The organism is Haloferax sp. DFSO52 (assembly GCF_048158745.1).
In the GTDB taxonomy this organism is placed as follows: domain Archaea; phylum Halobacteriota; class Halobacteria; order Halobacteriales; family Haloferacaceae; genus Haloferax.
In genome coordinates, this window is record NZ_JBLOPB010000001.1 from 1614022 (window position 1) to 1669989 (window position 55968).

General features: G+C 60.4%; 56 protein-coding genes (1 of these 56 only partly in view). 24 read left to right on the forward strand and 32 right to left on the reverse strand.

The features are described 5' to 3' along the window. Positions 1–279, forward strand: the 3' end of a protein-coding gene (locus ACK3SC_RS08450) for a transcription initiation factor IIB (protein WP_058570526.1). The gene continues 672 nt to the left of window position 1, outside the view; 279 of the gene's 951 nt are visible here — the last part of the coding sequence; the start codon falls outside the window, past its left edge; the stop codon is at positions 277–279. Positions 280–294: 15 nt separating this feature from the next. Here the strand turns inward: ACK3SC_RS08450 and ACK3SC_RS08455 are convergent, their stop codons facing one another. Beyond that, positions 295–1938 carry a flippase activity-associated protein Agl23 gene (locus ACK3SC_RS08455; protein ID WP_416839673.1) on the reverse strand — a complete coding sequence of 548 codons (1644 nt, stop codon included), beginning with the start codon at positions 1936–1938 and terminating at the stop codon, positions 295–297. Positions 1939–2049: 111 nt separating this feature from the next. Between ACK3SC_RS08455 and ACK3SC_RS08460 the strand changes: the two genes are divergently transcribed. The 3 genes from ACK3SC_RS08460 (at position 2050) to ACK3SC_RS08470 (ending at position 3276) form a co-directional block, all read left to right on the forward strand. Next, positions 2050–2337 (forward strand): hypothetical protein, encoded by a 288-nt coding sequence (locus ACK3SC_RS08460; protein WP_416839674.1) that lies wholly within the window; start codon positions 2050–2052, stop codon positions 2335–2337. A gap of 34 nt (positions 2338–2371) precedes the next feature. Then, positions 2372–2866, forward strand: coding sequence for a universal stress protein (locus ACK3SC_RS08465; protein WP_416839675.1), 495 nt, complete (start codon positions 2372–2374; stop codon positions 2864–2866). Positions 2867–2949: 83 nt separating this feature from the next. Beyond that, the gene (locus ACK3SC_RS08470) at positions 2950–3276 is read left to right on the forward strand and encodes a 2Fe-2S iron-sulfur cluster-binding protein (RefSeq protein ID WP_416839676.1); all 327 of its coding nucleotides are present in this window, start codon (positions 2950–2952) and stop codon (positions 3274–3276) included. 114 nt (positions 3277–3390) lie between these two features. Here ACK3SC_RS08470 and ACK3SC_RS08475 read toward each other — a convergent pair whose 3' ends face one another. Continuing rightward, complete coding sequence (locus ACK3SC_RS08475) at positions 3391–4548, reverse strand: MBL fold metallo-hydrolase (protein WP_416839677.1); 1158 nt, start codon at positions 4546–4548, stop codon at positions 3391–3393. A gap of 144 nt (positions 4549–4692) precedes the next feature. Here ACK3SC_RS08475 and ACK3SC_RS08480 point away from each other — a divergent pair, with 144 nt between their 5' ends. The 3 genes from ACK3SC_RS08480 (at position 4693) to galK (ending at position 7148) form a co-directional block, all read left to right on the forward strand. Then, positions 4693–5328, forward strand: a complete 636-nt coding sequence (locus tag ACK3SC_RS08480) for a rubrerythrin family protein (protein WP_416839678.1) — start codon at positions 4693–4695, stop codon at positions 5326–5328. Positions 5329–5412: 84 nt separating this feature from the next. After that, positions 5413–5964: an MOSC domain-containing protein gene (locus ACK3SC_RS08485; protein WP_416839679.1), complete on the forward strand. Its 552-nt coding sequence runs from the start codon at positions 5413–5415 to the stop codon at positions 5962–5964. After that, a complete protein-coding gene (galK, locus tag ACK3SC_RS08490) occupies positions 5961–7148 on the forward strand; it encodes a galactokinase (protein WP_416839680.1) in 1188 nt (395 codons plus the stop codon). The genes ACK3SC_RS08485 and galK overlap by 4 nt, the downstream gene beginning before the upstream one ends. Positions 7149–7160: 12 nt before the next feature. On the opposite strand, the gene ACK3SC_RS08495 is transcribed toward galK, so the two are convergent. The 3 genes from ACK3SC_RS08495 to ACK3SC_RS08505 all read right to left on the reverse strand — a co-directional run bounded on the left by ACK3SC_RS08495 (position 7161) and on the right by ACK3SC_RS08505 (position 9989). Then, positions 7161–8120: an acetamidase/formamidase family protein gene (locus ACK3SC_RS08495; protein WP_416839681.1), complete on the reverse strand. Its 960-nt coding sequence runs from the start codon at positions 8118–8120 to the stop codon at positions 7161–7163. A gap of 88 nt (positions 8121–8208) precedes the next feature. Further along, on the reverse strand, positions 8209–9447 hold the full coding sequence (locus tag ACK3SC_RS08500) for a mandelate racemase/muconate lactonizing enzyme family protein (RefSeq protein ID WP_416839682.1): 1239 nt from the start codon (positions 9445–9447) through the stop codon (positions 8209–8211). 95 nt (positions 9448–9542) lie between these two features. After that, positions 9543–9989, reverse strand: a complete 447-nt coding sequence (locus ACK3SC_RS08505; RefSeq protein ID WP_416839683.1) for a luciferase family protein — start codon at positions 9987–9989, stop codon at positions 9543–9545. A gap of 557 nt (positions 9990–10546) precedes the next feature. On the opposite strand from ACK3SC_RS08505, the gene ACK3SC_RS08510 reads away from it, so the two are divergent. Beyond that, the gene (locus tag ACK3SC_RS08510; RefSeq protein WP_416839684.1) at positions 10547–11068 is read left to right on the forward strand and encodes a hypothetical protein; all 522 of its coding nucleotides are present in this window, start codon (positions 10547–10549) and stop codon (positions 11066–11068) included. 26 nt (positions 11069–11094) lie between these two features. On the opposite strand, the gene ACK3SC_RS08515 is transcribed toward ACK3SC_RS08510, so the two are convergent. Further along, positions 11095–12315 (reverse strand): HAD family hydrolase, encoded by a 1221-nt coding sequence (locus ACK3SC_RS08515; protein ID WP_416839685.1) that lies wholly within the window; start codon positions 12313–12315, stop codon positions 11095–11097. A gap of 118 nt (positions 12316–12433) precedes the next feature. On the opposite strand from ACK3SC_RS08515, the gene ACK3SC_RS08520 reads away from it, so the two are divergent. After that, positions 12434–12877: a DUF5799 family protein gene (locus tag ACK3SC_RS08520; protein ID WP_416839686.1), complete on the forward strand. Its 444-nt coding sequence runs from the start codon at positions 12434–12436 to the stop codon at positions 12875–12877. A gap of 65 nt (positions 12878–12942) precedes the next feature. Here ACK3SC_RS08520 and ACK3SC_RS08525 read toward each other — a convergent pair whose 3' ends face one another. The 17 genes from ACK3SC_RS08525 to ACK3SC_RS08605 all read right to left on the reverse strand — a co-directional run bounded on the left by ACK3SC_RS08525 (position 12943) and on the right by ACK3SC_RS08605 (position 28732). After that, positions 12943–13092: a hypothetical protein gene (locus ACK3SC_RS08525; RefSeq protein WP_416839687.1), complete on the reverse strand. Its 150-nt coding sequence runs from the start codon at positions 13090–13092 to the stop codon at positions 12943–12945. Between the two features lie 131 nt (positions 13093–13223). Further along, on the reverse strand, positions 13224–14216 hold the full coding sequence (gene fba, locus ACK3SC_RS08530) for a class II fructose-bisphosphate aldolase (protein ID WP_416839688.1): 993 nt from the start codon (positions 14214–14216) through the stop codon (positions 13224–13226). A gap of 156 nt (positions 14217–14372) precedes the next feature. Beyond that, a complete protein-coding gene (locus tag ACK3SC_RS08535; RefSeq protein ID WP_416839689.1) occupies positions 14373–14843 on the reverse strand; it encodes a PTS fructose transporter subunit IIB in 471 nt (156 codons plus the stop codon). Next, entirely contained in the window at positions 14840–16537 is a 1698-nt protein-coding gene (gene ptsP / locus ACK3SC_RS08540) for a phosphoenolpyruvate--protein phosphotransferase (RefSeq protein WP_416839690.1), read from the reverse strand. Before ptsP ends, ACK3SC_RS08535 begins: the two co-directional genes overlap by 4 nt. A 2-nt stretch (positions 16538–16539) precedes the next feature. After that, positions 16540–16809: a phosphocarrier protein HPr gene (gene ptsH1, locus ACK3SC_RS08545; protein ID WP_416839691.1), complete on the reverse strand. Its 270-nt coding sequence runs from the start codon at positions 16807–16809 to the stop codon at positions 16540–16542. Beyond that, on the reverse strand, positions 16809–17273 hold the full coding sequence (gene ptfA, locus ACK3SC_RS08550) for a fructose PTS transporter subunit IIA (protein ID WP_416839692.1): 465 nt from the start codon (positions 17271–17273) through the stop codon (positions 16809–16811). Before ptfA ends, ptsH1 begins: the two co-directional genes overlap by 1 nt. A gap of 44 nt (positions 17274–17317) precedes the next feature. Then, positions 17318–18448, reverse strand: coding sequence for a fructose PTS transporter subunit IIC (gene ptfC, locus ACK3SC_RS08555; RefSeq protein WP_416839693.1), 1131 nt, complete (start codon positions 18446–18448; stop codon positions 17318–17320). 103 nt (positions 18449–18551) lie between these two features. Next, on the reverse strand, positions 18552–19469 hold the full coding sequence (pfkB, locus tag ACK3SC_RS08560; RefSeq protein WP_416839694.1) for a 1-phosphofructokinase: 918 nt from the start codon (positions 19467–19469) through the stop codon (positions 18552–18554). Continuing rightward, positions 19466–20233 (reverse strand): HTH-type transcriptional regulator GlpR, encoded by a 768-nt coding sequence (gene glpR / locus ACK3SC_RS08565; protein WP_416839695.1) that lies wholly within the window; start codon positions 20231–20233, stop codon positions 19466–19468. Before glpR ends, pfkB begins: the two co-directional genes overlap by 4 nt. A 166-nt stretch (positions 20234–20399) precedes the next feature. Next, positions 20400–21374 carry a 3-isopropylmalate dehydrogenase gene (gene leuB / locus ACK3SC_RS08570; protein ID WP_416839696.1) on the reverse strand — a complete coding sequence of 325 codons (975 nt, stop codon included), beginning with the start codon at positions 21372–21374 and terminating at the stop codon, positions 20400–20402. After that, positions 21367–21975, reverse strand: coding sequence for a 3-isopropylmalate dehydratase small subunit (leuD, locus tag ACK3SC_RS08575; RefSeq protein ID WP_416839697.1), 609 nt, complete (start codon positions 21973–21975; stop codon positions 21367–21369). The genes leuB and leuD overlap by 8 nt, the downstream gene beginning before the upstream one ends. Beyond that, positions 21972–23393, reverse strand: a complete 1422-nt coding sequence (gene leuC / locus ACK3SC_RS08580; protein ID WP_416839698.1) for a 3-isopropylmalate dehydratase large subunit — start codon at positions 23391–23393, stop codon at positions 21972–21974. The genes leuD and leuC overlap by 4 nt, the downstream gene beginning before the upstream one ends. Next, positions 23386–23664, reverse strand: a complete 279-nt coding sequence (locus ACK3SC_RS08585; RefSeq protein WP_416839699.1) for a hypothetical protein — start codon at positions 23662–23664, stop codon at positions 23386–23388. Before ACK3SC_RS08585 ends, leuC begins: the two co-directional genes overlap by 8 nt. A 14-nt stretch (positions 23665–23678) precedes the next feature. Further along, positions 23679–24731, reverse strand: a complete 1053-nt coding sequence (ilvC, locus tag ACK3SC_RS08590; protein WP_416839700.1) for a ketol-acid reductoisomerase — start codon at positions 24729–24731, stop codon at positions 23679–23681. Next, a complete protein-coding gene (ilvN, locus tag ACK3SC_RS08595; protein WP_416839701.1) occupies positions 24728–25384 on the reverse strand; it encodes an acetolactate synthase small subunit in 657 nt (218 codons plus the stop codon). Before ilvN ends, ilvC begins: the two co-directional genes overlap by 4 nt. Continuing rightward, complete coding sequence (gene ilvB, locus ACK3SC_RS08600; RefSeq protein WP_416839702.1) at positions 25381–27138, reverse strand: biosynthetic-type acetolactate synthase large subunit; 1758 nt, start codon at positions 27136–27138, stop codon at positions 25381–25383. Before ilvB ends, ilvN begins: the two co-directional genes overlap by 4 nt. Positions 27139–27502: 364 nt before the next feature. Then, positions 27503–28732 (reverse strand): LeuA family protein, encoded by a 1230-nt coding sequence (locus ACK3SC_RS08605; protein WP_416839703.1) that lies wholly within the window; start codon positions 28730–28732, stop codon positions 27503–27505. A 410-nt stretch (positions 28733–29142) separates the two neighbouring features. Here ACK3SC_RS08605 and ACK3SC_RS08610 point away from each other — a divergent pair, with 410 nt between their 5' ends. From ACK3SC_RS08610 to ACK3SC_RS08620, 3 genes are all read left to right on the forward strand, one after another. Then, positions 29143–29430 carry a DUF5779 family protein gene (locus ACK3SC_RS08610; RefSeq protein WP_416839704.1) on the forward strand — a complete coding sequence of 96 codons (288 nt, stop codon included), beginning with the start codon at positions 29143–29145 and terminating at the stop codon, positions 29428–29430. Between the two features lie 187 nt (positions 29431–29617). After that, a complete protein-coding gene (locus ACK3SC_RS08615; RefSeq protein WP_416839705.1) occupies positions 29618–30304 on the forward strand; it encodes a hypothetical protein in 687 nt (228 codons plus the stop codon). Beyond that, positions 30304–30819 (forward strand): hypothetical protein, encoded by a 516-nt coding sequence (locus tag ACK3SC_RS08620; protein ID WP_416839706.1) that lies wholly within the window; start codon positions 30304–30306, stop codon positions 30817–30819. The genes ACK3SC_RS08615 and ACK3SC_RS08620 overlap by 1 nt, the downstream gene beginning before the upstream one ends. Positions 30820–30958: 139 nt before the next feature. On the opposite strand, the gene ACK3SC_RS08625 is transcribed toward ACK3SC_RS08620, so the two are convergent. Further along, entirely contained in the window at positions 30959–31171 is a 213-nt protein-coding gene (locus ACK3SC_RS08625; protein ID WP_416839707.1) for a ribbon-helix-helix domain-containing protein, read from the reverse strand. A gap of 140 nt (positions 31172–31311) precedes the next feature. Between ACK3SC_RS08625 and ACK3SC_RS08630 the strand changes: the two genes are divergently transcribed. Then, entirely contained in the window at positions 31312–31638 is a 327-nt protein-coding gene (locus ACK3SC_RS08630) for a hypothetical protein (RefSeq protein WP_416839708.1), read from the forward strand. Between the two features lie 96 nt (positions 31639–31734). Here ACK3SC_RS08630 and aglJ read toward each other — a convergent pair whose 3' ends face one another. After that, complete coding sequence (gene aglJ / locus ACK3SC_RS08635) at positions 31735–32646, reverse strand: S-layer glycoprotein N-glycosyltransferase AglJ (RefSeq protein ID WP_416839709.1); 912 nt, start codon at positions 32644–32646, stop codon at positions 31735–31737. Positions 32647–32755: 109 nt separating this feature from the next. Between aglJ and ACK3SC_RS08640 the strand changes: the two genes are divergently transcribed. Continuing rightward, the gene (locus ACK3SC_RS08640) at positions 32756–34225 is read left to right on the forward strand and encodes a lipopolysaccharide biosynthesis protein (protein WP_416839710.1); all 1470 of its coding nucleotides are present in this window, start codon (positions 32756–32758) and stop codon (positions 34223–34225) included. 30 nt (positions 34226–34255) lie between these two features. Here ACK3SC_RS08640 and ACK3SC_RS08645 read toward each other — a convergent pair whose 3' ends face one another. Next, positions 34256–35059 carry a hypothetical protein gene (locus ACK3SC_RS08645; RefSeq protein ID WP_416839711.1) on the reverse strand — a complete coding sequence of 268 codons (804 nt, stop codon included), beginning with the start codon at positions 35057–35059 and terminating at the stop codon, positions 34256–34258. A gap of 710 nt (positions 35060–35769) precedes the next feature. On the opposite strand from ACK3SC_RS08645, the gene ACK3SC_RS08650 reads away from it, so the two are divergent. The 3 genes from ACK3SC_RS08650 (at position 35770) to ACK3SC_RS08660 (ending at position 38274) form a co-directional block, all read left to right on the forward strand. After that, entirely contained in the window at positions 35770–36342 is a 573-nt protein-coding gene (locus tag ACK3SC_RS08650) for a hypothetical protein (RefSeq protein ID WP_416839712.1), read from the forward strand. 51 nt (positions 36343–36393) lie between these two features. Continuing rightward, positions 36394–37116: a UTP--glucose-1-phosphate uridylyltransferase AglF gene (aglF, locus tag ACK3SC_RS08655; RefSeq protein ID WP_416839713.1), complete on the forward strand. Its 723-nt coding sequence runs from the start codon at positions 36394–36396 to the stop codon at positions 37114–37116. 72 nt (positions 37117–37188) lie between these two features. After that, the gene (locus tag ACK3SC_RS08660) at positions 37189–38274 is read left to right on the forward strand and encodes a glycosyltransferase family 4 protein (RefSeq protein WP_416839714.1); all 1086 of its coding nucleotides are present in this window, start codon (positions 37189–37191) and stop codon (positions 38272–38274) included. A gap of 57 nt (positions 38275–38331) precedes the next feature. Here ACK3SC_RS08660 and aglG read toward each other — a convergent pair whose 3' ends face one another. After that, a complete protein-coding gene (aglG, locus tag ACK3SC_RS08665) occupies positions 38332–39273 on the reverse strand; it encodes a glucosyl-dolichyl phosphate glucuronosyltransferase (protein ID WP_416839715.1) in 942 nt (313 codons plus the stop codon). Positions 39274–39389: 116 nt separating this feature from the next. Between aglG and ACK3SC_RS08670 the strand changes: the two genes are divergently transcribed. Further along, complete coding sequence (locus ACK3SC_RS08670; RefSeq protein ID WP_416839716.1) at positions 39390–42500, forward strand: oligosaccharyl transferase, archaeosortase A system-associated; 3111 nt, start codon at positions 39390–39392, stop codon at positions 42498–42500. Positions 42501–42706: 206 nt separating this feature from the next. Here the strand turns inward: ACK3SC_RS08670 and aglM are convergent, their stop codons facing one another. Next, positions 42707–43999, reverse strand: coding sequence for a UDP-glucose 6-dehydrogenase AglM (gene aglM, locus ACK3SC_RS08675; protein ID WP_416839717.1), 1293 nt, complete (start codon positions 43997–43999; stop codon positions 42707–42709). Positions 44000–44126: 127 nt separating this feature from the next. Here aglM and ACK3SC_RS08680 point away from each other — a divergent pair, with 127 nt between their 5' ends. Further along, entirely contained in the window at positions 44127–45095 is a 969-nt protein-coding gene (locus ACK3SC_RS08680; RefSeq protein ID WP_416839966.1) for a DUF368 domain-containing protein, read from the forward strand. Between the two features lie 36 nt (positions 45096–45131). Here ACK3SC_RS08680 and ACK3SC_RS08685 read toward each other — a convergent pair whose 3' ends face one another. After that, positions 45132–45287 carry a rubrerythrin-like domain-containing protein gene (locus tag ACK3SC_RS08685; protein ID WP_416839718.1) on the reverse strand — a complete coding sequence of 52 codons (156 nt, stop codon included), beginning with the start codon at positions 45285–45287 and terminating at the stop codon, positions 45132–45134. Between the two features lie 162 nt (positions 45288–45449). After that, positions 45450–45635, reverse strand: a complete 186-nt coding sequence (locus ACK3SC_RS08690; RefSeq protein ID WP_416839719.1) for a hypothetical protein — start codon at positions 45633–45635, stop codon at positions 45450–45452. 22 nt (positions 45636–45657) lie between these two features. Here ACK3SC_RS08690 and ACK3SC_RS08695 point away from each other — a divergent pair, with 22 nt between their 5' ends. After that, positions 45658–45846 carry an HEWD family protein gene (locus tag ACK3SC_RS08695; protein WP_416839720.1) on the forward strand — a complete coding sequence of 63 codons (189 nt, stop codon included), beginning with the start codon at positions 45658–45660 and terminating at the stop codon, positions 45844–45846. A 54-nt stretch (positions 45847–45900) separates the two neighbouring features. Here the strand turns inward: ACK3SC_RS08695 and ACK3SC_RS08700 are convergent, their stop codons facing one another. Further along, the gene (locus tag ACK3SC_RS08700) at positions 45901–46572 is read right to left on the reverse strand and encodes a phosphoglycolate phosphatase (protein ID WP_416839721.1); all 672 of its coding nucleotides are present in this window, start codon (positions 46570–46572) and stop codon (positions 45901–45903) included. 180 nt (positions 46573–46752) lie between these two features. On the opposite strand from ACK3SC_RS08700, the gene glpA reads away from it, so the two are divergent. The 4 genes from glpA (at position 46753) to glpK (ending at position 52707) form a co-directional block, all read left to right on the forward strand. After that, positions 46753–48465 (forward strand): anaerobic glycerol-3-phosphate dehydrogenase subunit GlpA, encoded by a 1713-nt coding sequence (gene glpA / locus ACK3SC_RS08705; protein ID WP_416839722.1) that lies wholly within the window; start codon positions 46753–46755, stop codon positions 48463–48465. After that, a complete protein-coding gene (glpB, locus tag ACK3SC_RS08710) occupies positions 48452–49720 on the forward strand; it encodes a glycerol-3-phosphate dehydrogenase subunit GlpB (protein ID WP_416839723.1) in 1269 nt (422 codons plus the stop codon). Before glpA ends, glpB begins: the two co-directional genes overlap by 14 nt. Then, entirely contained in the window at positions 49717–51078 is a 1362-nt protein-coding gene (locus ACK3SC_RS08715) for an anaerobic glycerol-3-phosphate dehydrogenase subunit C (protein WP_416839724.1), read from the forward strand. The genes glpB and ACK3SC_RS08715 overlap by 4 nt, the downstream gene beginning before the upstream one ends. Before the next feature lie 93 nt (positions 51079–51171). Beyond that, positions 51172–52707: a glycerol kinase GlpK gene (glpK, locus tag ACK3SC_RS08720; protein WP_416839725.1), complete on the forward strand. Its 1536-nt coding sequence runs from the start codon at positions 51172–51174 to the stop codon at positions 52705–52707. A gap of 41 nt (positions 52708–52748) precedes the next feature. Here glpK and ileS read toward each other — a convergent pair whose 3' ends face one another. Beyond that, positions 52749–55880, reverse strand: a complete 3132-nt coding sequence (gene ileS, locus ACK3SC_RS08725; RefSeq protein WP_416839967.1) for an isoleucine--tRNA ligase — start codon at positions 55878–55880, stop codon at positions 52749–52751. Positions 55881–55968 lie beyond the last annotated feature (88 nt).

Sequence of the window (55968 nt, forward strand, 5' to 3'; positions counted from 1 at the left end):
CCCGTCGACCCCAAACAGTTCGTTCCTCGGTTCGCGTCCGCGCTCGACCTCTCCGAAGAAGTACAGGCGAAAGCGACGGAAATCATCGACGTCTCCGCCGAGCAGGGCCTCCTTTCGGGCAAGTCGCCCACAGGATTCGCTGCCGCAGCAATCTACGCTGCATCACTGCTCTGTAACGAGAAGAAGACGCAGCGCGAAGTTGCAGACGTCGCACAGGTGACCGAAGTCACCATCCGGAACCGCTACCAAGAACAGATCGAAGCGATGGGCTTCCGCTAAGTCCAGAAATCCCGCTTAGCTTTTCACGAACACGACGATTGGCCGCCCCCAGAGGGCGGTATCGTACTCGTGGGCGACGTAGCCATCGAGAACTGGTGCGAGTGCCGACCGTTCTTCAGCAGGTGCGATAACGACGGGTGCCACGTTCGTTCGCTCTCTGAGTTCTGCCGGCGTCGTCGCACCCGTGGTCTCTGCACCGGTTCGGTGGACGTACCAGTCCATCGGCAGTCGTTCTCCCCACTTCTCTGGAACCGGTGGGAAGTCTGCTTCACCGTCGGCGATGTACATCGAACTTCCGTAGTAGAGGACGTCTGGGCTCTCGTCGCCAGTTGGACCGACCCAAGTCGAGAGGTTGTCGCGGAACCCGGTGAACTCGTGAGATGGTTGTGCGTAATGGGCGAGTTCTGAATCCCGGTCACTCGGCGCGTAGACTTCTCCCGTCGCGACAGCGCCAGTCTGTGCGACGAGCGCGAGAAGAACGAGTGCGACCGCTGCAACACGGGGGGCGTCACCGGCGTCGAGTGCGCGTCGCCCCCACCGGAAGAGTGCCGCGAGGCCGACGGCCGCAGGAATTGCGAGGGGGACCACAGCGTAGACGCCAAGCCACGTCGCCGAAACTTCCGTGAACATCGGGACAAATATCACGGACGCTCCAGCCCAGTACGTCGCGGCAGCGACCACGGTCCTCGGCCCACCAGCGGTGTAACGGTCGACGACGAAGGCGGCGACTGCGAGGAGTGTCACCGGCAAGGCGGCGAGCACGAGTGTCTCGCCGAAGTCCGCGAGGTAGGGGAGATATTCGTGTGTCCCATCCGGATAGCGGTTCGTGACGCGGACACCGATGAACTTGCGGACCGACCAGAACAGCGCGACGTTGAGCGCGCCGAGAATCTTCCCTGGCGTGTAGATGCCGACGTTGTCGGTCACACCCGCCCGGGGTGCGAACAAGAAGACGTAGAGGCCGACGAAGACGAGAAGGGCCCGTGCCGCGGGTGTCGATGTTCCACGGAGTCGCGTCGCAAACTCACGGAGTCGCGTCGTCGCGGGACGGGACGACCGGACGAGTGCAGCGTGGTCGAACACGAGAAGACCAGCGAGCGCGAGGCAGCCGAGTGCGACGACACTGAGGCCAGACGAGGCGACTGCGAGTGCCACTGCGGCGGCGAGGCCGTAGGCGTTTCGCCGACTGCCACCGTCGAGTAATCTGAGGGCGAATCCGAAGGCAGCGAGCGTGAACGCGATGGCGAAGATGTCACCTCGGGCGAATCGCCCGTAGTAGACGAGAAGCGGGTTCAGCGCGAGGATGGCGGCGAAGGCGACAGTTTCGTCGTCGTCGAGGCGAGACCGAAAGAGAAGCGCGACGAGCGGAAGGCCGGCACCGACGAGTGCGACAGGAACCCGAAGGGCGAAATCAGACGGTCCAAAGAGCGAGAGCGAGGTCCGTGTGAGGATATAGACGAGTGGCCCGCCGGCAACCGGTCGGTAGGTCAGGTAGCCCGTTTCGAGATAGCGAAGGCTCCAGTACCCGACGCGGGCCTCGTCCCAGTGGACGGGACGAGCGCCAAGACCAACGAGGCGGACGGCGAGTGCGACGAGCGCGAGTGCACCCACGGCGAGGGCCACCCGGTCGAAGCGCACCTCGGCGCGAGAGGGTATCATGAGGTGACGTGACGCGCCGTACGAAAGAAAGGTTACGACTCGCAGTCCAGACGACGAGTCGAGTACGGTGGCTTCGAAAGCGTCATGCGCGCCGACCGGTAGCACTGGAATATGACGCTCATCGACTCGCTCCCACCACGACCACTCGAACCGCAGGAGCTCACGTCGCTGAATCGTTCGGACGCGTTCGAACTCGTCGTCGCCGTCGAGAGCGACGGCCCAGCTCGCGGCGTCCTCGTTGCGACAGCGGCGTGGGTCAAGGGAGTCGCCTACGACGAGGCGTCAGGCTGGTCCCTCGTCGAGACGGTCGAACTCTCGGACGAACTTCCCCGGATAGAGGGGCTTCAGGCGTGCGAGGCGGCGGTTCTGTCCTTCCAAGATTCCGAGAACGAAGCCTAGAATTAACTCCGTTCCGCACTACGTATAATTCGTCATGTACAGCGAAATCCTCGTTCCCACCGACGGGAGTAAAGCCGCCGAACGGGCTATCGACCACGCCCTCGATATCGCCAAAACCTACGGTGCACGGGTTCACGCGCTGTACGTCGTCGACACGAGTATCTACACCTCACTCGACGCTGGCGCGGACGTCGTCATCGACGCCCTCGAACGCGAGGGTGACGTGGCGACCAAGCACGTCCGAGCGGCTGCCGAGGAAGCGGGCGTCGAAGTCGTATCTGAAGTCGTCACAGGAACGGCGTATCGCTCGATTCACGACTACATCGACTCCCACGACATCGACCTCGTCGTCATGGGTACCCACGGACGGACGGGACTGAGCCACTATCTGCTCGGGAGCGTGACCGAACGCGTCGTTCGAACCTGCCCGGTTCCGGTACTGACGGTCCGCATGAGTGACGAGGAAGCAGAATCGGCGGCCTCGTCGGACGATGCAGCATCGACGGGCGACGCCAACGAATCTGCGTAATCCGTCCACAGGAAGGCGACAAAAGTCCGGTGGGTGCGACTGTTTGATAAACAGTTTTGGTGTGGTCGCTCATACCCCGCGGTATGACTGACTACACCGTCGAGTTCGTCGGTACGGGTGAGACCATCACGGTTTCCGACAAACAGACGATTCTCAAAGCCTGCATCGAGGAAGGTATCGCACAGGAGTACTCCTGCCGCGTCGGCATGTGTCTCGCCTGTTCTGCGGAGATTCTCGAAGGCGAAGTTACCCAACCGGCCGCCCGTGGACTGACCGAAGAAGAAGCCGAAAACTACGCGCTGACCTGCATGGCGCGCCCGCAGAGCGACCTCAAACTCGAACGCGGTATCTACCCACCGAGCATCGAAGACGACGTCGCTGCCGCCGCTCCCGCCGCAGACGACGACTAACGACGGAGGAGTCTGACGCGGACCTCCCGCGTCACCTCGTATTCTCTCTCACAAGTGGCGAGTAACTTCGTTACCTGAAGAGGGCAACTGCGTTACCTGAAAAGAGCAACTGCGTTACGCGCTGGATTTCGTCGCTGCACAGTTGTTCGGGCCTAACTCCACCTCGAACGCTTCGGCATCGTCGAGCTGCTCGATGCCGAGGTTGGTCGCGATGATTCGCTCGTAGTTCGTCGGTTGTGGTGGCATGTCGGCGAGGACGAACTCGACGAACTCGTCGATGGTCATCGAAAACGCATCGAGACGGGTGCGGATGTGTTCCAGCGTATCCACGAAAGCACCATCGGCATCGGCGCTCATCGGGTCGCTGTAGTGTCCCGGAGCGATGCGCACGTCTCCGTCGAACGCGGCGTCTCGGTCGAACGCGGTGTCTCCGTCGATTACTGTCTCGTATAATCTCCGTGCCGCGGCAGGCGCGCCCGTGTCGCCTTCTTCGAGGTCCGGGCGTGCGACGCTCTCGAGAAAGAGGCTATCCCCGACGAACAGCAAGTCACCGAGGCGGTACGCGGTCATCTCCGACGTGTGCCCGGGAGCGTGGACCGCCCTGAGTTCGGTCGCTCCCACAGCGATAGACGCTCCGTCTTCGACGAGTCTGGCGTCGAACGAGAGGCCGCGGTCTGTCGCCCCGGCGGGGAGAATCACTGTCGCCCCCGTTCGGTCGGCAACGGCACGAACGCCGCTGACGTGGTCTGCGTGGACGTGCGTGTCGAGCGCGGCGACGATCGTTGCGCCGTAGTCCTTCGCGTCGTCGACGTAGCGGTCTGCAAACGCCCGAAGTGGGTCGATGACGACGGCTTCCGACCCCGAGACGACCATGTACCCGAGACAGCCGCTGGATGGTCGGTCGTACTGGATGACCGTCGCGTCCGAGTGGTCGATACTCGTCGCTCGATAGACGCGTGCCCACCCCTCCATCCCGAATTCGAGATTCTCGGCGACGACGCCGGCGTCAGTGAGCAGGTCCGCAATGTGGTCACTCGCCCGCCCTTCGGCGCACACTGTCACGACCGGTTCTGGACGCTCGCGGAACTGGGCTGCGAGGTCGGAAACGGTTCCGAGGACTTCGGCCTGCGTGAACCGAATCGCGGGGATTTGCGTCGCAGCGACAGCGCTCCCGTCGATGTGCCACTGGTCGAACTCGTCGCGGTTGCGCACGTCGAGTATCGTCGTCGGGTCACCCTGTCTGAGGCGTGCCGCGAGTTCGTCGGGAGTCATACCCGTACAGTTAGGACTCACAGCGCAAGAGCACTGCGCAAGTCAGGTCTGCGCGCCCGCTGTTCGTCTTCCATGGCAAGCGCTGCGCGCCAACACAGGTACGCAGTGACAACGTTCAGGAACACGGGCCACGAACAGACCGATATGGACGCTGCATCGTTTCGCGACGCTGTCGAGACAGCGAAACAGACACAACTCGACCGTCTCGGTTCTTCGAAACTCCTTCTCGCACTGACGAATGCAGAACTCTCCGAATCGGCAGTCTTCCGTGCCGCCGCACACTCCGAATCCGTGGCACGTGAGACGTTTCAGCTGTGGGCCGACGACGAGACGAACGACCGTGTGAGAGGAGTGTTCGAGGAGACGGCACGACAGGAAGCCGAACATCTTCAGCGCGTCCTCGATGCTGCCGACGCCGACATCGACAGTCCAGATGGCCCGGGGGTGATGCACGCGTATCTGCGTGGTCGTGACGACACCATCGAACGCGTCGCGGCCGGCATGGTCGGACGCGGACTCGTCTCGGTTCGGACCCACACACAGGTGATTGGGTTCTTCGTCAACGAAGCGGACGTCGCGAACACACGCCTCTTCCGCGAGTTGAAAGCCGAGACCGAAGCGACGCTCACGACTGGCCTCGAACTCCTCGACGACCTGTGCGAGGACGACGACGATTGGGAACGTGCCCAGATGGTCGCTGAGTACGTCATTCAGGTCGCATACGACGACTACGCCGATGGGCTTGCAGAACTCGGCGTCGACCCCAGACCGCTTTGTTGAGTTCGGCCTGTTGGACTAGCGGGCGACTCACGTTCTTCGAAATCGGTCCCAACATATTCGTTCTCCCCGGTGCTACTCCTCACCATGACGACAGTGGGTGACGGACGGGTGACGGCGCTCTACACCGCACCGTCGAAAGGTGAACCGATGGTCGCTCACGAAGCAGTTTCGGTCAGCGACGGCGGTATCGATGGTGACCGCTACTTCCGAGGGACGGGATACTATTCGGCGACCGACGGGTGTCAGGTGACGCTCGTCGATACTGCCGTTCTGGAAGCAGCACGTCGCGAGTTCGGAATCGACCTCTCGGCGGGACAGCACAGACGGAACGTCGTCGTCCGCGGCATCGACCCGACGGGGCTGCTGGACGCGACGTTCGAACTCGGCACCGCGACGCTTCGCGGGACGAAACTCAGACCACCCTGTGCGTATCTCGGCCAGCTCGTCGACGACGAGGCTGTCGTCGAAGCGCTCCGCGAGCGACGCGGTGGAATCTGTGCACAGGTTATCGCTCCCGGTGACGTTCGCGTCGGCGACGCACTTCGTGTGACCGAAGTGAATCCACGGGAGATGGGGCGACAGATAGCCGCTCGTCTTGGCGGGACGGGCACAGAGGCAGGTGACGAACACGAATGAGCGAAACAGGACAGGAGTCAGACGACCCAGTAGAGCGGGCACAGGTCGGCTTTCGAGACGAGTTCGGAGAGACAAACGGAAGCGGCAATCTGGAGGTCGCACGCGCACCGGGGCGGGTGAACCTCGTCGGTGGACACACGGACTACAACGATGGGTTCTGTCTCCCAGTCGCCATCGACCGTCACGTCGCAGTGGCCGCCGAAGCACGGGACGACGAACAGATTCGTGTGTATTCGACAGATTTCGACGAGAGAGCCACGTTCGCCCCTGACGACGACCCGACGGGCTGGGTCGCGTACGTCGCCGCCGTCGCGAGCGTCCTCCGAGAGGACCGGAACCTTCCGGGTGCGAGTCTCGCCATCGCCTCGAGCGTCCCAACTGGTGCAGGCCTCTCGTCGTCTGCGGCCATCGAACTCGCCGTCGGGCGTGCGATGCTCGAAGTCGCCGGGCAGGAGCTGTCCCCGACAGACCTCGCACTCGCGTGCTGGCGGGCCGAACGAGACGGTGTTGGCGTCGAGTGTGGTATCCTCGACCAGTTCGCCGTCGGCCTCTGTGAACCCAACGCAGCGCTGTTCTTGGACTGCCGAACGCGAGTGTTCGAACACGTTCCCATCGCCGGTGATGTGGGGATACTCGTCGTCGATACGGGCGTCTCGCACGAACTGACGGATTCGGGGTACAACGACAGAGTGCGCGAATGTGAGGCGGCAGTGAGTACCCTTCAGAACGCAGCAGGGTCGGATATCCAGTCCCTCAGAGATGTGGATGAGGACCTGCTCGAAACTCACGGCGACGAACTCGACGACGTGCTGTACAGACGAGCGAGACACGTCGTGACCGAAAACGAACGGGTCGTGGCTGCCCGCGATGCACTCGAAAACGGTGATTTCGACCGTGTTGGAGCGGCGATGCTCGCCAGTCACGAGAGTCTTCGAGACGACTACGAGGTGAGTTGCCCGGAACTCGATGCTGCCGTCGAACTCGCCGCAGAGACTGACGGAGTCTACGGGGCTCGAATGACTGGCGGCGGATTCGGCGGGAGCGTGGTTGCGCTCGTCGCTGGTGACGCACTCGAACGTGCAGAACAGTCGATTCGTTCCGTGGTCGCCGACCGAGTTGGGAAAAACGCGCAGGTGTTCACGTGTCGACCGAGCGAAGGCGTTCGAGTCGTTTCACCCCGGTGAGGCCGTGCCGTCTCACTTGGGGAAGATGCTCTGCGGGAGGTAGGCAGTCACGGTCCAGTTGGGCGCGTCGACGACTTCGTTTATCTTGAGGTCTACTGCGGCCGAACAGAGGATGTAGGCTTCGCCTGCCGTCAGGCCGTGTTCTGTTTCGAGGTGCGAAATCATGTGGCGGACGGCCTTTTTGGTCGCCACCATCAGGTCGTCTGCGATGCCGGTCGTTCCGTACATCCGTTCGTCTGACCCGGTCGGTGTGAACGGTCCCGATGTCTCGAATTCGGGTTGCTCGATGGTCTTGTCTTTCAGCAACTCGAACCGCGCAGTGACGAACATCGGTGATTCGATGCCTGTCACGCACACCTCACCGTCTCCCTGTGCAGCGTGGCAGTCGGCGGTCGAAAATAACGCCCCTTCGACTTCGATAGGGAGGTACAGCGTAGAGCCTTTCGTCAGGTGCTTGATGTCGAAGTTGCCGCCGGTATCTCGCGGCGGGAGCGTGTTGTGTGCGCCGGGGGCGGCAGGGGCGACACCGGCGATGCCGGGGAACATGTCCAGCGGGACTTCGATGCCATTGACGAAGTGAGCCACGTCGTCGTCTAACTCCCAGATGTGGAGACCAGCCGCTTCGAAATCCTCGGGCAGGAGTCCGAGTTCCATCTCACCGGGCATGTATCCCGTGTACCCCCACCCTTTGTGCTCGAAGTCGAGGAACTCCACAGCGAGTACGTCGCCCGGTTCGGCACCCTCGACGGCGACGGGGCCTGTGAGCGGGTGGACCGGGTCGAAACTCGCGTTTGCGAGGTCTTCGGCGGTCGAATCCGGTGTGATCTGCCTGTCGAGCGCATCGCGACATTCGAATCTGACGACGTCGCCGGACTGGACAGTCACGAGTGGGTCCAGTGAGTTGTCCCACTTGTTGTGGATGTTCTCGTCGTCGTCGCTCAGTTCGTAGTCGACTGTGTAGTCTGCTGACATGCGCTAGCAAATGACGTGCTGAAGTGACAAAAACTAGCTAGGCCGGTCATGACTGCAAAGAGAAAACGTCGATTCGGGGGGAGTTCGCTTACGCCTCGTCGAAGAGAGTCTCACCGTCGACCATGTGCTCCTCGACGGCGTCCATGTCGAGCGTCAGACCGAGACCCGGCTTTTCTGGAATCTCGATGTAGCCGTCTTCGATGACGGACTCTTCGACCAGGTCCTCCCACCAGCCGAGTTCGTAGGAGTGGTATTCGACGGCCAGCGAGTTCGGGATGGCCGCACCGACGTGTGCGGAAGCCATCGTCGCGATGGGCGACGAGACGTTGTGCATGGCGACCGGGATGTAGTACTGGTTGGCGACGTCTGCAATCTTCCGCGTCTCACGCATGCCGCCGACCTTCGGCATGTCGGGCGCGACGATGTCCACTGCCTGATTCTGGATGAGGCGGCGGAGTTCGGTCACGCGGTAGCGGTTCTCACCGACCGTGATGGGGGTGAGCGTCGACTTCGTGACTTCCTCCTGCACTTCGAGGTTCTCCGGCGGGACGGGGTCTTCGAGCCACCACACGTCGTACTCTTCGATGGCAGCAGCGAGACGCTTGGCGCTCCCACCAGAGAAGGTCCAGTGACAGTCGAACGCGACGTCGGCGCGGTCTTTGACGCGCTCGGTGACCGCTTCGACGATTTCGGCCTTGTGGCGAATCTCACCGGGGCGAAGGTGTCGGTTCGCGCGGTCCTTCTCGAAGCCAGACGGGACGTCGAGGTCGAACTTCAGGGCGTCGTAACCGAGTTCTTCGACGACGCGCTCTGCTTCGTCGGCGCAGGCCTGTGGGTCGGCCTCTTCTTCGGTGTGGCAGTCACAGTAGACGCGCACCTTGTCGCGGTACTTGCCACCGAGCAACTGGTACGCAGGAACGTCGAGAATCTTGCCCGCAAGGTCGTGGAGCGCGATTTCGATGCCGGAGATGGCGGTGACGGTGACACCCTCGACGGAGCCCTCACCAGACATCTTCTGGACGAGGTGTTCGTACAGACGGTCGATGTCGAGGGGGTTCTCGCCGATGATGAACGGCTTCATGCGCTCGATGAGTTCGGGGACGCCTGCGCCCCAGTAGGCCTCACCGGTGCCGACGACGCCAGCATCCGTGTATATTCGAACGAGTGTCCACGGGAAGTTTCCGTCGACCATCGTCGTCTGCACGTCCGTAATCTCCACGTCTCGGCCACCACCGCGCGTTGCGGTCACGCCCATAGTCTCTGCGGAGAGTTCTCGCATCGTATACTCCGCGTTGGGGTCGTGAAGGTCCGCGTAATTCTTTCCCATACGTGGGTGTTTACTCGGACGCCAGTAAAGTTTTTCCGGACCAGGCATCTCGTCGTGTCATCCCATCGATTCGAAGCGGCGTGATTACCGCTCGTTCAGGCAGATGTCGGGTGGTCCATCGAGTCCGAAAACGTCGTCCTGACGAGCGTTTCGAGGGCTGTCGGGAGTTCGAGTTCGGCCAGTTCACTCACCGGGTCGAACGTTCGGTCGATTTCGATGCCGCGTCGACGAAGCGCGAGTACCCGCCAGAGGTAGGCGAGTCTGAGGAGGCGTCTGGCATTCGGTTCGTCTGCTTCACTGCCCACGCGATAGGTAACCCACGCAGACTCCGGGAGGACGTGGTGTGGGGCGGCGAGGCCCTCGGCGAGAAGCGAGTCCCGGACTCGCTTGGTGATGGCCAGATCGAGGATGCCAACGTCGTGGACGTGACCAATCTCTTTGTCGGCAACGAGGAACTCTGTTCCACCGAACCGATGTGGCGCAGTTTCGACGCCGGGCCACGACTCGACGTGTGAGACGAGGCGGTCGATTTCAGTTGTCACGAGAGAGATACGCTCGCGGTGACGATAAACGAACGTCGGTCACCCTACACAAAATAGTCAAATAACTGCCACAGGAGTCGGGGTTCGAACTCTCAGTGGTGTTGCCAGCAGTTCGGTTCAAACACTGTCGAATCGACGGCAACGATTTCAGTAGATTTTCTGCCAGTATCTGAAGAAAATCAACGACTGAAAGACAGTCAGGTAATCAAGAATGTTGTGGAGTCACAGACACTCAGACGTGCCAAATATTCACGGATTAACACCAGTTAGGGACGCTATTTTCACAGTACGGCCCGGTGGTCGCACGGAATTGACTGTTGGACATCATATCAAATCGAATCGTGTTGATTCGTGACTGTCTGGTATTGGTAGATAATTCGTAACGAAAGCACTCGAACGCAAATAGAGTACTCGAACATGTCTTCGACTTACGCGGATGCATTGTCACGCTGCACTGCCCGCAGTGGTGAGCCTCACCTGAGCGTCGTCACGTCACAGAGTCAGGGGTCTGGCCGCAACAGCAACAGATCGCACGCTGGAACGTACGGAGCAGACCGATGAATACGAAACACCTCGGCGTGGGACTCGTCATCGCCTTCGTCGTCGTGTTCGCACTTCTCTCGGGAGGGCTGAACGCTCCGGGACCGTCTCCGGTTGACGACGTGGATGCGTCACTCGATGCAGACAACACCGATTCGACAGACGGAACGCAAGCGTCTGACGCGACTGACGAACAGGCACCGGTCGTCCGTGACGAGGGTGACGACTCGTCAACATCCGATGGACCCACGTCGGACAGCACTGAAACCGACGAGACAGACGGAACAATCGAGGAAGTCTCGGAGAGTGACACCTCCACCTCTGCTTCGTCGTCGTCGAAGACGAGTCGGAAGTCGTCAGGAAGCACGTCGTCCGATAGCTCCGCGTCGTCCGCAGACAAAGACTCCAGTACCTCGACGCCCGATACCGATGCATCGTCATCAGACACTGATTCGACGCCGACACCCGACACCGACGACTCGAACAGTGACGATTCCAGTTCGAGCACCGGCGGGTCAGAAAAGACCTGCACCGTGTGACCGGTGCGCGCTGAAGAAGACGGCGCTCAATCGACGAGGAGATTGAGCGCGTAGATCGCCCGAAGCACCGACGCGGCGTCACCCCGGTCGAAGACCAGGTCGTCGGTCCCACGGACGTGTTCGAGGACATCGGGCGACGAATGGTCCGGCGCAGCGGCGATTCCGCTGTCGTTCTCGGCGGCCCATTCCATCACGTCGAGGTCAGACTTGGAATCACCCATCACCAAGATGAACGGGTCAATGACACCGAGGACATCTAACGCGGCCTCCACGCCTGCGGCCTTGTTCAAATCAACAGCGGAGAGTTCTGCGGCATCGGCATGGTAGTACGCGACGTTGACGCGGGCCAACGTCTCGGCGACATCTTCGGGAATGGTCGTCTCCGGGGCTGGGCGTTCTCCACGTTGGGTGAGGACCGCTTCGATTTCTGGGTCGCGTTCGGCATAGTACGCACGTGTCCAACTCGCCCCGTCAGAGTCGTCTGTCACCGCCGCCCCGAGCAAGTCCAAGAGGTAGATGAGCGAGTCGTCGATGACCGACTCGGCGTCGTCGCTCCCGGTTTCGAAGTTCGGTTTGAGCGTGACGTTGAACTCGTTGCCCTGGAGGTGGACACACCCACGGAGGCCATCTGGGAGGTCACGAATCACCCGACTTCGAACCGATTCGAACACCGACTGGACCGAGTCGTCGAGCGTCTCGTAGAGGAGGCGCTTGGTGTTCGACCCATGGCCCGGGGTGAACACGCCCGTTCCCGCCTCGTAGACGATGCTCACGTCGCCCGAGTGGACGAGTTCGTTCCCCAGCCCCTGGATTGCGAACCCCTTCACGTTCTCCAGTGTCTGGCCGGTACAGATGACGATGGGGACACCCGTCTCGTGGAACTCGGTGAGCAGGTGGAGGACGTCGCGAGGAATCTCGTTATCGGTCCGGCCTGCGGATCTGAGCGTCTCGTCGACGTCGAGAACGAGTGCGTTGACGCGCCGGCCGTACTTCGTGTACAGGTCGAGACCGGTGAACGCCTGGTCTCTCGTCGCGTGGGCGGCGAGTTCGGCGTATCGCTCGCCGTTCGGGAACCCGCGTTGAATGCGGTTTTTGTGGTCGGTCAACTCGTCGTTGACCTCCTGCCACTGCGAGAGCGCGACTGCGGAGTCGAGCGGAGGCAAGAGGTCGACGAACTCTTGCGCTTCACGGATCGATTCTGCGTCGAAGTTCCCGTACAATCGGTACAGGAGGTCGTACCGCTCCATACAACTGGGAGGATACGCACCTGTATTAAACCAGTGCGCTGGGTTTCGGGGCACGGGCGAGGAGTGAGTGGCGAAAAATCCCGCAACTCTGATACCACGTGGACGACGACATGTGCACATGGCACACTGGACCGACAGCATCGTCGGGGACCGCATGACTGTAGACCGCGAATTCAACGACCACGTGATGAACTCCCGATTTTCGAGTCAAGAGTGGGGGCTCATTATGACGGCGACCGAGTTCGAAATCGAGAACGCGGACGATGCCGACTCGGCCCGCATCGTCGCCAACACGGAGAAGGTTCCACAGATTATCCCCGAACTCGACAACATTCGAAAACAGATGGGTTCGATGGGCGGCGGCGGAGACTCGTCGTCGTCGGGTGGCGGCATCGTCGATTCCATCAAAGGCGCACTCGGTCTCGGTGAGGGTGGAAAACAGGGACAACAGGAGAAACTCGAAGACGCAGAGCGACTCACGCAGGCCTACGCTGATACACTGCAGAAGCACCTCGAAGAGAAGGGCAAGTGGGAACAGGTCAGAGTCGCGTACCAGGAGTAGCCACCCGCCGAAGGAACTGACTCAGTGTCGGACCGGACGGCCCATCGGTCGGCTGGGACGAAACGTCAGTATTCGTCACCAGCGTGGAACATCGTCCGCTCACTGGCCTCGTAGATGTTGATGAGTTCGTTGATGAGTTCGTCGTACTCTTCGTCTTCTTCGCGGAGGTTGTCGAGTCGTTCGATGGTCGAATCGTCGAGGTGCACCTGTGGCATATGTACGTACACGCTGTCTGATACCTTAAGCGACTGGGGAAACCGGGGAATCGACAGACTGCCACAGTGCAATCACCACGAAACATGCGGGTTGTCGTGGCCGCGAGCCACTGATTGGGACGACGTGACGGTTACTTGAACAGGGTCTGGTTCGCGCTGCCAGAGACTTCCGTCAGGCCGGCGTGAACGTCGGCGATACGTGCACGGATGTCGCGTCCGACGACGCGCGGGTCGAAGACGGACTTGTCCGGCGACCACTCGGTCTCGTTGAAGAACGTGTCGCGAGCGTCCTCGACGCCCTCGGGTGGGACGATTGCGTCGGGGTTCTCGCGGTAGAGGTCGTACGCCGTCCGAGTGAACTCGTACTGGTATCGGGTGTCCTTGTTGACCTTACAGATGCCGTGTTTGAGCATCTCCTGTAACTGGTCTGGTTGCACGCCGGACGACCCGTGGAGGACGAGTGGGGTGTCGAGGCCGTGGTCTCTGAGCGCTTGCCGGATGTCGTGAGCGAGGTCCGGGCGAAGTTCGAGGTCCTTGCCTTTGGCGACACCGTGTTGCGTCCCGACGGAGATAGCGAGCAGGTCTGCACCTGTCTTGTCGACGAACTCGACGGCCTGTTCCGGGTTCGTGTAGAACGCTTCTTCGGCTTCGATTTCGTCTTCGACACCCTTGATCTGGCCGAGTTCGGCCTCGATGAGGATGTCGGAGTCGGCCGCGTCGACCATCTCGACCACTTCACGACTCGTCGCGACGTTCTCGTCGAACGGTTCGTGCGAGGCGTCGATCATGATAGACGACGGGATGTCGAGTTCGATCTGCGTCTCGATGAACTCGAGGTCCGTCTGGTGGTCCATGTTGAGGAAGACGCCGATGTCGTATCGCTCGGCGATGACCTCGATGTAGTTACCCATCGCTTTGAGTCCCGCAACTGGGTCGCCGTCACCGGCGAACTTGCAGGCACCGCCGCTGAGTTGGAGGAGCAGGTCGGAATTCATCCGGTCTGCACCCTCCATCAACCCCATCATGACGTTCGGCTCCGCGATGTTACTCGCGATGAGACCGAATCCTTCGTCGAGCGCCTCGTCGTACACAGTGGCGAGTTCTTCCCCGCCGTAAAACGGCATTATTCGTTCACCTCGTGTTCGCCAACGAACGGGAGATTAATAATCTATGGGAAGTGGTTTTCGAATCTGCACGTTTTCTTTCGTTCGTTACCGAGTTAATTTCTCGTGCGGGAGTCCCACCGCTCGTGCGAGGGTGAAAAAACCGGAATTCGGGGTTCAGGAGAATAGCTTTTTTAGACGGGCGAAGAGTCCCTTTTCGGGATTACCGCCGACGCGGGCGGGTTCGTCAGCCTCAGTTCCCGAGGTGGTCTCTTCTGTGGAACCATCTTCAGCGTCGTCGACCGCAGCACTGCTCCCGAACGTGACCGACCCGGTCTTCCCCGCTTCGGCGAGTTCGACTGCTCGCTCGATAATCTCCTCGGCCTTGTTGACACCGTCTTTGACGGTGCCTTTGACGACCAGTTTCCCCCCGAATCGGTCACGACTGACCGACGTGTCCGAGGCGATGATGACCGCGTCGGCCTCGGCGATTGCATCCGAAGTGAGTTCGTCCTGCGTCCCCATGGCACCCTGGACCTCGACATCGATGTCGTGTCCGAGGCGCTCACCGGCCTGCAGGAGGTTCTCTGCTGCCATCTGACTGTGTGCGATACCTGTCGGACAGGATGTGATTGCGACTAATTTCATTGGTCTGTGTTTAGGGATTTGATGACTTCATTTTTGGTGTCAGCTGTGAGGGCACGCTCAGCGAGCGCTTCAGCCGCTGCGGTGTCTATCTCAGTGACGGCCGCTTTCACGTGCGGAACCGTGACGGCACTCATACTCAACTCGTCGAGCCCGAGGCCGACGAGGAGTTCGGTGAGTTCCGGGTCCCCCGCCATCTCACCGCACATTCCGACCCAGCAGTCGTGGCCCTCGGCGGCCGAGACCGTCGCGTCGATAGCGTGGAGAACCGCCGGTTGGTGATAGTCTCCGAGGTCGGAGACGCGTTCGTTTCCTCGCTCGGCGGCCATCACGTACTGGGCGAGGTCGTTCGTGCCGATGCTGAAGAAATCGACGTACGGGGCGAACCGTTCGGCCATGAACGCCGCGGCGGGTGTCTCTATCATGATGCCGAACTCGGGCATCTCGTGGTCGATGTCTTCAGCGGCGAGGTCGCTGGCGACAGACTCGAACTGCTCTCGCGCGGTGTGGAGTTCGTCGAGCGTCGTCACGAGCGGAAGCATGACTGACAGTCGCGTCCCGTCAGTGCTTCCGGCGGCACGCAAGAGCGCCCGAATCTGCGTCTCGAAGAGGTCTGCATCGGGGTCGAGCGACCGACGAATACCGCGTTCACCGAGGAACGGGTTCTCCTCTTCTGGCAGGTCGAGATACGGAACTGGTTTGTCGCCACCGATGTCGAGCGTTCGGACGACGACCCTGTGGTGGTCGAACGATTCCAGTGCATCGACGTACGCCTCGAACTGTTCGTCTTCGTCCGGTGGCGACTCTCGGTCGAGAAAGAGGAACTCGGTCCGGAACAGGCCGACGCCGTCGGCCCCACGGTCGACTGCCGGTTCGAGGTCCGCGAGCGTCCCGACGTTGGCCGCTACTTCGATGCCGACGCCGTCGGCCGTTTCGACGTCACCGCTCCGGATACGTACGTCGGTATCCGTGGCGGCGGCCGCTTTCGTCTCTTCGTCGGGGTCGACGACGAGCGTTCCGGCATCGCCGTCGACGACGACGTCCGCTCCGTCGTCGATGGATTCGAGTTCGTCACCGACGCCGACGATTGCTGGAATCGCGAGCGAGCGGGCGAAGATGGCCGCGTGGGAGGTTCGCCCACCGGTCACCGTGACGAATCCGGCAACTCGCTCGGGGTCTAACTGCGCCGTATCACTCGGCGTGAGTCGCTCTGCGACGACGACGCTCCCTTTCGGAAGCGCCGAGAGGTCGACTCGTTCGCCGTCGGAGAGGATGCGAACGAGTCGATCACGGATGTCTCGCAGGTCGTCCGCGCGCTCGCCCATGCGGCCGCCCATGCTCTCGAACTGTTCGACGAACCCCGAGAACGTCTGTTCGACGGCGTGTTCGGCCGGAAGTCCGTCTTCGATGGCGTCTGTGACTCCGTCGGTTATCTGCGGGTCGTTGAGAAACTGCACGTGAGCGTCGAACACTTCTGCCTCCGCTTCACCGACTCTTTCGGCGGTCCGCGCACGCTCTGTCTCGAGTTCGTCTTCGGCGGCCGACCGGGCGTCGTCGAAGCGAGTCAGTTCGGCCTCGGCGTCTACCTCCTCGGGTGCAGGTGGCTCCGGGAGGGCCGCGTCCGGACGGTACCAGACGACGGTCCCGGTCCCGGAGAGTGGTGTCACGCCGATTCCGGAGAGGGTGCGTTCGGCCATGGTCAGGATTCGGATTCAGGCGTCGAAAGGATGTCTTCGAGCGCGTCGAGGACTGCCTCTGCGTCGTCGCCCGATGCGACGAGGCGTACGTCGTCACCGGCAGCAACGCCGAGTCCGGTCACGGCGAGCATACTCGCAGCGGGGGCGAGGTCGTCAGAGTCCGCACGACCGACTTGCACGTCGGCGTCGAACTCGTTGACCGTCTCGACGAATTTCGTGGCGGGACGCGCGTGCAGACCGTCTTCGGGGACGACAGTAACGATTCGTTCCATCAGGCGACCACCTCACTGAGGATGTCCTGGACGGTCTCTTTCTTCTCGGCTTCGAGGAGGTCTGTCCGCACCTCTTCGTGCATGAGCGAGCGCGAGAGAGCGCTCAGAATCTGCAAGTGGTCTTCGCCACCCTCGGCGGGGACGAGAATCATGAACAACAGTCGTGCGGGCTTGTCGTCCATCGCGTCGAAGTCGATGCCATCCGTGGAACGGGCAAAGGCGACCGTCGGTTTCGTGACTGTGTCGGTCTTTGCGTGCGGGATGCCGATACCGAACCCGACGCCGGTCGTCGCCTCTTTTTCGCGTTCGAGGAGTGCTTCGAGGGCCGCCTCGCGGTCCTCGACACGGCCGGCGTCGACCGCCAGGTCAAGGAGAAACTCGATGGCTCCTTCCTTCGTCGCCGGTGGCTCTTCGAGTGAAATCAGTTCGAGCGGTGTGATGGTGCTTATGTCTTGGACGTCCATGGTGCTTCGTTCGAGTAGTGGAAAGATGTGGTTGGTTGTCGTGGTCAGTCGTCGGCACTCTGGGACGAACCCGCTGTGACCTCGAAGTCGGGCTTGATGCCCGTCGCGATTGCTGCGGTCACGAGAGAGCCCAGAAGGATACAGCCGATGAACATGAACGGCTGATTCGACAGCGGAACGACGAAGATGCCACCGTGTGGTGCGGGCATCGTCACGTTGAGTGCCATCGACGCCGCGCCCGCGACTGCGCTCCCGGCGATGATGCTGGGGATGATGCGGGCGGGGTCTGCTGCGGCGTAGGGAATCGCTCCTTCAGTGATGAACGAAAAGCCGAGGAGAATGCCACTCTTGGCGTTCTCGTACATCTCTTCTGTGTACTTCTGCGGTGCGATGAAGTTCGACAGGGCGAGACCGATTGGCGGGACCATTCCGGCAATCATCACGGCGGCCATCGGTGCGGTGACGCCCTCAGAGATGAGGCCGACCGAGAACACGTAGGCGACCTTGTTGATGGGTCCACCCATGTCAGCAGCCATCATCGCACCGACGATTGCGCCGAAGAGGATGGCTTGACTGCCACCTTGCATACTGCTCAGGAATTCGGTGAGTCCTGCATTCGCGATGGAGATTGGGACGCCGAGCACGAACAGCATAATCGGCGTCAACACTGCGGTTGTCAACACCGGAATGAGGAGCACCGGCATCATCGGTGCGATGAACTCCGGGACGTCGAGGTTCTTGAACCACCGGGCGACGATACCCGCGAGGAACCCGGCGACGATAGCGCCGAGGTAGCCAGCACCTGCTGCGCCTCCCTGGAGGCCGATGACGTCCCCCGCCGCCTGGAGGACGTTCCCCTGTTGGATGATGTACGAGAGAATGAACCCCGGTGCGAGCCCCGGCCGGTCTGCGATGGCGTACGCAATGTACGCCCCGAGAACCGGAACCATAAGAGTGAGTCCCGCGACACCAATTTGCGCGAGGAACCACCCTGCCGAACCCGTGCTACTGAACACGCCCTGTACGTTGTTTGAAAGCGATGCGACGGCGTAGCCAAGAGCGAGGAAGATTCCGCCGATAGTCACGAACGGAATCATGAACGAAACCCCCGTCATGAGGTCCTCCTTCACCGACGTGAGGTAGGACCGGATTGCGTCTTCTGCGTCATTTGCCATAGTGTTGCCTCCCTATTCGCATTTTTACGCGTATGTGTTCAAAAATACTTTCGAATACGATTGTTTCTGATTGTTATAGAACTTAACAATCATTAAGGCGGAATCACCGTGTTCGAATAGTCGTCACGTCGACGTCCGTCTCACTCGTGAGCACGTCGTCGAGGTGTGGGACTCTCGTTCCCGCGACGCCGACGACACGTGCTGCCGTGAGGATGCCCCATCGAAGTGCGTCTACGTCGCTCTTTCCGTGGTCTAATGCGGCGAGGAACCCAGAGAAGATTGCGTCGCCAGCGCCGACGGTATCGACGACTTCGACGTCGAGTGCGGGGGCAGACAACACTTCGTCGTCGGTCACGAGGACCGCACCGTCGCCGCCGAGCGACGCGAGGACGTACTCGAATCCGCGGCCGTGGAGTTCCTCTGCGGCCGCAATCGCATCTTCGTTCGATTCGACGGTCCGCCCCGTCGCTTCCGCGAGTTCCGGACGGTTCGGCTTACAGGCGAAGTAGTCGGCCTCGAGTTCTGCGAGGGCAGACCCCCCCATGTCGACGGCGGTTTGCCACTCTCCCGCGCGAGCGAGTCGGTCGACTGCCGACAGCGACATTCCCGGTGGGAGACTTCCCCCGACGAGGGCCATGTCGGGTTCGTTCGCTTCGACTGTCTCGACGAGTTCGTCCACGTCGTCGTCGGTGATGGTCGGGCCGTTGTGGTTGAGTTTGTACTCGCCGTCCGACGCGAGAACCGTCGTGTTCAGGCGCGTGGTGTCGTAGATGTTCACGAAGTCGCTTTCAACCTCGTCCGATTCGAGACGGTCACGGATGAACTGGCCAAAGTGACCGCCGAGGAATCCGGACGCGGTTGCATCGACATCGAGCGCCGAGACGTACTTGGCGACGTTGATACCCTTGCCACCGGCGGTGAACACTGCCTCGTCTGTTCGGAGGACGACACCGGGTTCCAACGGTTCGTCGAAGTGAATCGTGTGGTCTACTGCGGGGTTTGGTGTGACTGTGAGAATCATTGTGTAACTCCCTCGACGACGTCGACGTCCGCACTTTCCAGTGCATCGCGCATCGTCGCGTCGAGTGTAGCGTCGGTGATGAACAGGTCGATCGCTTCGAGCGACGCGAATTGGACGAAACTTCGCCGACCGAGTTTCGACGAGTCGGCGACGAGAACGACCCGTTCAGACTTCTCGACCATCAGTTCCTTCATCCGTGCTTCGTCTTCGTTTGGCGTCGAGAGCCCAGCGTCTGCATCGAGGGCGTTCGTCCCCAAAAAGAGCAGGTCGAAGTTCGTCCGTTGCATGAACGACTCGGCAGTTGGCCCGACGAGTGCTCTCGTCCGTCGGCGAAGGGTCCCACCGGTGAGTTTGACTTCGTTATCCTCATCGTTGAGTTCGATGGCGAGGCGAGGTGAGTTGGTGACACCAAGAATCGAGCCATCGTTCGGAACTTTCCGGGCGACTTCCATGGTCGTCGTCCCCGCGTCGAAGAAGACGACCTGCTCTTCTCCGAGCTCCTCGATTGCACGGGCGGCGATTCCTCGCTTCGCGTCGAGATTCTGGACTTCCTTTTCGCCGTACGTCTGCTCACGACCGACAGACGTGACGGGGACTGCCCCACCGTGAGACCGTTCGACCAGCCCACGGTCTTCGAGTTCGCGCAAATCCCGACGTATCGTCGCCTTCGAATAGCCGAGGTCTTCGGAGAGGGCTTCGACCGACCGGCCATCGGACTCAGAGACGAGTTCGACGATACGACGTTTTCGCTCTGCTGGTAACATCAGTTACGTCCTCGTTGTCTGGAAGGTGGGTGACAGGCGATGTTAATTGTTTATGTTGGATTCCGTTCGTCTCTGTTCGAAATTGGAGCCAACCGTTCAGGAATGAAAATCAGAGTCGCGAAGCTCGTTGTCGCTGTACTCCAAGAAAACGGTGAAGAAGTGGTCGTTAGAGGCGGTCGAGGATGGCCGCAGTCACGTCCTCAGTGGAAGCGTCGCCACCGAGGTCAGGCGTGCGCGGACCATCTTCGAGGACACCTTCGACTGCCGACCGGACCTGTTCGGCCTCGTCATCGTAGTCGAGGTAGTCGAGCATCATCGCGGCCGAGAGGATGGTCGCCGCCGGGTTGGCGATGCCCTCACCGGCGATGTCGGGAGCAGACCCGTGAACCGGTTCGAAGAGGGCAGTCTCCGGACCGATGTTCGCCGAGGGGAGCAGTCCAAGTCCACCCACGAGACCCGCAGCGAGGTCCGAGAGCACGTCGCCCGCGAGGTTCGGACAGACGATGGTGTCGAACTGCGTCGGGTCGAGACAGACGCGTGTCGCGAAGGCGTCCATGAGGACCTCTTCGGTTTCGACGCCACGTTCCGCAGCGACAGAAACGACAGCGTCGCGGAAGCGGCCGTCAGTCTCGCGCATCACGTTCGCCTTGTGGGCGACTTGGAAGTGGCCGCCTTCGCCGCCGACGAAGTCACAGGCGTACTCCGCGAGTCGTTCCGATGCCGACGTTGTCACGACGCGCGTGAGCGTCGAGAGGTCGTCGGAGAGGCGGTCTTCGTGGCCCGAGTAGACGCCCTCGGTGTTCTCCCGAAGGAAGACGAGGTCCGTCTCGGGGCGAAGCGCGTCCACGCCGGGGTAGGCTTTCGCCGGGCGGACGTTGACGAACGAGTCGACGGCCGTTCGGAGCGGGAGGATGACGTCGGCGGCAGTCTCGCCAGCGGCCCCAAAGAGGGTCGCGTCCGACTCGGCGACGAGGTCGTAGGTCTCCTGTGGGAGCGCCTCGCCCGTCGATTCCTTCACGTGGTCGCCGGCGTCGGCTTCCACGAACTCGAAGTCACCGACCGCGTCGAGAACGTCGACCGCTGCCGGAATCACTTCGCTCCCGATGCCATCGCCGGGGATGACGACGACTTTCTCAGTCATCGATGTATGGCAGGGAGGCGGCTTTTTCGGCGACAGCGTCGGCGTTCGACTTCATGAGCGCCGTGGTGTCCCAGACGCCTTCGGTGAGCGCCTTTCGCTGTGCGTCGTCGACGGTGACGTCGATGGTGGTGTCTCCGTAGGTGACCGTCTCGTTCTCCACGTCGACGTCGATGTCGGCGTCCGGGTTCTCGTCGACCCACGCCTGAAGTTCGACGATGGTCTCGTGGTCAGCCGTGACCGTCGGGATACCCAGTGCGAGACAGTTGCCAGCGAAAATCTCGGCGAACGACTCACCGATGATGGCATCGATACCCCAGCGCATGAGCGCCTGCGGCGCGTGCTCGCGCGAAGATCCACATCCGAAGTTGGCGTTGACGACCATGATGGAGGCGTCTTGGAAGTGCGCCTCGTTCATCGGATGGTCTTTGGTGTTGTCGTCTTCGTCGTATCGCTGGTCGAAGAACGCGAACTCACCGAGGCCGTCGAACGTGACGACTTTCATGAATCGCGCCGGGATAATCTGGTCCGTGTCGATGTCGTTGCCGCGGATGGGAACGCCCGACCCGGAGGCCGAATCTATCTCTGGAATCTCGTCGGTCATGCCGTGGTCACCTCCTTCAGTTCGCGCACATCAGTCACTTCCCCGGCGATGGCCGCCGCGGCCACCATCCGGGGGTTCATCAGGACGGTGCGGCCATCTTTCGAACCCTGCCGACCGATGAAGTTGCGGTTCGACGAAGACGCAGAGGCTTCGTCGCCCTGCAGTTGGTCTTCGTTCATGCCGAGACACATCGAACAGCCTGCTTCTCGCCACTCGAAGCCTGCGTCTTTGAATATCTGGTCGAGGCCTTCTGCTTCCGCAGCGGCCTTGACGCGCTGACTGCCGGGGACGACCATCGCGCGGACGCTGTCGGCGACTTGCCGTCCTTTGACGACTTCTGCGGCGCGGCGCAGGTCGGGCATCCGGGCGTTTGTACACGACCCGAGGAAGGCGACGTCGATTTTGTAGCCTTCCATCGTCTCGCCGGGTGTGACACCCATGTGTTCCTGAGCCATCCGGGCGGTGTCCTGCTTGTCTGCGGGCAGGTCTTCCGGTGCTGGGATGGGTTGGGTGATGCCGACGCCCTGGCCGGGCGTGGTTCCCCACGTGACGACCGGTTCGAGTTCCGACCCGTCGATGGTGACGACGTCGTCGTACTCTGCGGTATCGTCCGACCGAATCGACTCCCAGTACGGTTTGAGTTCGTCGAACTTCGCTGGGTTCTCCTGGAAGTAATCGGTCTGCTTCAGCCATTCGTAGGTAGTCTCGTCGGGGTTGATGTACCCTGCACGAGCGCCGCCCTCGATGGACATGTTGCAGATGCTCATCCGGCCTTCCATGTCGAGGTTCTCGATGGCCTCGCCTGCGTACTCGTAGACGTAGCCGACACCGCCTTCGGTTCCGAGACGGCGAATGATTTCGAGGATGACGTCTTTCGCTTCGACGGCCGGGCCGAGTTCGCCCGTGACCTCGATTTTGCGAACCTTCTTCTTCTCCATCGCGATGGTCTGGGTCGCCAGCACGTCGCGAATCTGGCTCGTCCCGATACCGAACGCCAGCGCACCGAATGCGCCGTGGGTCGAGGTGTGGCTGTCTCCACAGACGATGGTCATGCCGGGTTGGGTGAGGCCCTGCTCTGGCCCGATGACGTGGACGATCCCCTGGTCGCCAGAGGTGGGGTCAGAGAAGTTGATGCCCGAGTTGCGGACGTTCTGTTCGAGTTCGGCCATCATCTCCTCAGCAGCGTCGTCGGCGAAGGGGCGTGCCTGATTCGACGTGGGGATGATGTGGTCGACGGTTGCGTGGGTTCGCTCGGGATACGCGACTTCGAGGTCACGTTCTTGCAGCATCCCGAACGCCTGCGGACTCGTCACTTCGTGGATGAGGTGGAGACCACAGAACAACTGCGTCTGTCCAGTCGGGAGTTCGGAGACGGTGTGTTCCTCCCAGACTTTGTCGTAGAGGGTTCCCTCACTCATCTACGTCACCAGCGGTTGGTTTCCCGTCTTTGCCGCGTTTCCAGACCTCGTTTGCCCCGGTTCCGTTTCGGGGAGTGTGGTCGACATCGTCCATCGTTTCGGACCCACCCGTCATCTCTGGTGACTCCGCAGATTCGCCACTGCCGTCTGCGACGGCCGGGCCGCGTTCGTAGACCGTCGTGAACGTCTCGCCCGTGTTCGGGTTCGTGTGGCTGATGTCTCGCATCGATTCTGTGTCTCGTTTCTCGTTCCGTGTTTCGTTTCCTGTCATTGGTGCTGTTGTGGTCAGTCGTCTGCCGGTGCTTCGGCTTTCTCTGTGTCGTCTGCGTCGTCTGCGTCGTCGTCGGCCCACGCGAACAGGTCGCGGAGCGGCGCGCCGACTTCCTCGATGCCGTGATTCTCTTCGGCTTCTTTGAGCTGGGAGTACGACGGGCGACCCGCCTGATTCTCCAGGATCCACTCGCGGGCGAAGGTGCCGTCTTGGACCTCTTCGAGAATCTGCTCCATGTTCTCGCGAGCGTGTTCGTCGACGATGCGGTCACCACGGGTGAGACCGCCGAATTCGGCGGTGTCGGAGACCGAGTCCCACATCTCGCTCAGTCCACCTTCGTACATCAGGTCGACGATGAGCTTCAGTTCGTTCAGGCACTCGAAGTACGCCATCTCCGGAGAGTAGCCCGCATCGACGAGCGTCTCGTAGCCCTGCTTGACGAGCGAGGTGACGCCGCCGCAGAGGACGGCCTGTTCGCCGAACAGGTCGGTCTCGGTCTCTTCGCGGAACGAGGTCTGGATGACACCCGCGCGAGTACAGCCGATACCGTGGGCGTAGGCCAGTGCCTCTTCTTTGGCGGTTCCGGTCGTGTCCTGATAGACGGCGATGAGGCCGGGCGTTCCCTGTCCGCTCTCGAAGTTGCGGCGGACGAGGTGGCCAGGTGACTTCGGCGCGACGAGCGTCACGTCGACGTCTTCCGGGGGTCGAATCTGGTTGTAGTGGATGTTGAAGCCGTGGGCGAACTGCAGGGTGTCACCGGGTTCGAGTTCGTCACGAATCTCCTCGAAGACGGCCGGTTGGACCGTGTCGGGGACGAGGATAGAGACGATGTCACCTTCTGCGGCGGCCTCGGCCGGCGTCGCGACGCGAAGTCCGTCTTCGCGTGCTGCTGCGCGCGACGAGGACCCGGCGCGGAGGCCGACGACCACGTCGACCCCGCTGTCTGCGAGGTTCTGCGCGTGGGCGTGGCCCTGACTACCGTAGCCAAGGATGGCGACGGTCTTGTCGTCGATTTGGGAGCGGTCTGCGTCGTCGTCGTAGTATACAGTCGTGTTGAGTTCAGTCATTGGGAGTTTGGAGTTGGTTTCGTTGGTTCGCCGGACGTTCCGGGTTCCTCTCCGGGGACAGTCTTCTTCGCGCCGTGTGCGAGCGCGGTCTGTCCAGTTCGGGCGATTTCGATGATGCCGAAGCGCCGGAACGCGTCCACGGCGTCGTCTATCTTGCGCTCGTCGCCGGTGAGTTGGACCGTGATGGTCTCAGGCCCGGCGTCGAGGGTCTTGCCGTCGTACATATCCGTGATGGCGTGAACCTTGTCGGGTTCTTCACCACCGACTTTCAACAAGACGAGTTCAGTGCGAATAGCGTCGTCGTCGAGTTCGCCGATGGAGATGACGGGCTTCAGTTTGGCAATCTGCTTTTCAATCTGGTCGATACCGGGGTCCGGTTCCTCGACGACCATCGTGATACGCGAGTGGCCGTCGACGGTGGTCGGGCCGACCGTGAGGCTCTCGATGTTGAACTGTCGTCGTGCAGCGAGGCCAGCGATTCGCGAGAGGACACCGGGTTCGTCCTCCACGATTGCCGAAAACACCGTGCGTCGCCGCTCGGGTTCTGACTCCGCTTCGGGGTCGATTCGGATTCCTTGCGAGTTGCGTCGCCCCGCTGGGTGGGGCCGTTCGTCGGGGGCCGGTCCTTGCAGTCCCGTTCGGTTCTCACTCATAGTTGGTCCTCCGAGAGTGCGAATTTGCCATTCGGTGCGCCAGACGAGACCATCGGGTAGACGTTCTCTGCCGGGTCGACGTGGAAGTCGATGACCGACGGGCCGTCGTAGGCCAGTGCTTCTTCGATGGCACTCGGAACCTCGTCGTAAGAATCGACGGTCCACCCGCGAGCACCGAACGCTTCGGCGAGTTTGTCGAACTGTGGACACCACTCGTAGCCAGCGGCCATCCGACGCCCTTCGAAGAAGGCGTCCTGCCACTGACGGACCATCCCGATGTACTCGTTGTTCAGGATGGCGATGGTGATATCGAGGTCCTCGCGGACGGCGACCGACAGTTCCTGAATCGTCATCAAGAACGAGGCGTCACCGTCGACACAGACGACAGTCTCGTCGTCGTCCGCAGCGAGGCGTGCGCCGATGGCGGCAGGCAAGCCGTAGCCCATCGTGCCGAGTCCGTGTGAAGAGACCCACCGTCGTGGTTCGCGGAACGTCCAGTACTGGGCGGCCCACATCTGGTGTTGGCCGACGCCGCTCGTGACGATGGTCTCGTCGGGCGTCGCTTCGTCCAGCGCCTCGACGACGAACTGCGGTTTCAGCGGTTCGTTGTCGGGTGCCGCGTAATCCATCGGGTATTCGTCTTTCCACGTCAGACACTGCTCGCGCCACTCGCGAGCGTCTGGACTGTGTTCCATCGCGGCGTCGATGTCCTCGACGGCACGGCCAGCGTCACCGACGACAGGGTAGTCAGCGTGGATGTTCTTCGAGATTTCCGCCGGGTCGATGTCGATGTGAACAACCTCTGCTTCGGGCGCGAACGTGTCGATGCCACCGGTGAGGCGGTCGTCAAAGCGCGTCCCGACTGCGATGAGGCAGTCGGTGTGCGTGATAGCCATGTTGGCGTAGCCGGTGCCGTGCATCCCTGCCCACGAGAGGCAGAGTTCGTCGTCTTCCGGCATCGTGCCGATTCCGGGCATGGTCGTGACGACCGGAATCTGGTGTTCGGTCGCGAACTGCCGGGCGACGTCGGTCGCGTTTGCTTTGACGACCCCACCGCCGAACAGGAGGAGTGGTTTCTCCGCGCGCTCGATTGCGCGTGCGGCCGCCTCCACGTCCGCAGTGTCGGGGGTGAGACGTGGGCGACACGTCTCCGGTGGGCGTGCCTCACCGGGTTCACGGTCGGTCTCACCCAGCGACGTGTCCTTCGGCAGGTCGACAAGCGTCGGGCCGGGTCGACCCGTGCCAGCGAGCGCGAACGCTTCGCCGACGGTGTCGCCGACGGTGTCCGGAGACGATGCGAAGTAGTTGTGCTTCGTAATCGGGGCGGTGACGCCCGTCGTGTCCGTCTCCTGGAACGCGTCCGAGCCGACCATGTCTGATGGGACCTGACCGGTGAGTGCGAGCATCGCGTCGGAGTCCATGTTGGCGTCTGCGATACCCGTCACGAGATTCGTTGCACCGGGGCCGGACGTGGCGAGACAGACGCCAGGGTCGCCGCGAACGACGCCATAGGCGTCTGCGGCGTGTGCTGCGCCCTGTTCGTGTGCCATCGTCACGTGCCGGATGTCCGAGTGGTACAGGGCGTCGTAGATCGGCATGATTGCCCCACCCTGCACGCCGAATGCCGTTTCGACACCGGCGTTTTCGAGTGCGCGAATAACTGCCGTCGCACCCGAGGTCACTTCGGTCGGCGTCGATTCGTCTTCGGCCGTCGAGGTGTCCGGTTCGGTCGATTTCGCGGTGCGTTCACTCATGTTTGGCCTCTGTGCGGATGTGTTGTCGGTTGCTGTCGATGCGCCTGCTGTCGGTCGGTTGTGTGGAAATGGTGCTCCATGATTGGGGACTGCTCAAGTGTCTGAAAGCGGTTCGAACCCGAAGACTGGGAGATGGAGTGTGAGGGGGCTATGCCCCTACAATAATGAGCGACCGAACAGCGGCGACAACGGCATCGCTCACCGCTGCGTGCGGTGACGCGCGTGCCTGGTGTGCGCCATGCTGTTTCATCGTATGGGACACGTGCTCCCGGCAGGTAATAACTGTTACGCGGCGGGCAACGATTGCTCGCCGACCGAGAACAGGTGCCGGGCAGTCGCCCAGTAGGGCCACGGCCCAGCGCCATCAGGCGCGGACCTCCTCCTCTCGTTCGTCTTCGTGGGTTACGCCCACGTCGCGGGCGAACGCCTCGAGCGTCGTGTTGGTGACACGTTCTTTTTCTGCGCCGTGGTCTTTGACGCGTCGGGTGACTTCACGGACCTCGGCGTCCGTTGGTTCGAACCCGATGTCGGTGAGGCGCTTGCGAACTGAGTGCGTCCCCGTGTGTTTGCCGAGTACGAACTCCCGGGTTGCCCCGACCATCTCGGGGGTCATGACGCCCGGTTCGAACGTATCGGCGTTCTCGATGACACCGGCAGCGTGGATTCCGCTCTCGTGGGAGAAGGCGTTCCGTCCGACGACCGGCTTGTTCGCCGGAATCGGGATGTCGGACGCCTGCTCGACGATGCGGGCCAGCTCGGTGATTCGAGTCGTGTCGATGCCGGTATCGACGCCGTAGATGGATTCAGCGGCCATGACGACCTCCTCGTAGGCGGCGTTGCCGGCGCGCTCTCCGATGCCGTTGACCGACACCTGTGCCTGTGCGGCACCGGCTTCGAATCCGGCCATCGCGTTCGCCGACGCCAGACCGAAGTCGTCGTGCGCGTGCACGTCGATTCGAGCGTCGGTGTGTTCGCGGACCATCCGGACCATGCGGGCGAAGCGAGTCGGCGTCGCAACACCACACGTGTCGGGGAGGTTGATCCAGTCGACGCCGGCCTCAGAGACCGCTTCGACGACTTCGACCAGGAACGCCTCGTCGGTTCGAGTGGCGTCCATCGGAGAGAACATTACTTCGACGCCCGCATCGCGGACGCGTTCGACACTTCTGACCGCGCGCTCGACTGCCTCTTCGCGCGAGGCGTGCATCGAGTCTGCCAGCTGGACGTCGCTGGTGCTGACGAACGTGTGCACCATGTCCACGCCAGAATCGAGCGCGGCTTCGATATCCTTGTCCACGACGCGGGCCAACCCACACGTCGTCGAATTACTCGCCGAAGCAGCGATATCGGAAACTGCCTCGAACTCCGCGTCAGAGTTCACCGGGAACCCTGCCTCGATGACATGGGTGCCCATGGCGTCGAGGGTGGCGGCTATGTCGCGCTTTTCCTCGTAACTGAACGAGGTTCGCGGAGACTGTTCGCCGTCGCGGAGTGTCGTGTCGAAGATTCGTACGTCTTCGATTTCAGATTGTTGGGCTAATGTGCCCTGGAAGAACTCGACCCGCCGGGGAACCCGACGAATCCTCCGTGTCATTGTGAGACATCGTGTCAGTGTCGTGTTCGAACTTATATATAAAAGTTTCTCACAGACAGTATCACGGTCGTTTACGAGCGACGACGATTTTTCCGACATCAACGGAAATCGCACGACTTAAACGACCTAATATGATATCATGCCATTAGATGGCTTGATATGTGGGAACAGGGTCTGAACACAGAGGTAATTAATTTCTCCCATCAAATTTAGAAACAATAATTTGGATTCTCCTCGCGCACCCGCAATTGGACGAATGTGGTGTGAGAAACGAGACACCACGTGCAACATCGTGTCGGAGCGACAGGTGGTGTGGACCCCCTGTTTCAGCCATTCGAGTCTCGACAAGAGAGGGTGTTCGCACACGAGGTGACCGAACCCTTTTCTCGTCGCTCGACAACGGACCGGGTATGGGCGATTTCAACCTCAACCTGCAGACTGCCGAAGAACATCTGGACGAGGACGAACCGGAAGGCGACGTCGTTCTCGGTGTCCTCGACGGGTCGACCCCACCGGAAGAGTGGGTGCAATCCGTCGCTCGCGGAAACACCCTGATGCTCGCGATCGACGGTGACCTCAACAAACTCGCGTCCGGGTTCGCACGCGACGTGAAGGAGATTGGTGGGCAACTGATGCACTTCCGCAAGTTCCTCGTGGTCACGCCACCGGGCGTGGATATCAACACAGAAAACCTCTGAGACTGCCGCGACGACGCGACTCCCCACAACACGTCGGGGGCGCTCATCTCTCTCCATCTGTTCACCTATCTCCTTCTTCTGTTGTTCTCCACATCTGGCCACCATCTGTTCTCGGCTCCCATCACGAAACGCGAGTGTATCGACCGCCGGGAGAGGGCTTATGCACGGTCCGCCCTACGCTACTATCATGCCAATGAAAGGTAGCGGCCGCGCTTCTCTCCAAGAAATCGACCGGTGGGACCACGGTGTTGGATGGTTGGCCTATCCCGACGAAGAGATGCAACGAGCCAGTCACGCCGTCGAGATCGACGGCGACGTGTGGGTGTTCGACCCAGTCGACGCCGAGGGAGTCGACGACTTGCTCGACGACCTTGGGACCGTGGCCGGCGTGGTCATCGGCCTCGACAGACACCTCCGCGATGCAGATGCAGTCGCATCTCGGCACGACGTGCCAGTCTACGTCGCCTCGTGGATGACTGGCGTCGTGAACAAACTCGACTCCCCTGTCGAACGATTCGGGACCCAACTCGCGGATACTGGCATCGAGACGTTCCGTGTCGTCGACCGAACCGTCCCGCCGTGGCAAGAAGTCGGCTTCTACCACGAAGAGACGAAGACACTGCTCCTCCCCGAAGCAGTCGGAACGGTGGACTACTACTGTGCAAACGACGAACGCCTCGGCGTCCACCCGATGCTCCGTCCGTTCCCACCGCGCCGTGTCCTCTCGAAGTTCGAGCCAGACCGTCTGCTCGTCGGACACGGAGCAGGTATCACGGAGAACGCTGGTGTGGAACTCCGACGGTCACTGGCGAACGCCCGAAAGAACCTCCCGAGTGCGTACGTCTCGGCGTTCAAGTCGATGGTCTCCGACTGATGTCTGACGAGAGACGACCGCTCGGAGACGGTGGTAACGTGACCGACGAAGACGGAAGCCAGCACTCAACCACCACGGAAACCGGTTCCCTCGACGAACGCCGACACATCCACGTGACTCGTGGCCTCGTCGACGTGCTTCTCGACATGGCCGAAGACGCCGAACCGCAGGCGATGAATCTCGTTCTCGCACCCACTCCAGCAGGTGAGTTCGACGATGACCTCGGTATCGACCCGGAGACTCCAGTTCTCACTCACTTCTACATGGCCGAAGCAGGCAGTTCGGTCAGCGCCGTCTTCGGTATCGACCTCGGCACACCAGCGGGTCGAGGCCGAGCGCGATTCCTCACCCATCCGCAGGGGCCATTCGAACTCACCGAGCGCGACGACTTGGCCGCAGTCGTTCTTCTCGCAGTCCCACCGTGGGAAGAACAGACGCTCGGGGCGTTCGACCGCGCGGGGAGAAAGCTCGACCTCGTCGTCGTCGAGGCCGAACCGCCCGAAGAAGAACTTTGAAAACGGCTAGCCGACCGACGAGACACACGTCTCGGTCGCTTCTGGGTTTCAGTCGCTACCGCAGTTCGGTCGTTACTGGGTTTTAGTCGTAAACGGAGTTCGGTCGATACCGGGTTTTGGCCGTTGCCCGGTTCAGACGTTATTTTAGATAGCCGAGGTCACGCAGGTTGTCTGCGATCTCTTGAAACTCTGCATCCGAGAGTTCGCCACCAGACCGCTGGTGTTGGATGACGATACTTCGGAGGAGGAACCGAACCAGGTCGCTCGTACTGGAGAACGTGGTTCCCTCGATCGTCTCTTCCACACGCGCTGCCAGTTCCTTCGGGATGGAAACCGTCGTGTACTCCGTCATGGCTGGCATCTGGCACTCGTGGCGGTTAACCCCAACGGTGCCTCGTCGAGCTCACATTGGTGACGGCGCAGAACGCAGTCGCTGTGGTCCGCACTGAATAGACGGGGGTTTTTCACTTCCCACCACTCAACTGCTATTTGATGGCTGCGAGACCGCCGCAAAACGATACGTCGGAGCCGGACGCTATCGAGTTCGGTATCGCCGCGCTGTCTGACGATGTCGACAACGCCGACATCGACTTTCCGGCAGACGCGCGGACGATTGCGCAAGCGCTCGACCACGTCGACGTTCCCATCGATGCTGCGGGGAACACGGTCACGATAGACGAAGCGCTCGACGCAACCCCACAGGACCAGTTCGAATCACGTCGTGACCTCCTCGAAGCACTCCACCCCGTCCTCGAAGAGTACCGTGCGAATGCCTCGAAAAGTTTCTTTGCTCGACTCCGGTCGCTCGTTCCGTTCTGACGGTGGTGACGGTCGTGTGCCGTCGGTGACCTCGGTGCCGTCGATACGCGCCGGGCGGCGCCGGGCGACACGACCCTTACTCCAGGTCTTCGTTGCTTACTCTAGTTCCTGAATGCGTTTCATCTGGTCGCGGTGCAGTGAAAGGATGAGGTCCGAGAGGACGCCGAACATCAACAGTTGGACACCGAAGAGGATGCCTGCCGCGGAGACGACGGCAATGACCTCGTGCGAAATCGACCGGACGACCCACTCGTAGGCGACGTAGATGGCGAGTCCAATCCCAGTCGCCGTCGATGCGAGGCCGACACTCCCGAAGTAGAACAACGGATTGTTCGTCTTCGCCCGTCGGTACAGTTCGAGAAAGATGATACCGCCGTCTCGGATCGGGTGGAGGTTCGTATCGGACCCGTCTGGACGCGGGTAGTACGACGTCGGGACGACGGTCGTGTTGATACCGTGTTTCGCACATTCGACTGCCATCTCCGTCTCGATGCCGAACCCGTCGGAGGTGAGCGTCATCTCGAGAAATGACTCACGCGTGAACGCGCGGTAGCCACTGAGGATATCTTTGAAATCTTGTCCGTGAATGAGTGCGAACGCCCGATTGATGATTCGGTTCCCGATTTTGTTGAGTGACGTCATCGCCCCATCTCGCATGTCTGCGAATCGGTCTCCGATGACGTGTTCGTACCCCTCGTCGAGTGGTGCGAGTAATTTCTTGGCGTCTGTTGGTTCGTACGTTCCGTCGCCGTCGAGCATCAGGACGTACTCAGCTTCGACGTACTCCTCGACGGCTTCTCTGACTGCCTGACCTTTCCCAGACCCAGACTGGACGACGACGCGCGCGCCGGCGTCTTCGGCGAGTTCGCGCGTCCCATCTGTGGACCCACCGTCGATGACGAGGATGTTGGTGTATCCTTCGTCTCGGTAGTCAGAAACGACGTCGGCGATTGTCGCAGCCTCGTCGTAGGTTGGAACGAGGATGCAGACGGAGTTGGGGTCGGGCATTGTTCCTCAGAAGATTTCAGACTGTAGAAAAAGTTTCCACTTCATCGTTGTTGAGAGCGTCCGAAGTAAATCACGAGGGATATTTATCACCCCGTTCGTGGATTCCCGTATGAGTGGTCCGGAAGCGAGCGATGTCCGATTTGGACTTGAGGTCAGCTCCGGGTTCGTTATCCGACTCATCATGTCTGGGGTCGGTTTTGTTGGGACGATCATCTTTGCGAGGCTTCTGAATCCGTCCATATTCGGTGGGTACTACCTGTTGTTGAGTCTCATCTTGATTACAGTTGAACCTATCCAGGGGTTCGCCACGGCGGCAAAAAAACGCTTCTCGGAAACCGATGGGTCGCGACAGGAAATTCTCGCGGCGCAACTCATCGCTATCGCGCTTCTCGGTGCATTTGGTTCGCTCGTCGCGTTCACGTTCGAGCAATCGATCGTCAACTACTCGGGCATCGAAGAGGCAGCGCTTCTCTTCTCGATGCTTCTCGTCACTGTCTCGTTCGTCGAGTCGGTCATGACTATCATCGAAGGAACGGGGCGGATGAGTGTCTCGAACCTCGTCGATCTACTCGGGTCACTCCTCACGTTCCCGTTCCAACTGGGATTGGTTCTTCTCGGATTCGGTGCGAGTGGTATGGCGTACGGTCTCGCTACGTCGTCGATGATAACCGGACTCGTTGGTATCGCCGTCCTCGGAATCACCCCCCGGTTACCTTCGAGCCCAACTATCGAATCGATATGGCAGTTCGGGCGGTTCAGCGCAGTCTCGAGACTCGCATCGAAGATCCTCGCACGAACAGATATGGTTCTCCTGGGGCTGTTTTTCACACCTGCTATCGCCGGGCACTACGAAGTTGCATGGAAATTGAGCGTCCCTGCGGCGCTCATCGGGGTCGTCGTCGGTAACGGGTTGATGGCGCGAGTGAGTAACCTCCACAGTAAGGAGAACACCGAACGAATTAGAATCGACTTGAAAAACGCAATCTCGGTCACCGGAATGCTCGCAATTCCGATGTTCTTCGGTGCCCTCGCCCTGAAGGGCGAACTCGCAGTCACTGTGTACGGTCCCGGATACAAGGACGCAGCGGAGTTCTTGGCCTGGATTATCCTCTACCAACTCTTACGTAAACAAGCAGACCAACTATTGAGTGCCGTCCACGGACTTGACCGTCCCGACGCGACACTGTTCGTCGATATCGGTACGCTCGCACTGAACATTGGCCTCGGAGTCGGGTTACTAACCATCGTCGGACCAGTCGGCGTCATCTACGCGTCGGTGATTGCGGAGACACTCCGTCTAATCGGCGGCGTCGTAGTCGTCCGTGGACTCGTCTCGGACCTCGTCTTGTTCCCCCGTGCCGTTGGTGAACAGATAGTCGCGGGGGGCCTGATGTTCGTCGTCGTCGAAGGCGCCAACCGTATGGTCCTGGTTCGGTCGTGGGTCGACCTCACCGCCTTCCTCGCACTGGGTGGCGTCACGTACGGAGCCGTCCTTGTACTACTCTCCGAATCGCACCGCACCATCGCAACAGCGGTGTACAGCCAGTTTCGTGACGCTGTGGTCGAGTATCGAACGTAACAGCGTCGAAGCCCAATACGGCAACGTTCGTTATTCAGTGTAGCCGAGGTGGCGGAGTCGTGATTCGACGACACCGTCGTCTACGCTGTCTCGATCCGCTCCCGGTTCCGCTGAGACGACGTTCCGGCGCTCACCGTTGTCGAAGATCAACCACGGGACGTTGACCAACTCGTCTGTGTATATACTCTGTGGGTGACCCCACTCACGGACTGGAATCGGATGTGCTCGTTCTCCAACCATATTTCCGTGATCTGCGGTGACGACGTGTCTGCCTTCGACAGACTCCATCACAGACTCGACGTGGGGGAACGCTTCGTCGAGGGTCTTCCGGTAGAGTCGCCAGACTTCATCGGCACTGACATCTAAGTTCCCGAACATAATCTCGTGCCAGAAGTCGATCGTCTCGTCGCCACCTTCGTGGAGGTGCTGTTTATCGAACGTCGTTTCGGAGTCGATGAACGGGTAGTGTGGCTGGATGTAGTGGACGAGAATCCGCTTGTTTGGATACTCATCGGCAGCCTGAAGCGCGTATTTCGCGGTCGTTTCGGGCATGACGGTGTTGTACGTCTCGTCCCATCCTTCGTCTAACCAGACGTCGACGACGGCGTGGAACTCCGCATCGAGTTCGTCCTCGTGCCGTCTGAACTGTGGGTTCGCAGTGACGTACACCGTGTCGTGCATCGTTCGTCCCTCGAAGTTCGCGTGGAGGAACTCCATCGTGTTCGACCCGCGCGAAATTCGTGACTGGAGGTCACCGGGAAGTGGCGATTGTTCTGCAAACATATCGTAGCGACAGGCATCGAGAATCTGCAGAACGTCCCAATCTTCCGCCATAAGATCGACTCCCTTCGGATTGAATGTTTGTGTGTCTAATTTTGTATAATAAAGTCGGTTGAGTTCACGCAAAATCAAGGACGGTGTGGAGAAGCCATTTCGAACCTGGTCTAGCGAGTACATCCTTTTCGGAATGACTCAAGTGTGTACATATATAAGACCCGGTTAGATTGCTCTCATCTACGTCCATCAGTGACGCTGTGGGAGAGACCGTACGTTTAAATAAGATACTGCGCAGAGACTAGTAAGATACCCTTTACATCGCTGATTTGGAGTATATAAAAAAGATTGGTGTCACTATGGACGACAGACCACTAACAGAACTCATCCGCGCTGGACTGAAGGACCCTCTACGTGGAGTGTCCTACGTAACTAACCCAATCAGAAAGTCGGTTTTACTGACCCTCTCTTCGAGATATCCATTAGGAAAAAATATCTTCACTGAGGACTGGGAATTACTGATAGTCTTGGACACGTGCCGTCCAGACGTACTCCGTGAAGTTGCTCCAGAATATTCTTTTCTGAACGAATCCGACATCGACGACATCTGGTCAGTCGGTGGGTCCACACTCGAATGGACATCCAACACGTTCGTCGAGGAACACAGGAACAAAATTGAGTCCACAGCGTTAATATCTGCAAACGGATGGCCTCACAGAATCATAGAGGAAGGTTTCCGGCCCGAGGACCGTTTCAACTCGTGGTTGGCGATGACCGACTGGAAGACCGTCCCGAGTGGGACGTTAGGCAAACATATTCCAGCATGGCAATACGGTGAGGGCCGTGCAGGCTATTCCGACCAGCCACAAGCAGATGCCAACACAGTCGTCGACTTTGCAATAGACGTAGGTCGCGAAGGTAAGTACGACCGAGTCATCGCACACGTCATCGAACCACATTATCCGTTCGCGGCCGCTGCAAAAGCTCGTGGTGCCAAAGAGCTCAACCAAAGTGAACAGAAACCGTGGCATTACCTCCGCGATGGCGGTGGTCTGGAGGTCGTGTGGAATAATTACCTCACAGAACTCCGGTACGGACTGGACCACGTCGAACGGTTGCTCGAGAACTTCGATGCAGAGAAGGCAGTCATCACTGCCGACCACGGTGAGTTGTTCGGTGAGTGGAAGATGTACGGACATGATAGTGGGTCGCTCATGCCCCAACTTCGGAGAGTGCCGTGGGTCGAAACGACCGCGACTGATTCAGGGACTCACCAGACCGAGAAACGCACACAACAACAACGAACTGTCGAAGAGAATCTCGAATCACTTGGCTACCTCTGAGAAAACAGCCTGTACCAGACTATATATAAACGGAGTTTAGAACTCATAAACATGCAAGCTGTCGTTCTCGCCGCTGGCAAAGGAACGCGCCTTCGGCCTCTCACCGAGGACAAACCCAAGGGGATGGTCGAAGTCGATGGCAAGCCAATCCTCACGCATTGTTTCGACCAACTCGTCAACCTCGGCGCAGAGAAACTCGTCGTGGTCGTCGGGTACAAGAAGGAAGTCATCATCAGCCACTACGACGACGAGTACCGTGGCGTCCCCATCACGTACGCTCACCAGCGAGAGCAGAAAGGACTCGCTCACGCACTCCTCACCGTCGAAGACCACATCGACGAAGACTTCATGCTCATGCTTGGCGACAACATCTTCAACGCAAACCTCAGTGACGTGGTCAAACGACAACGAGAGGACCGCGCAGACGCGGCATTCCTCGTTGAAGAAGTCGAGTGGGACGAGGCCTCTCGCTACGGTGTCTGTGTGACAAACGACTACGGCGAAATCACAGAGGTCATCGAGAAACCCGAAGAACCACCGTCGAATCTCGTGATGACTGGATTCTACACGTTCACGCCGGCTATCTTCCACGCGTGCCACCTCGTCCAGCCATCGAACCGTGGTGAGTTCGAGATCAGTGAGGCAATCGACCTGCTCATCCGTTCTGGGCGAACTATCGACGCGATCCGACTCGATGGCTGGCGGATGGATATCGGGTATCCCGAAGACCGCGACGAAGCAGAGCGCCGGCTCAGTGAGAAAACTGAAGACTGAACCGAAGTTTCACTCCGAGTTTGGACACTCGAAAAGCGGAACCACTTAGAAATACGGCTAGACAGGTACTTCATGAACGTTCTCATGGCCCCGTATTATTCGGGCAATCCGTATCAGGATCTCCTGATACAGCACCTATCAGACCGCGGAATCGAGGTGACTGTGGACGAAGAACCGATTCCGTTCACCCCGTTTATTCTCTCTGTCCTCCTCGACGACGTGGACGTTCTCCATCTCCATTGGACCCATCCGTACTTCCTCTTCGGGAGCGTCGAGTGGGCCTACCGAGTCCCAGGAAGTCGCATCGTTGCCATGCTCGCCGCAGTATGGTTCATCGTACAAGTGAAACTCGCGTCGTATCTCTGTGAGCGAGTCGTCTGGACCGTCCACAACAAACACAACCACGAGAAGAAGTTTCTCTCATTGGACCGTGCAGTCAGCGAACGACTCGTTCGAATTGCAGACACGGTCCAGGTGTGGGACGACCGAACCCGTGACGAACTCGAATCGTACCTCGACACCGACATCGACAATGCGGTCGCGATTCCACATGGGAACTACGATCCAGTGTACGAGGACAATCGCTCCGTGTCGACAGCAGAGGCCCGTGAGAAACTAGGTATCGAAGGGTACGAACGTGTCTATCTGTTTTTCGGTATGATTCGCCCGTACAAGCAGATACCAAAACTCTTGGAGACGTTTCGTCGCGTGAGCGACGACGACGAATGTCTCGTCGTCGCCGGCAATCCGATGTCGTCGAGTGAAACACCCAAAATTCGGGCACTTGCAGAGAATCAATCCAATGTCATCACCGACCTCCGGTACATCCCGAACGAAGAGGTTCCAACGTACTTTGCAGCGTGTGATTTCGGTGTGTTCCCCTACCGAGATATCTTCAGTTCAGGGTCGGTCGTGCTGAGCCTCACGTTTGGATGCCCAGTCATCGTACCAGACGCAGGGTGTATTCCGTCCATCGTCCCAAAGGGGAACATCGTCTACGACAGACTCGAAGACGGATTCAAAGATGCGCGGGAGATTTCGCCTGCAGAGCGTGCCCAACTCCGAGAACGGAATCGGAATGCGGCAATGACTCAGCACGACTGGGCCGATATCGCAGAACATTTCGAGACCGTCTACCGGGGTCGGCAGACGGTTTAATCAGCCTAAAACCAACTCAAAAGCGGAGCCACGGTCGGTCTGAAGGCCGTTTCGAACCTACGCGTTCGTCTTCTCGACCAGATTCGGCGTCAACAACCCATAGACGTAGCCAAATCCAACCGCCGCAGTAAACACAAAAATCGCAATCAACTGCTGGACCTTCGCCAGCGACGGCTCCTTGACGAGGTTTTTCAGTCGGTCGACGACGTAGACGAGCATCAGGTCTCGCAGATACTCGTTCTTGTCACCCGACGCCTCAGGGTACAGGAGGTCCATCACACGCTTCGAGTAGCCTTGCCAGAACGATCGGAAGACGAGCCAGTTGAACTCCGTCCGGTACTGGAAGAGCTTGTGATTCACGCGCGCTTCTTTGTTGTAGATGACGCGCTTTCCGGTGTTGTTGTAGATTCGGATACAGACCGGTGCTTCGTGGGCTTGAACGTGCTTGTCGCCTTTTCGACCGGTATTCGTGTCGTAGCCACCGGCTTCGAGGAAGACGTCGCGCTTGAAGGAGATGTTCGAGCCGTAGGTGTTCCGGACCTCCTCCATGTGCTCACCGAACCCGCGTTCGTCACAGCCGACGAGCCAGTAGAATTCCTCGGGGAAGAAGTCAGGTTTGCGGGCGACCCAGTCGGGGACGACGTGACCGCCGACCGCGACGGCTTCAGGGTTTTCTTCGTAGGTCTGGACGAGTTTCTCTATCCAGTCAGGTTCGGCCGTCGCGTCGTCGTCGATCATCGCGACGATATCGCCGGATGCGAGCTCCGCACCTTTCGTTCGGCTGTACGAAATACCTCGGTTCTCGTCGTTGATGTGGAGTACGACGTTGTCGATGTCGCCAAAGTCGTCTTCGACGCGAGCGAACACCTCCTCGTTTCCGTCGACGACGATGACGATTTCGAGGGGTTCGTAGGTCTGTTCGAGGGCGCTCTCGACGGTCTCAGAGAACGACTCGTACCGTTCCATCGAGTACGTACAGACCACGACGGAGACTTTCATTGGTCGATTTTACCGAGGTGTGTCGAATAAGCATTGTCTTTCAGAACCGAACCAACAATTTCCGTCGACACAGCCTATCACAAGGCTTATGAACGGCTTGACGGTTGTTGGTCACAATGAGCGACGAGCAACCAGAGCATTCGCCCTCCGTAGCGGATCTCGCTCGCGACTGGTATCACATACCGGTCCTCTCGACGATCGTCCTCGTCATGCTGTGGATTCGGCTCCGCAGTTACGACGCGTTCATTCGAGAGGGGTCGGTATTCTTCTCAGGAAACGACGCCTGGTATCATCTTCGCCAGGTGGAATACACCGTCCGCAACTGGCCGGCAACGATGCCGTTCGACCCGTGGACCGAATTCCCCTTCGGTCGGACAGCAGGTCAGTTCGGGACGATTTACGACCAAATCGTTGCGACCGCAGCACTCATCGCTGGGCTCGGTAGCCCGTCGTCTGCGCTCGTCGCAAAAACGCTCTTGGTTGCCCCCGCAGTCTTTGGCGCACTAATCGTCATCCCGACGTACCTCATCGGGAAGCGTCTGGGCGGTCGCCTCGGTGGCCTCTTCGGGGCACTCATCTTGATGCTCCTCCCCGGAACGTTCCTCCGTCGTGGTCTCGTCGGATTCGCTGACCACAACATCGCTGAGCCGTTCTTCATGGGCTTTGCCGTGGTCGCGATAATGATCGCCCTCACGGTCGCCGACCGAGAGAAACCCGTCTGGGAACTCGTCGACGCTCGTGATTTCGATGCCCTCCGCGAACCGCTGAAGTGGTCCGCACTCGCCGGTGTCGCGACGGCCATCTACATGTGGTCGTGGCCGCCGGGTATCCTCCTCGTCGGTATCTTCGGCCTCTTCTTGGTCCTGAAGATGGTCTCCGACTACGCTCGTGGTCGTTCGCCCGAACACACCGCATTCGTCGGTGCTGTCTCTATGGCAGTCACGAGTGTGCTGATGTTCGTCGTAATCGAGGAAATGACGTTCAGTGTGACTGACTTCGGGTTCCTCCAACCGCTGTTCTCACTCGGTGTGGGCTTCGGTGCAGTGTTCCTCGCCGCGCTCGCCCGCTGGTGGGAGTCGAACGATATCGACGACCAATACTATCCCGCAGTAGTCGGCGGAATCATGCTCGTCGGGCTGGTGCTGTTCTCACTCGTCCTCCCGAGCGTCTTCAACTCGATTGCACGCAACTTCCTCCGAACGGTCGGGTTCAGTGCCGGTGCAGCGACCCGTACGATCGGTGAAGCGCAACCGTTCCTCGCAGCGAACATCCTCCAAGCGAGCGGTCTGACGGCAGTCGACCGTATCATGTCCGAGTACGGATTCACGTTCTTCACGGGTGTTGCGGCAGCAATTTGGCTCGTCGCCAAACCACTCGTCCGCGACGGCGAGACCCGAAAGCTCGGATACGTCGCCGGGAGCATCGTCGCTATCGGTGTCCTCTACTTGATTCCTGCGATTCCGGACGGTATCGGTGGTCTACTCGGTATCGAATCGTCGCTCGTCAGTCTCGCGATCGTCACAGCACTCATCGTCGGTGCGGTGATGCAAGCAGACTACGAGAGTGAACACCTGTTCATTCTCGTCTGGGCGGCCATCATGACGTCGGCCGCCTTCACGCAGGTCCGGTTCAACTACTACCTCGCAGTGGTCGTCGCGGTGATGAACGCGTACCTCCTCCGCGAGGCACTCGGTATCGACTTCATCGGCCTCGCCAACGTCGACCGTCTCGAAGATGTATCGTACGGCCAGGTCGCCGCAGTCGCGTTCGCCGTGCTCCTCATCCTCACTCCTGTCCTCATCGTTCCGATCCAACTCGGAAACGGTGGCACGTCGCAGACGGCCATGCAGGCGTCTCAAACTGGGCCGGGCACCGTCACCCAGTGGGACGAAACACTCGGATGGATGCAGACCAACACTCCCGAAGAAGGTGAGTTCGGCGGCGCGTCGAACCGGATGGAGTACTACGGGACGTACAAGTACGCAGACGACTTCGACTATCCAGACGGTTCCTACGGCGTGATGTCGTGGTGGGACTACGGTCACTGGATTACGGTACTCGGCGAGCGCATCCCGAACGCCAACCCGTTCCAGGGTGGTGCCACGGAAGCAGCGAACTTCCTCCTCGCACCTGACGAACAGCAAGCCGAAGAGGTTCTCGTAACGATGGCCGACGACGGCGAAGGCGACAACACCCGGTACGTCATGGTCGACTGGCAGATGGTCTCGACCGAGTCGAAGTTCGGTGCGCCGACGGTCTGGTACGACGAATCCAACGTCTCCACGTCGGACTTCTACGACCGACTGTACCGACTTCAAGAACAGAACGGACAGACGAGAGTCGTCTCCGCGACGAACGTCAAAGACCAGCGCTACTACGAGAGCCTGATGGTGCGTCTCTACAAGTTCCACGGGAGTGCCCGTGACCCATCGCCGGTCGTCGTCGACTGGGACGAGCGCACGTCCACCAACGGCGAGGTGACGTTCAAGGTGACGCCTGCTGACGGCCAGCCGATCAAGACGTTCGACAACATGAGTGCTGCCAGGGCGTACGTCGAAAACGACGGCAGTTCCCAGATTGGTGGCGTCGGAACGTTCCCCGAAGAGCGTGTCGAAGCGCTCGACCACTACCGCCTCGTGAAGTCGTCGAATAGTTCGGCGCTCCGCTCTGGTTCCTACCAGAACTCGCTCATCCGCGCCGGCAACACCTTCGGTATCCAACCGCAGGTCCTCCTCGGCAACAACCCAGCGTGGATCAAGACGTTCGAGCGCGTCCCCGGTGCGACTGTCGAAGGAAGCGGTGCGCCTGCTAACTCGAACGTGACGGCACGCGTCGAGATGCGTGACATGACGACGAACACGACGTTCACCTACGTCCAGCACGTCCAGACGAACGAAGACGGCGAGTTCACGATGACGCTGCCGTACTCGACGACTGGATACGACGACTACGGCCCAGAAAACGGCTACACGAACGTGAGCGTCCGTGCGACGGGCGACTACACGTTCACCGGTCCGACGACGGTCGGTGAGAACAACTCACTCGTCGTCTACCAAGCACAGAACGTCAGCGTCGACGAGGGTCTCGTGAACGGTGCTGAAGACGGCACCGTCGAAGTGACGCTCGAAGAGCAGGAACTGACCTTAAGTGATGGGTCGTCCGAAGAGTCGTCGAACGATTCGAACTACATCGACTCCAGCGCGGTGTCGACTGCGGTCGCCGCGTAAGGCAGACCCGTCGGTTCACGGTCCTTTCTTTCGGTTGTTCACGGCGGAGTGGGCACGCTCTGTCTCCAATGGAGGCGCAACTGAGAAGAGCCGATGCTACCGAAACGGAGCAGTCGGTGGCGTCGAACAGCGGTGGAAGAACGGTTCCGCGTGAACAGATGAAGTTCGATTTGACCAGATAAAATTCGACCTGAACAGGGCGAAACTCAGACGAGCGATTCGTAGTCGATGCCGTCGCGACGAGTCACGATACGACGGCCGTCGATGACGATGGGTTCTCGCATCTCGTCGAACTCGTCGTCGAGTGCAGCGAACTCGTCCCAGTCGGTCGCGACGAGTGCGGCGTCGGCACCGGCGAGTGCATCTGCGGCGGTGGTGGTGTACTCGATGCTGGGGAACTTCTCGCGCATACTCTCGACGGCGACTGGGTCGTAGCCGACGACATCAGCGCCGGCGTCGAGAAGTGCATCGATGAGTGGGATTGCACGCGACTCGCGGATGTCGTCGGTCCCGGGCTTGAACGACAGACCGAGAACTGCCACTCGCTTGCCGCGAGGGTCGAATCTGTCTCCGAGGAGTTCCAGCATCCGGTGTGGTTGTTGGTCGTTCACGTCGACTGCCGCCTGCAGGAGACGCGGTTCGTATCCACGAGAGCGAGCGGCGGCGATGATGGCGGCCGTATCTTTCGGGAAGCACGAACCACCCCACCCGAGACCCGCAGCGAGGAATGCAGACCCGATTCGTGAATCGAGGCCGATTGCTTCGAGGACTTCGTACGAATCGACGCCGAACTCTTTGCAGATGTTCGCGAGGTCGTTCGCGAGGCTGATTTTCGACGCGAGGAATGCGTTGTTGGCGTACTTTATCATCTCGGCCTCACGGATGCCGGTCTTGATGACGGCTGGGTCGTCTGCTCGCTGGACGAGCGGGTCGAAAATCGCGTCGAGCGTCTCGTGTGCTCGGTCGGTGTTTGCGCCGAGAACGATTTTGTCGGGGTCGAGAAAGTCCTCGACTGCAGTTCCTTCGCGGAGGAACTCGGGGTTCATCCCGATATCGAACTCTTCGCCGACAGTCTTGCCGGACGCGGCTTCGATTCGCGGAGCGATTACCTCCTCGGTGGTCGTCGGGATGACCGTACTCTTCGTGACCACGAGATGATAGCCATCTTTCTTCGAGAGCGTCTCTCCGAGCGATTCTGCGGCAGCGTTCATCGCCCCAAGACCGATACTGCCGTCTTCGTTCGATGGCGTCGGCAGGGCGAGGAAGGTCGCGTCAGTGTCGAGAATCTCGTCGTAATCGGTCGTCGCGCGGAGTCGGTTGCCCGCGTACTGCTCGACGAGTTCGTCGAGGCCGGGTTCGTGGATCGGCGCGACTCCTGCATTGATCGAATCGACGATATCTTCGTCGATATCAACGTTCACGACGTCGTGACCGAGGTCAGCAAAGCACGCAGCGATGGTCGTCCCGACGTACCCACTGCCGACGATGCTGAGTTTCATTAGGTGTATTGTGAGTACCCGGTGATTTGATTCTTTCCGAGTCTTCATCTGACGGGTCGGACGAGACAGGGTTCGCTTCGCGGAACGGTGGACTGATATGGGTCCGAAAGAAGATTCGCACAACCAAATGTCGATTCAAACGGACGAGTCGTCTCCCCGCTACGCATGGCTCGTACTCTATCTGAAAGGCATCTGTATGGGTGCCGCAGATGCCGTCCCCGGCGTATCAGGTGGGACAATCGCACTCGTCACCGGAATCTACGAACGGCTCATCAGTGCAGTCACTGCAATCAGCCCCGAGCGAATCCAGCGGATACTCAGCGGTGTCTTCCCGAACCGTAGAACCGATGCGGTGGCCGCGTTACGCGAAATCGACGTCGGGTTCCTTCTGGTCCTCGGTGCCGGGATCGTCACTGCCGTCGTCTCCATTACTCGCGTCCTCACCGTCGCAATCGACTCCTATCCTGTTCCGACGTTCGGGTTCTTCTTTGGCCTCATCGCGGCCTCTGCCGTCGTCCTGTACGCGCAAGTGTCGCTCGACACACCACGCCAAATCGCCGCCGCAGTCGCGGGGTTCACCGTCGCGTTTGTCGCGTCGGGAACCGTCGGAACCGCACTTGGAAACTCGCTCTCGGTGACTGTCCTCGCAGGTGCAATCGCGGTGAGCGCGATGATTCTTCCCGGAATCTCCGGGTCACTCCTGTTGTTGCTTCTCGGCCAGTACGAGTATATGACGTCGACGCTCAGCGAATTCGTCGACACACTCATCGACATCGTCACTGGCGGGTCAGTCTCTGCGCTCGTCGACCCGGGAACGGTCGTCGTGGCGTTCATCACGGGTGCACTCGTCGGCCTGTTTACCATCGCTCACATCGTCCGATGGGCACTCGAACATTACCGGCGTCCGACACTCGCGTTCCTCGTGAGCCTCATCGTCGGAGCACTCCGGGCACCCATCGTAAAGACGAGTGAGAAACTTGCCGAGGCAGGGCAATCGTGGACCGCCGAACTCCTGGTTTTCTTCGCGGTCGCGGCCATCGCTGGTGCAGTGCTCGTGTTACTGGTCGACCGATACACGGCAGTCATCGAATCGTAACGGAACCGACCTAGACTGTTCTCTCAGAAGGACTGATTATTCACGAGCGACTGCGATATTTCGGACTGACCCACCGCAGTTGGGACACACCGCCAGGAACCTCTCGCTGACAGTCCGCGTTCCGCAGGAACGACATTCGAAATAGCCCCCTGAAACAGTCCACCCACCGGTTAGCGAATTGTACATAGCCATGTTGCTTGTTACCACACTTGTGGAGATAAGCGTTTCCTAGTTTTTGCCAAAGTAGCCCAGAACCCCACAATATTTTGGGATTTTACCACTGACTGTGTATTTTCTAGGACAATTGCATACTACTCCACGTCTGCCCTGAACCTCGTGAGGGGGAACTGATAGCTATCCAGTGAACTCCGAAAGCAGGCCTTTCAGACGGCCGAGTTTCGCTTCGGAGTCGATGTCGAAGGTGTGGAATTTCATATCCGGACAGTTGGTCCAGTGTAGACTCCAAAACCGGTTCAACGTGGCAGTGACACACCAGCGTCGGTCGGTGGCGAAGCTGCCGGCTGCGATGGGCTTTTGCATCCAGACATTCTCTCACACACATATGGGACCCCAACTTCGACGGCCAACGCACCGCTCTTGTGAGCTCTGTGGTCGAGTAGAACGCTGGGACGACGACGTGGCAACGTGGCGAGTCGCGACGGAGGACGGCGAAAAACAGGTCGGAAAACCGTTCTGTATCCACGAGTGGGACATCAACGGACGATTCGCCCCCTTCAAAGAACCGGCCTAACGCATCGAGACAACGTGTCTTCTGTGGCGACGGTGTAGTGAGAGTGTAGTCAACTTACGACTCTGAGAGCGACGTCAGAACAGACAGCGTCCCGTCGAAGTACGACGCAGAGAGGACTTCGTCTGCCGTCTCTCTTGCAACATCGTCCGCATTGGCGACGGCGTACGACGAACCGACGACGCGGAACGTCGATGCGTCGTTCTCACTGTCGCCGATTGCGACGAAGTCTGCTGGGTCGTGTGCCAACGTCTCACAGACGAGTTCGAGGCCGGCACCTTTCTCGACACCGGGAGACTTGACGTGGTACGCAAATCCAGTATCGATGACTTCGAGGTCGTACGCCGCAGCAACCTCTCTGAGTAACGCTTCGTCGGCATCGAGGTTGACGGCGATTTCCGTCTCGCGCCAGCGGTTGACCGTATCGGCAGCGTCCCATCCGAGGTCACCGCCCCGTGCGACGAACTCGTCTGCGGCGGCCTGTGCAGCATCTCTGTCACCGGCGTACGATACCTCGCCATCGGCGAGGACGACACCGCCATTTTCCGCGACGACCGTCTCCGGGAGTCCGATGTAGTGACACAGCGAAACCGGGTACGGAAAGGCCTTCCCGGTCGCCAACACGACTGGAGCATCCCACGATGGAAGTACATCGAAGACCCGTGGGTCGAGTCGACCCTGTGCGTCGGTGAGCGTGCCGTCGATATCGAGAACCAGCGGCGGAACCATATCGGCGCTACGAACACCGGGGGGAAAGAGTCAGCGGTCGGCGCCGGCGAGTGAACGAGTAGTAAGCGAGGCCGTGCTGGTCGGCATGTTCTCGTAAAAAATCAACTCACGCGGGTGCCTCGAAAACGGATACTGTGAAGATACAATAAAGTGCAGGCAATCCTACTTCACGAGAGACGGATGACTACATCGCCGAGTGTCCTCGTCATTGGCGGAGGGTCCACTGGAACAGGCATCGCTCGGGACCTTGCGATGCGTGGGCTAGACGTGACCCTCGTCGAGAAGGGGAATCTCACACACGGAACGACGGGCCGAATGCACGGTCTGCTCCACAGCGGTGGTCGGTACGCGGTTTCTGACCAACCATCTGCGAAAGAGTGCATCGTCGAAAACCGCGTCCTCCGACGAATCGCGGGACACTGCGTCGAGATGACGGGCGGACTGTTCGTCCAACGACCGGAAGACTCCGACGAGTACTTCGAACAGAAACTGGAAGGGTGCCGAGAGTGTGGCATCCCCGCCGAAGTACTCTCAGCGAAAGAAGCCCGTGAAGTAGAACCCTACCTCGCGAAAGACATCAAACGCGCGATCAAGGTTCCGGACGGTGCGATAGACCCATTCCGCCTCTGTGTTGCGAACGCTGCAAGCGCTATCGAACACGGAGCGCGCATCGAGACACACTCGGAAGTCACCGACGTTCTCGTCGAAGACGGCGAAGTCGTCGGTGTCGAAGTCACGCACAAATCAGGTGCCGGTCCGTACGTCCACGGAAACCCGGGCGAAGTCGAAGAGATCCGCGCCGACTACGTGGTCAACGCGACAGGCGCGTGGGCGGGCCAGATCGGTGACTTCGCTGGTGTCGACGTGGAAGTTCGCCCGTCGAAGGGCGTCATGACCATCATGAACACTCGGCAGGTCGATACCGTCGTCAACCGCTGTCGGCCGAAAGGCGACGCCGACATCATCGTCCCACACGAGACGACGTGTATCCTCGGCACGACAGACGAAGAAGTCGAAGACCCAGAAGACTACCCCGAGGCGGGGTGGGAAGTCGACATGATGATAGACACGCTCTCGGAACTCGTTCCGATGCTGAAAGACGCGCGGACGATTCGCTCGTTCTGGGGCGTCCGACCACTCTACGAACCGCCGGGGACGGGGACAGAAGACCCGACTGACATCACGCGGGAGTTCTTCCTCCTCGACCACGACTCGCGCGACGACTTGCCCGGTATGACGAGCATCGTCGGCGGGAAACTCACTACCTATCGGATGATGGCCGAGAAGATATCGGACCACGTCTGCGAGAAACTCGACGTCGACGCCGAGTGCCGTACCGCAGACGAACCACTTCCGGGCAGTGAGGATTTCTCCGTCCTCCGTGACTACATGGACGACTTCGGTCTCCGCTCACCAATCGGCAGACGGTCAGTCCAGCGACTTGGCTCTCGTGCCGACGAGGTGCTGAACAGCATGGACCCGAACCCAGTCGTCTGCGAGTGTGAAGCCGTCACTCGCGCCGAGATTCACGACGCACTGGACTCGGCGGGGACGGACCTCAACTCGGTCCGCATCCAGACGCGTGCCTCGATGGGGAACTGTCAGGGTGCGATATGTTGTCACCGGATGGCGAACGAACTCGCCCCCGAGTACGACGAAGCCACCGTTCGTGCCTCGCTCGACGACCTCTATCAAGAGCGCTGGAAGGGAGAGCGTCACGCCATGTGGGGTACCCAGCTCTCGCAGAGTGCACTCAAATACATGCTCCACGCGACGACGATGAACCGCGACGAAGACCCGGCGGCGGCAGACGGTGATATCGACTTCACCGCGTTCGACGACGGGGCCGTCGCTGACGGCGGATTCACAGGAGGCTCCGATGGCGATAACTGACGACGTTCTCGTCGTCGGCGGTGGTATCGCCGCCTGCACTGCCGCGCTGTCGGCCGCAGAGACTGGTGCACGGGTTCGCCTCCTCGCGCACAAGAAGAGTACGCTCAGACAGGCAAGCGGCCTCGTAGACGTGCTCGGATACGCCAGCGGCGAAGGGCCGTTCTCCGACCCGTACGCTGGCATCAACTCCCTCCCGGGTGACCACCCGTATCGCGTGGTCGGCGAAGACGGCATCTGCGAAGGCCTTCGTATCTTCGACGACGCAGTCGGTGACGCCTATCAGGGCGGACACACTGATTCGAATGCGCTGGTCGCGACACACGGTGGGGCGGTGAAACCGACCGCTCGATACCCCAAATCAGTCGCACCCGGCCTCGCGAGTGCCACTGGAGACATGCTCCTCGTTGGATTCGAAGGACTCACCGACTTCGACGCACCTGTCGCTGCCGACCATATCGAAGCCGGGGGCGTTCCCTTCGGCGTCCGTGGAATCACTGTCTCGTTCCCCCGGTCGTTCCGGTCGGACGCGAAAGTCACGAGGTTCGCGAAGGCGCTCGACCGGGATGAGGAGGTGACGGGTGGAACCGTGCGGTCTGTTCTGGCTGACACCGTCGGTGACGAATTAGACGACGAGGCACGCGTCGGGTTCCCGGCGATGCTCGGCGACGACCACGACGAGGAGGTCCGCGACGAACTCACAGACCGACTCGGTGTTCCGGTCTTCGAAGTCCCGACCGGACCACCGAGCCTTCTCGGACTTAAACTCGAAGACATGCTGTTCGACGCCCTCGACGAAGCAGGCGTCCGTATCTCGTCTGGAAACCCAGCAGTCGACTTCGAAGCGAGCGACGGGCGTATCGAGACGGTTCTCGTCGACCAGAAGAGTCGAATGACGCCCTACCAAGCTGACCAGATCGTCCTCGCGACGGGTGGGCTCGTCGGCAAGGGACTCGATTCGGACCGCGAACACGTCACCGAGCCGGTGTTCGGGTGCCACGTCCCACATCCAGCCGACCGCTACGAGTGGTCCGCCCCCGAGGCGTTTGGCAACCACGCGTTCGCCCGATTCGGTGTCGTCCCCGACGACGAACTGCGACCGACGGCCGAAGGCGGTAACCCACACTTCGAAAACCTGCGTGCGGCGGGCGGTGTCGTCGGCGGTGCCGACGTCGCACGTGAAAAATCCGCGAGCGGCGTCTCGCTGGCGACGGGCGCAGTCGCCGGCAGACTCGCTGGCGAGGAGGCATCCCAATGAGCGACGCAGAATCCACGACGAATCCACCACTCACTCCGGACGCACAGATGGACGACTTCGAAGCAGTCGACGTGTTCGCCGAGAGCACCGACATGGACCTTCGACCCGGTGCGGACAACTGTTACAAATGCACCGCCTGTGACGTCTCGTGTCCAGTCGCAGAAGTCGACGACGAGTTCCCCGGTCCGAAGTTCCAGGGTCCGGAGCAGTGGCGTCTCAAGCGCAAGGAAGACGCCGCAGTCGACGACTCCATCATGTCGTGTTCGAACTGCATGCGCTGTGACGACGCCTGCCCGTCGAGTGTCCCGCTCAGTCAGATGCACAACACGGCGCGTGGTGAGTACGTCGACGAGGAGATGGACAAACTCTCGCGTGAGTACATCCGCAACCGTATCCTCGCAAACTACGGCACGCTCGCCCAACTGGGTAGTATGTTCCCCCGCCTGACGAACGCCGTCATGGGGAACTCACTCGTCCAGAACGTCAACGAACGAGTCCTCGGTATCACCGCCGAACGCGACTTCCCCGAGTTCGCCACGCAGACGTTCCGTGAGTGGTGGAACGAGCGAGGTGGCGCAGCTACCTCGAAGAAACGAGCGCAGGAGGCGCGAGCAGAGCGCGGTGGCCCGCAGGTTCGCTCCGAAGACAAACGCGTCGCCTACTTCCACGGGTGTTACTCCAACTACAACACGCCCGAAGTCGGCAAGGCGATGGTCCGTGTCTTCGAGTCGTTCGGCTACGAAGTCGTCGCCCCAAAACAGCGCTGTTCGGGCACGCCGATGTTCGCCAACGGCATGCTAGACGACGCGAAGCGCGCTGCCGGCATCAACGTCGAGAACTTCTCGGGACTCATTCCGGAGGGCTACGACATCATCGCGTCGTGTACCTCCTGTTCGATGTCGCTCCGACAGGAGTACCCCGAACTGTTCGACATCGACGGGATCGAAGACCTCTCGGAACACACCTACGAAGCGCTCGAATATCTCCGTATCCACGAAGACCTCGAGAGTGAAATTCGAGAGGCGTCAGTCTCCGACCAGTCGTTCGCCTACCACGCCCCGTGTCACGCCCGAAATCAGGGACTCGACCGGCAGGCAGTCGAACTCTTCCGCGAACTCGATGGCGTCACAATCGAGGACGTGGGCGATTCGTGTTCCGGCATCTCCGGCACCTACGGGTGGAAAGAAGAGAAGTACGACAAGTCGATGCAGATCGGCGCGGACATGTTCGACCACATGGACCACGCAAAGGGCGACGTCGGGATGACCGAATGTCCCACCTGTTCGATGCAGATGGAACACGGGTCTGGCTACGACATCAAACACCCGCTGCAACTGCTCGAAGAAGCGCTGGTGTGAAGCGATATCGGAGTAGAGAAAATTTTATCAAAATAATCGTACACGTTCGAACCGGCCGAACTTACAGGCAGCGAGTTCGAATCGAGGGTAACAATGTCAGGAGACACGTACGTCGGTGCAATCGACCAGGGCACCACAGGAACGCGATTCATGGTGTTCGACCACGACGGGCGAGTGGTCACCAACGCCTACGAAAAGCACGAACAGAGATATCCGGAACCGGGGTGGGTCGAACACGACCCCACCGAAATCTGGGAGAACACGAAGACGGTAATCGACGAGGCACTCGACAACGCGGACCTCGACCCGGAGCAACTCGATGCAATCGGGATCACGAACCAGCGCGAGACGACAGTCGTCTGGGACCGTGAGACTGGCGCGCCGATTCACAACGCAATCGTCTGGCAAGACCGGCGGACGACCGACCGCATCGAGGCGCTCGACGCAGCGGGGAAGAAAGACGACATCCAGCAGAAGACGGGTCTCGAACCAGACGCATACTTCTCTGCGACGAAAGCGGAGTGGATACTCGACAACGCCGATCCCATCAAACTCCAGCGCGCTCGACCAGCTGACGTGCGCGAACGCGCCGAAGCCGGTGAACTTGCCTTCGGGACCATCGACACGTGGCTCATCTACAAACTGACGGGCAACCACATCACGGACGTCACGAACGCCTCACGGACCATGTTGTTCAACATCCACGACATGGCGTGGGACGACGAACTCTTAGACGAGTTCAACGTTCCCCGCGAGATGGTTCCAGCGGTCCGCCCCTCGTCCGACGACGACTCCTACGGAACGACCGACGCAGACGGGTTCATGGGCACCGAAATTCCCGTTTCTGGGGCGCTCGGTGACCAGCAAGCCGCCCTGTTCGGACAGACCTGTTTTGACGCAGGTGACGCGAAGAACACCTACGGAACCGGGTCGTTCATGCTGATGAACACCGGCGACGAGGCAGTCATGTCCGACCACGGCCTCCTCACCACCGTCGGTTTCCAGCGCTCCGGCGAACCCGTCCAGTACGCACTCGAAGGCTCGATCTTCATCACGGGTGCCGCAATCGAGTGGCTCGAAGACATGACGCTCATCGAGGACGCTGCAGAGTCCGAAACACTCGCTCGCTCCGTCGATTCGACAGATGGCGTCTACTTCGTTCCGGCATTTGCCGGTCTCGGTGCCCCACACTGGGACCAGCGCGCCCGGGGGACCATCGTCGGCATGACCCGTGGAACCCGACGCGAGCACATCGTCCGCGCGACGCTCGAAGCAATCGCGTTCCAGACGCGCGACGTCGCCGAAGCGATGGTCGAAGACAGCGATATCGACCTGTCGAACCTCCGCGTCGACGGCGGTGCGGTGAAGAACAACTTCCTCTGCCAACTCCAGGCGAACATTCTCGACACCGAAATCGTCCGCCCAGAAGTCGACGAGACGACTGCACTCGGTGCTGCGTACGCCGCCGGCCTCGCTGTTGGCTACTGGGAGACCCTCGACGAACTCCGTGCGAACTGGCAGGTAGACCGCGAGTTCACCCCATCGAACCCGGGGAACGTCGGCCATCGCTACGAGCGCTGGAAAGACGCAGTCGAGCGGTCCCTCAACTGGGCGCGCGACGACGACTGACGACGCCAAAAAAATATCGAGCGTTTCGCCGGGCACTCGCCCTAGTTGAGTCGCGTAACCGCGATGGTCACGGACACGTCTTCGACGTTCCACTCTTCGACGGTGTCGCCCTCGGCGCTGCCGAGTTCGAACTCGCGAGCGCGGACCTCGGATGCGATGAGGTCGGTGTTCTCGTCGACGAACCCGGCGACTCTGTCGTCTTCGACGACGACGCCAACGTCGATTTCTTCTTCCACGTCGAGGTCGAGTTGCTTGCGCATCTCCTGGATGCGGCGGATGACGTCGCGGGCGTAGCCCTCGGACTCGATGTCGTCGGTGAGGGCGGTGTCGACGTAGACGGTGCCGCCTTCGAACTCGGCACCGACGACGTTCTCCGGCGGCTCTTTGACGTACGAGACCATCTCGTCGGTGAGTTCGTACGTCTCGCCGTCGACATCGACGCCTGCTTCGACTTCGGCGCGGGTGAGTCCTTCGACGGCACCCATGATTTTCTGCGCCTCAGCGCCGAACTCCGGCCCGATGACGCTCATCTGGGGTTCTGCCGTCTCGACGAGTTCGTCGAACACCTCGACGACCTGCACCGAGCGGGTGTTGACACGCTCCGAGAGGAGGCCGGAGAGCGCGTTGACTGCCTCGGCGACGTTCTCGTCGTCGGACTCGACGACGATTCGCGAGACGGGCCAACGGAGTTTTCGGCCACCCAGTTGGCGGGCGTGGGCCGCGGCCTCTTCGACGTCGCGGAGAACCGCCATGTTGGTTTCGAGCGTCTCGTCGCGGAGGTCCTCGTCGACTTCGGGGTACGAGAGCATGTGGACCGTCGTCTCGCGGCCGTCGAGACGCTGGTACATCTGCTCTGCCATGTACGGCGTGTAGGGTGCAATGAGACGGATGGACTCTGCGAGCACCGTCGAGAGTGTCGCGTACGCGCCGAGTTTGGAGTCGGACTCCTCTTCGTCCCACATGCGCTCGCGGATTGCCTTCACGTAGAAGCGCGAGACGTCCTGCGTGATGAAGTCGAGCAGCGTGTTGAGCGCGGTGTGGACCTGGTAGTCGTCCCACGCTTCGTGCATCTCGGCTTTGACGGTCTGCAGTCGAGAGAGCACCCACTCGTCGACGACGGTGAGTTCACCCTCCGAGAGGTCGGCCTCGGCGGGGTCGTAGCCATCGAGGTCCATATACGGCAGCGGGAACCGGAAGACGTTCCAGAAGATGTTGAGCGTCGACTGCGTGTCGGCGAGGCCCTCCCATTCGAACGAGAGGTCGACGCCCTGCTGGTCGTGCGAGAGGAGATACGCACGAAGCGGGTCGCGGCCGGCACGGTCGATCGCCTCTTCGGGCGTGACGATGTTCCCGACGGACTTCGACATCTTGCGGCCGTCTTTGTCGTTGGCGAACCCGTGCATGATGACCTCCTTGTACGGAGATTCACCTGTTGCGGCGGTGCCCATGCCGAGTTGCGACCAGAACCAGCCACGGGTCTGGTCGTGCGCTTCGATGATGAGGTCTGCAGGCCACAGTTCCTCGTAGTCTTCCGTCTGACTCGGGAAGTCGAGCGTGCCCCACGTCGCGACGGAGGAGTCGATCCACACGTCGAACACGTCGGGGACGCGCTCGTAGGTCACGCCGTCTTCGGTGATGGTGAGGGGGTCGACAGACGGCCGGTGGAGGTCCACCGTCTCGGCGTCGATATCTTGGTCGACGCGCGCTGCGAGTTCCTCGCGCGTGCCGATGACAATCATCTCTTCTGCGCCCTCGGCGTCGGGGTCTTGCGGGACCCAGATTGGGAGCGGGATACCCCAGTAGCGCTGGCGAGAGATGTTCCAGTCTGGGGCGTCGCTCACGAAGTCGCGGAATCGGTTGTCGCGGGCCCACTGCGGATGCCACTCGGACTCTTCGATGTTGTCGAGGAGTTGCTCTTTGACGTCGGTGACCGTGATGAACCACTGGTCGGTGGCGAGGAAGATGATGTCCGTGTCACAGCGCCAACAGTGACCGTATCGGTGGTCGTGTTCGCCGGCGTGGAGCAGATAGCCGCGTTCGTCGAGGTCTTCGATGACCATCGGGTTGGCGTCGCGGACGAACGTGCCCGCGTAGTCGCCGCCCTGTTCGGTGAACTCGCCTTTGTCGTCGACGGGGACGAACACGTCGAGGCCGAGTTCTTGGCCGCGGGCGAAGTCTTCTTGCCCGTGACCGGGTGCGGAGTGGACGAGGCCCGTGCGGTCCGCTTCGACGTAGTCGGCGGTGTAGACCTCTCCAGCGCCTTCGAAGTCGGCGTACTCACCGAGCACGTCCGCGAGTGGGTGGTCGTACGTCCAGCCAACCATCTCTTCGCCGGTGAGTTCGTCGAGGACTTCGTAGTCCTCGTAGCGGCCCTTCTTCAGGACGCCCTCGACGCAGGGTTCGGCGATGTAGAGCACTTCGCTCTCGCCGTCTTTCTCGGCGCGGACGGCCTGATAGGTCATCTCGCCCGAGACGGCGACGAAGGTGTTCGCCGGGATGGTCCACGGCGTCGTCGTCCAGATGACGAGGTTGCCCTCGCGGCCCGTCAGTGGGAACTTGACGTAGATAGATGGCGACGTGATTTCGTCGTACTCGACTTCGTTGGCCGCGATGGCTGTCTGACAACGCGGACAGTAGTTGACACTGCGTTTGCCCTGTTCGACCAGTCCGTTGTCAGCGACGTTCGAGAACGCCCACCACGCGGCCTCCATGTACTCGGGAGACAGCGTCTCGTAGGGGTTGTCCCAGTCCATCCACGTGCCGATAGACTGGAAGTCCTCGTCCATGGCCACGCGGTTGCGGACGGCGAACTCCTTGCATTTCTGGATGAACTCCTCCATGCCGAACTCCTCGATGTCGCGCTTCGAGGTGAAGCCGAGTTCCTCTTCGACTTTGACCTCGATAGGGAGGCCGTGCATGTCGTAGCCGGGACGGTCGGTGACGTGGTGGCCCGTCATGCGCTTGTGCCGGATGACGGCGTCCTTCAACGTCTTGTTCCACGCCGTTCCGAGATGCATCTGCCCGGACGTGTACGGCGGGCCGTCGACGAAGAAGAACGACGGGTCGTCGGCGTGTGCCTCCTTCGTCGCCTCGTACGCGTCGTTCTCGTCCCAGTACTCGCTGACGACGGACTCGACGTCCGACGGCGTGTACTGGTCTGCGATGTCTTCCATACTCCGTCCTTCTCGTGGATATATATCAAAACGGCGGGTCTCGTCCGCGCCTTTCGGTGGTTCGTCCGTGTCACTTTTCGGCATGGTT

Coding starts and splice junctions, on each gene's coding strand:
- aglF (WP_416839713.1), top strand. CDS start 36,394: ATGCAAGCTGTCGTTCTCGCCGCTGGCAAAGGAACGCGCCTTCGGCCT.
- ACK3SC_RS08495 (WP_416839681.1), bottom strand. CDS start 8,120: ATGTCAGCAGACTACACAGTCGACTACGAACTGAGCGACGACGACGAG.
- ACK3SC_RS08480 (WP_416839678.1), top strand. CDS start 4,693: ATGGACGCTGCATCGTTTCGCGACGCTGTCGAGACAGCGAAACAGACA.
- leuD (WP_416839697.1), bottom strand. CDS start 21,975: ATGACCGACGAGATTCCAGAGATAGATTCGGCCTCCGGGTCGGGCGTT.
- ptfA (WP_416839692.1), bottom strand. CDS start 17,273: ATGGACGTCCAAGACATAAGCACCATCACACCGCTCGAACTGATTTCA.
- ACK3SC_RS08520 (WP_416839686.1), top strand. CDS start 12,434: ATGGCACACTGGACCGACAGCATCGTCGGGGACCGCATGACTGTAGAC.
- ilvC (WP_416839700.1), bottom strand. CDS start 24,731: ATGACTGAACTCAACACGACTGTATACTACGACGACGACGCAGACCGC.
- pfkB (WP_416839694.1), bottom strand. CDS start 19,469: ATGATTCTCACAGTCACACCAAACCCCGCAGTAGACCACACGATTCAC.
- ACK3SC_RS08620 (WP_416839706.1), top strand. CDS start 30,304: ATGTCTGACGAGAGACGACCGCTCGGAGACGGTGGTAACGTGACCGAC.
- ACK3SC_RS08585 (WP_416839699.1), bottom strand. CDS start 23,664: ATGACAGGAAACGAAACACGGAACGAGAAACGAGACACAGAATCGATG.
- ACK3SC_RS08700 (WP_416839721.1), bottom strand. CDS start 46,572: ATGGTTCCGCCGCTGGTTCTCGATATCGACGGCACGCTCACCGACGCA.
- ACK3SC_RS08465 (WP_416839675.1), top strand. CDS start 2,372: ATGTACAGCGAAATCCTCGTTCCCACCGACGGGAGTAAAGCCGCCGAA.
- ilvN (WP_416839701.1), bottom strand. CDS start 25,384: ATGAGTGAGAACCGAACGGGACTGCAAGGACCGGCCCCCGACGAACGG.
- ACK3SC_RS08625 (WP_416839707.1), bottom strand. CDS start 31,171: ATGACGGAGTACACGACGGTTTCCATCCCGAAGGAACTGGCAGCGCGT.
- ACK3SC_RS08610 (WP_416839704.1), top strand. CDS start 29,143: ATGGGCGATTTCAACCTCAACCTGCAGACTGCCGAAGAACATCTGGAC.
- ACK3SC_RS08685 (WP_416839718.1), bottom strand. CDS start 45,287: ATGGCTATGTACAATTCGCTAACCGGTGGGTGGACTGTTTCAGGGGGC.
- ACK3SC_RS08455 (WP_416839673.1), bottom strand. CDS start 1,938: ATGATACCCTCTCGCGCCGAGGTGCGCTTCGACCGGGTGGCCCTCGCC.
- ileS (WP_416839967.1), bottom strand. CDS start 55,880: ATGGAAGACATCGCAGACCAGTACACGCCGTCGGACGTCGAGTCCGTC.
- glpK (WP_416839725.1), top strand. CDS start 51,172: ATGTCAGGAGACACGTACGTCGGTGCAATCGACCAGGGCACCACAGGA.
- ACK3SC_RS08715 (WP_416839724.1), top strand. CDS start 49,717: ATGAGCGACGCAGAATCCACGACGAATCCACCACTCACTCCGGACGCA.
- ACK3SC_RS08630 (WP_416839708.1), top strand. CDS start 31,312: ATGGCTGCGAGACCGCCGCAAAACGATACGTCGGAGCCGGACGCTATC.
- galK (WP_416839680.1), top strand. CDS start 5,961: ATGAGCGAAACAGGACAGGAGTCAGACGACCCAGTAGAGCGGGCACAG.
- ilvB (WP_416839702.1), bottom strand. CDS start 27,138: ATGAGTGAACGCACCGCGAAATCGACCGAACCGGACACCTCGACGGCC.
- ACK3SC_RS08605 (WP_416839703.1), bottom strand. CDS start 28,732: ATGACACGGAGGATTCGTCGGGTTCCCCGGCGGGTCGAGTTCTTCCAG.
- aglG (WP_416839715.1), bottom strand. CDS start 39,273: ATGAAAGTCTCCGTCGTGGTCTGTACGTACTCGATGGAACGGTACGAG.
- ACK3SC_RS08500 (WP_416839682.1), bottom strand. CDS start 9,447: ATGGGAAAGAATTACGCGGACCTTCACGACCCCAACGCGGAGTATACG.
- ACK3SC_RS08535 (WP_416839689.1), bottom strand. CDS start 14,843: ATGAAATTAGTCGCAATCACATCCTGTCCGACAGGTATCGCACACAGT.
- glpA (WP_416839722.1), top strand. CDS start 46,753: ATGACTACATCGCCGAGTGTCCTCGTCATTGGCGGAGGGTCCACTGGA.
- ACK3SC_RS08690 (WP_416839719.1), bottom strand. CDS start 45,635: ATGCAAAAGCCCATCGCAGCCGGCAGCTTCGCCACCGACCGACGCTGG.
- ACK3SC_RS08475 (WP_416839677.1), bottom strand. CDS start 4,548: ATGACTCCCGACGAACTCGCGGCACGCCTCAGACAGGGTGACCCGACG.
- aglM (WP_416839717.1), bottom strand. CDS start 43,999: ATGAAACTCAGCATCGTCGGCAGTGGGTACGTCGGGACGACCATCGCT.
- aglJ (WP_416839709.1), bottom strand. CDS start 32,646: ATGCCCGACCCCAACTCCGTCTGCATCCTCGTTCCAACCTACGACGAG.
- ACK3SC_RS08695 (WP_416839720.1), top strand. CDS start 45,658: ATGGGACCCCAACTTCGACGGCCAACGCACCGCTCTTGTGAGCTCTGT.
- ACK3SC_RS08670 (WP_416839716.1), top strand. CDS start 39,390: ATGAGCGACGAGCAACCAGAGCATTCGCCCTCCGTAGCGGATCTCGCT.
- ptsH1 (WP_416839691.1), bottom strand. CDS start 16,809: ATGGAACGAATCGTTACTGTCGTCCCCGAAGACGGTCTGCACGCGCGT.
- leuB (WP_416839696.1), bottom strand. CDS start 21,374: ATGACTGAGAAAGTCGTCGTCATCCCCGGCGATGGCATCGGGAGCGAA.
- ptsP (WP_416839690.1), bottom strand. CDS start 16,537: ATGGCCGAACGCACCCTCTCCGGAATCGGCGTGACACCACTCTCCGGG.
- ACK3SC_RS08660 (WP_416839714.1), top strand. CDS start 37,189: ATGAACGTTCTCATGGCCCCGTATTATTCGGGCAATCCGTATCAGGAT.
- ACK3SC_RS08645 (WP_416839711.1), bottom strand. CDS start 35,059: ATGGCGGAAGATTGGGACGTTCTGCAGATTCTCGATGCCTGTCGCTAC.
- glpR (WP_416839695.1), bottom strand. CDS start 20,233: ATGTTACCAGCAGAGCGAAAACGTCGTATCGTCGAACTCGTCTCTGAG.
- ACK3SC_RS08650 (WP_416839712.1), top strand. CDS start 35,770: ATGACCGACTGGAAGACCGTCCCGAGTGGGACGTTAGGCAAACATATT.
- fba (WP_416839688.1), bottom strand. CDS start 14,216: ATGCCGTTTTACGGCGGGGAAGAACTCGCCACTGTGTACGACGAGGCG.
- leuC (WP_416839698.1), bottom strand. CDS start 23,393: ATGAGTGAGGGAACCCTCTACGACAAAGTCTGGGAGGAACACACCGTC.
- ACK3SC_RS08470 (WP_416839676.1), top strand. CDS start 2,950: ATGACTGACTACACCGTCGAGTTCGTCGGTACGGGTGAGACCATCACG.
- glpB (WP_416839723.1), top strand. CDS start 48,452: ATGGCGATAACTGACGACGTTCTCGTCGTCGGCGGTGGTATCGCCGCC.
- ACK3SC_RS08640 (WP_416839710.1), top strand. CDS start 32,756: ATGAGTGGTCCGGAAGCGAGCGATGTCCGATTTGGACTTGAGGTCAGC.
- ACK3SC_RS08615 (WP_416839705.1), top strand. CDS start 29,618: ATGCCAATGAAAGGTAGCGGCCGCGCTTCTCTCCAAGAAATCGACCGG.
- ptfC (WP_416839693.1), bottom strand. CDS start 18,448: ATGGCAAATGACGCAGAAGACGCAATCCGGTCCTACCTCACGTCGGTG.
- ACK3SC_RS08485 (WP_416839679.1), top strand. CDS start 5,413: ATGACGACAGTGGGTGACGGACGGGTGACGGCGCTCTACACCGCACCG.
- ACK3SC_RS08510 (WP_416839684.1), top strand. CDS start 10,547: ATGAATACGAAACACCTCGGCGTGGGACTCGTCATCGCCTTCGTCGTC.
- ACK3SC_RS08515 (WP_416839685.1), bottom strand. CDS start 12,315: ATGGAGCGGTACGACCTCCTGTACCGATTGTACGGGAACTTCGACGCA.
- ACK3SC_RS08525 (WP_416839687.1), bottom strand. CDS start 13,092: ATGCCACAGGTGCACCTCGACGATTCGACCATCGAACGACTCGACAAC.
- ACK3SC_RS08680 (WP_416839966.1), top strand. CDS start 44,127: ATGTCGATTCAAACGGACGAGTCGTCTCCCCGCTACGCATGGCTCGTA.
- ACK3SC_RS08460 (WP_416839674.1), top strand. CDS start 2,050: ATGACGCTCATCGACTCGCTCCCACCACGACCACTCGAACCGCAGGAG.